The sequence below is a fragment of the Microcoleus sp. A003_D6 genome, from assembly GCF_036702825.1.
Lineage (GTDB): Bacteria > Cyanobacteriota > Cyanobacteriia > Cyanobacteriales > Microcoleaceae > Microcoleus.
Genome location: NZ_JAUBWA010000045.1, coordinates 4,349 through 50,375, shown reverse-complemented (window position 1 = coordinate 50,375; position 46,027 = coordinate 4,349). Strand labels below are relative to the sequence as shown.

General features: G+C 45.6%; 43 protein-coding genes, 2 tRNA genes and 1 pseudogene. 22 read left to right on the top strand and 24 right to left on the bottom strand.

The genetic code is table 11. The features are described from left to right. Nucleotides 1-207 precede the first annotated feature (207 nt). The 6 genes from QUB70_RS14555 to rimP all read right to left on the bottom strand — a co-directional run bounded on the left by QUB70_RS14555 (nucleotide 208) and on the right by rimP (nucleotide 7,830). Nucleotides 208-432, bottom strand: a complete 225-nt coding sequence (locus QUB70_RS14555; protein WP_332981335.1) for a hypothetical protein — start codon at nucleotides 430-432, stop codon at nucleotides 208-210. Nucleotides 433-674: 242 nt separating this feature from the next. Then, entirely contained in the window at nucleotides 675-1,391 is a 717-nt protein-coding gene (locus QUB70_RS14550) for a low-complexity tail membrane protein (protein WP_332981333.1), read from the bottom strand. Nucleotides 1,392-1,805: 414 nt separating this feature from the next. Further along, nucleotides 1,806-4,991 (bottom strand): translation initiation factor IF-2, encoded by a 3,186-nt coding sequence (infB, locus tag QUB70_RS14545; protein ID WP_332981332.1) that lies wholly within the window; start codon nucleotides 4,989-4,991, stop codon nucleotides 1,806-1,808. A 382-nt stretch (nucleotides 4,992-5,373) separates the two neighbouring features. Continuing rightward, complete coding sequence (locus tag QUB70_RS14540) at nucleotides 5,374-5,676, bottom strand: YlxR family protein (RefSeq protein ID WP_332981331.1); 303 nt, start codon at nucleotides 5,674-5,676, stop codon at nucleotides 5,374-5,376. A 92-nt stretch (nucleotides 5,677-5,768) separates the two neighbouring features. Continuing rightward, on the bottom strand, nucleotides 5,769-7,061 hold the full coding sequence (gene nusA / locus QUB70_RS14535) for a transcription termination factor NusA (RefSeq protein ID WP_332981329.1): 1,293 nt from the start codon (nucleotides 7,059-7,061) through the stop codon (nucleotides 5,769-5,771). Between the two features lie 298 nt (nucleotides 7,062-7,359). Further along, nucleotides 7,360-7,830 carry a ribosome maturation factor RimP gene (gene rimP / locus QUB70_RS14530; protein WP_332981326.1) on the bottom strand — a complete coding sequence of 157 codons (471 nt, stop codon included), beginning with the start codon at nucleotides 7,828-7,830 and terminating at the stop codon, nucleotides 7,360-7,362. A 250-nt stretch (nucleotides 7,831-8,080) separates the two neighbouring features. On the opposite strand from rimP, the gene QUB70_RS14525 reads away from it, so the two are divergent. After that, on the top strand, nucleotides 8,081-8,272 hold the full coding sequence (locus QUB70_RS14525) for a hypothetical protein (RefSeq protein ID WP_332981325.1): 192 nt from the start codon (nucleotides 8,081-8,083) through the stop codon (nucleotides 8,270-8,272). A 36-nt stretch (nucleotides 8,273-8,308) separates the two neighbouring features. Next, complete coding sequence (locus QUB70_RS14520; protein ID WP_332981322.1) at nucleotides 8,309-9,352, top strand: WD40 repeat domain-containing protein; 1,044 nt, start codon at nucleotides 8,309-8,311, stop codon at nucleotides 9,350-9,352. Nucleotides 9,353-9,446: 94 nt separating this feature from the next. Here the strand turns inward: QUB70_RS14520 and QUB70_RS14515 are convergent, their stop codons facing one another. Next, the gene (locus QUB70_RS14515) at nucleotides 9,447-10,898 is read right to left on the bottom strand and encodes a hypothetical protein (RefSeq protein WP_332981321.1); all 1,452 of its coding nucleotides are present in this window, start codon (nucleotides 10,896-10,898) and stop codon (nucleotides 9,447-9,449) included. A 615-nt stretch (nucleotides 10,899-11,513) separates the two neighbouring features. On the opposite strand from QUB70_RS14515, the gene QUB70_RS14510 reads away from it, so the two are divergent. Both QUB70_RS14510 and QUB70_RS14505 read left to right on the top strand, forming a co-directional pair. Next, nucleotides 11,514-13,013, top strand: coding sequence for a GUN4 domain-containing protein (locus QUB70_RS14510; RefSeq protein WP_332981320.1), 1,500 nt, complete (start codon nucleotides 11,514-11,516; stop codon nucleotides 13,011-13,013). 302 nt (nucleotides 13,014-13,315) lie between these two features. Further along, complete coding sequence (locus tag QUB70_RS14505) at nucleotides 13,316-13,495, top strand: hypothetical protein (RefSeq protein ID WP_332981319.1); 180 nt, start codon at nucleotides 13,316-13,318, stop codon at nucleotides 13,493-13,495. Between the two features lie 117 nt (nucleotides 13,496-13,612). Here QUB70_RS14505 and QUB70_RS14500 read toward each other — a convergent pair whose 3' ends face one another. Continuing rightward, a complete protein-coding gene (locus tag QUB70_RS14500) occupies nucleotides 13,613-14,149 on the bottom strand; it encodes a P-loop NTPase family protein (protein WP_332981318.1) in 537 nt (178 codons plus the stop codon). A gap of 359 nt (nucleotides 14,150-14,508) precedes the next feature. Here QUB70_RS14500 and QUB70_RS14495 point away from each other — a divergent pair, with 359 nt between their 5' ends. Both QUB70_RS14495 and rph read left to right on the top strand, forming a co-directional pair. Further along, complete coding sequence (locus tag QUB70_RS14495) at nucleotides 14,509-15,060, top strand: adenylate kinase family protein (protein WP_332981316.1); 552 nt, start codon at nucleotides 14,509-14,511, stop codon at nucleotides 15,058-15,060. Between the two features lie 207 nt (nucleotides 15,061-15,267). Beyond that, entirely contained in the window at nucleotides 15,268-15,987 is a 720-nt protein-coding gene (rph, locus tag QUB70_RS14490) for a ribonuclease PH (protein WP_332981313.1), read from the top strand. A gap of 248 nt (nucleotides 15,988-16,235) precedes the next feature. Here the strand turns inward: rph and QUB70_RS14485 are convergent, their stop codons facing one another. Then, on the bottom strand, nucleotides 16,236-16,397 hold the full coding sequence (locus QUB70_RS14485) for a hypothetical protein (protein ID WP_332981311.1): 162 nt from the start codon (nucleotides 16,395-16,397) through the stop codon (nucleotides 16,236-16,238). A gap of 47 nt (nucleotides 16,398-16,444) precedes the next feature. Between QUB70_RS14485 and QUB70_RS14480 the strand changes: the two genes are divergently transcribed. After that, on the top strand, nucleotides 16,445-17,359 hold the full coding sequence (locus tag QUB70_RS14480) for a PEP-CTERM sorting domain-containing protein (protein WP_332981310.1): 915 nt from the start codon (nucleotides 16,445-16,447) through the stop codon (nucleotides 17,357-17,359). Between the two features lie 163 nt (nucleotides 17,360-17,522). Then, on the top strand, nucleotides 17,523-17,777 hold the full coding sequence (locus QUB70_RS14475) for a hypothetical protein (RefSeq protein ID WP_332981309.1): 255 nt from the start codon (nucleotides 17,523-17,525) through the stop codon (nucleotides 17,775-17,777). Here the strand turns inward: QUB70_RS14475 and QUB70_RS14470 are convergent. Beyond that, entirely contained in the window at nucleotides 17,762-17,986 is a 225-nt protein-coding gene (locus QUB70_RS14470) for a hypothetical protein (RefSeq protein WP_332981307.1), read from the bottom strand. The two genes, QUB70_RS14475 and QUB70_RS14470, sit on opposite strands and share 16 nt — an antisense overlap. A gap of 73 nt (nucleotides 17,987-18,059) precedes the next feature. Here QUB70_RS14470 and QUB70_RS14465 point away from each other — a divergent pair, with 73 nt between their 5' ends. Further along, complete coding sequence (locus tag QUB70_RS14465) at nucleotides 18,060-18,620, top strand: Uma2 family endonuclease (protein WP_332981305.1); 561 nt, start codon at nucleotides 18,060-18,062, stop codon at nucleotides 18,618-18,620. Between the two features lie 276 nt (nucleotides 18,621-18,896). Here the strand turns inward: QUB70_RS14465 and QUB70_RS14460 are convergent, their stop codons facing one another. The 3 genes from QUB70_RS14460 to QUB70_RS14450 all read right to left on the bottom strand — a co-directional run bounded on the left by QUB70_RS14460 (nucleotide 18,897) and on the right by QUB70_RS14450 (nucleotide 26,652). Beyond that, nucleotides 18,897-24,410 (bottom strand): trifunctional serine/threonine-protein kinase/ATP-binding protein/sensor histidine kinase, encoded by a 5,514-nt coding sequence (locus QUB70_RS14460; RefSeq protein WP_332981303.1) that lies wholly within the window; start codon nucleotides 24,408-24,410, stop codon nucleotides 18,897-18,899. Between the two features lie 69 nt (nucleotides 24,411-24,479). Next, nucleotides 24,480-25,682 carry an RNA-guided endonuclease InsQ/TnpB family protein gene (locus QUB70_RS14455; protein WP_332981302.1) on the bottom strand — a complete coding sequence of 401 codons (1,203 nt, stop codon included), beginning with the start codon at nucleotides 25,680-25,682 and terminating at the stop codon, nucleotides 24,480-24,482. A gap of 529 nt (nucleotides 25,683-26,211) precedes the next feature. Continuing rightward, nucleotides 26,212-26,652 (bottom strand): KTSC domain-containing protein, encoded by a 441-nt coding sequence (locus tag QUB70_RS14450; RefSeq protein WP_332981301.1) that lies wholly within the window; start codon nucleotides 26,650-26,652, stop codon nucleotides 26,212-26,214. Nucleotides 26,653-27,211: 559 nt separating this feature from the next. Between QUB70_RS14450 and bchB the strand changes: the two genes are divergently transcribed. From bchB to QUB70_RS14435, 3 genes are all read left to right on the top strand, one after another. After that, on the top strand, nucleotides 27,212-28,738 hold the full coding sequence (bchB, locus tag QUB70_RS14445; RefSeq protein ID WP_332981299.1) for a ferredoxin:protochlorophyllide reductase (ATP-dependent) subunit B: 1,527 nt from the start codon (nucleotides 27,212-27,214) through the stop codon (nucleotides 28,736-28,738). Between the two features lie 63 nt (nucleotides 28,739-28,801). Beyond that, nucleotides 28,802-29,140, top strand: coding sequence for a hypothetical protein (locus QUB70_RS14440; RefSeq protein ID WP_332981297.1), 339 nt, complete (start codon nucleotides 28,802-28,804; stop codon nucleotides 29,138-29,140). After that, entirely contained in the window at nucleotides 29,125-29,604 is a 480-nt protein-coding gene (locus QUB70_RS14435; protein WP_332981295.1) for a DUF2188 domain-containing protein, read from the top strand. The genes QUB70_RS14440 and QUB70_RS14435 overlap by 16 nt, the downstream gene beginning before the upstream one ends. A 178-nt stretch (nucleotides 29,605-29,782) precedes the next feature. Here QUB70_RS14435 and QUB70_RS14430 read toward each other — a convergent pair whose 3' ends face one another. From QUB70_RS14430 to QUB70_RS14420, 3 genes are read right to left on the bottom strand one after another with little or no spacing between them, the layout of a single operon-like run. Next, nucleotides 29,783-30,166 carry a DUF5615 family PIN-like protein gene (locus QUB70_RS14430; RefSeq protein WP_332981294.1) on the bottom strand — a complete coding sequence of 128 codons (384 nt, stop codon included), beginning with the start codon at nucleotides 30,164-30,166 and terminating at the stop codon, nucleotides 29,783-29,785. Beyond that, nucleotides 30,163-30,423: a DUF433 domain-containing protein gene (locus QUB70_RS14425; RefSeq protein WP_332981292.1), complete on the bottom strand. Its 261-nt coding sequence runs from the start codon at nucleotides 30,421-30,423 to the stop codon at nucleotides 30,163-30,165. Before QUB70_RS14425 ends, QUB70_RS14430 begins: the two co-directional genes overlap by 4 nt. Beyond that, nucleotides 30,420-30,875 carry a hypothetical protein gene (locus QUB70_RS14420; RefSeq protein ID WP_332981290.1) on the bottom strand — a complete coding sequence of 152 codons (456 nt, stop codon included), beginning with the start codon at nucleotides 30,873-30,875 and terminating at the stop codon, nucleotides 30,420-30,422. Before QUB70_RS14420 ends, QUB70_RS14425 begins: the two co-directional genes overlap by 4 nt. Here QUB70_RS14420 and QUB70_RS14415 point away from each other — a divergent pair. From QUB70_RS14415 to QUB70_RS14400, 4 genes and pseudogenes are all read left to right on the top strand, one after another. Continuing rightward, the gene (locus QUB70_RS14415) at nucleotides 30,869-31,159 is read left to right on the top strand and encodes a type II toxin-antitoxin system TacA family antitoxin (RefSeq protein WP_332981288.1); all 291 of its coding nucleotides are present in this window, start codon (nucleotides 30,869-30,871) and stop codon (nucleotides 31,157-31,159) included. The genes QUB70_RS14420 and QUB70_RS14415 overlap by 7 nt on opposite strands. Before the next feature lie 16 nt (nucleotides 31,160-31,175). Further along, a complete protein-coding gene (locus QUB70_RS14410; RefSeq protein ID WP_332981286.1) occupies nucleotides 31,176-31,400 on the top strand; it encodes a hypothetical protein in 225 nt (74 codons plus the stop codon). A 119-nt stretch (nucleotides 31,401-31,519) separates the two neighbouring features. Continuing rightward, nucleotides 31,520-31,681 (top strand): annotated as a pseudogene (locus tag QUB70_RS14405) (type II toxin-antitoxin system RelE/ParE family toxin); the annotation flags it as partial. A 43-nt stretch (nucleotides 31,682-31,724) separates the two neighbouring features. After that, a complete protein-coding gene (locus tag QUB70_RS14400) occupies nucleotides 31,725-31,991 on the top strand; it encodes a DUF4926 domain-containing protein (RefSeq protein ID WP_332981283.1) in 267 nt (88 codons plus the stop codon). A gap of 51 nt (nucleotides 31,992-32,042) precedes the next feature. On the opposite strand, the gene QUB70_RS14395 is transcribed toward QUB70_RS14400, so the two are convergent. The 3 genes from QUB70_RS14395 to QUB70_RS14385 all read right to left on the bottom strand — a co-directional run bounded on the left by QUB70_RS14395 (nucleotide 32,043) and on the right by QUB70_RS14385 (nucleotide 33,695). Beyond that, a complete protein-coding gene (locus tag QUB70_RS14395; protein ID WP_332981280.1) occupies nucleotides 32,043-32,660 on the bottom strand; it encodes a Uma2 family endonuclease in 618 nt (205 codons plus the stop codon). A 96-nt stretch (nucleotides 32,661-32,756) separates the two neighbouring features. After that, nucleotides 32,757-33,386, bottom strand: coding sequence for a Uma2 family endonuclease (locus QUB70_RS14390; protein ID WP_332981278.1), 630 nt, complete (start codon nucleotides 33,384-33,386; stop codon nucleotides 32,757-32,759). Between the two features lie 102 nt (nucleotides 33,387-33,488). Next, complete coding sequence (locus QUB70_RS14385; protein ID WP_332981336.1) at nucleotides 33,489-33,695, bottom strand: hypothetical protein; 207 nt, start codon at nucleotides 33,693-33,695, stop codon at nucleotides 33,489-33,491. Between the two features lie 183 nt (nucleotides 33,696-33,878). Here QUB70_RS14385 and QUB70_RS14380 point away from each other — a divergent pair, with 183 nt between their 5' ends. Then, nucleotides 33,879-34,061 carry a ribbon-helix-helix domain-containing protein gene (locus QUB70_RS14380; RefSeq protein ID WP_190659196.1) on the top strand — a complete coding sequence of 61 codons (183 nt, stop codon included), beginning with the start codon at nucleotides 33,879-33,881 and terminating at the stop codon, nucleotides 34,059-34,061. Nucleotides 34,062-34,335: 274 nt separating this feature from the next. Here the strand turns inward: QUB70_RS14380 and QUB70_RS14375 are convergent, their stop codons facing one another. After that, a complete protein-coding gene (locus tag QUB70_RS14375) occupies nucleotides 34,336-38,229 on the bottom strand; it encodes a HEAT repeat domain-containing protein (RefSeq protein ID WP_332981277.1) in 3,894 nt (1,297 codons plus the stop codon). Nucleotides 38,230-38,424: 195 nt separating this feature from the next. Between QUB70_RS14375 and QUB70_RS14370 the strand changes: the two genes are divergently transcribed. Beyond that, entirely contained in the window at nucleotides 38,425-38,742 is a 318-nt protein-coding gene (locus tag QUB70_RS14370) for a hypothetical protein (protein WP_332981276.1), read from the top strand. Between the two features lie 200 nt (nucleotides 38,743-38,942). Continuing rightward, nucleotides 38,943-39,209, top strand: a complete 267-nt coding sequence (locus QUB70_RS14365) for a DUF4926 domain-containing protein (RefSeq protein WP_332981275.1) — start codon at nucleotides 38,943-38,945, stop codon at nucleotides 39,207-39,209. A gap of 122 nt (nucleotides 39,210-39,331) precedes the next feature. On the opposite strand, the gene QUB70_RS14360 is transcribed toward QUB70_RS14365, so the two are convergent. Beyond that, the gene (locus tag QUB70_RS14360) at nucleotides 39,332-39,709 is read right to left on the bottom strand and encodes a Mo-dependent nitrogenase C-terminal domain-containing protein (protein ID WP_332981273.1); all 378 of its coding nucleotides are present in this window, start codon (nucleotides 39,707-39,709) and stop codon (nucleotides 39,332-39,334) included. 472 nt (nucleotides 39,710-40,181) lie between these two features. Between QUB70_RS14360 and QUB70_RS14355 the strand changes: the two genes are divergently transcribed. Continuing rightward, nucleotides 40,182-40,769 (top strand): rhomboid family intramembrane serine protease, encoded by a 588-nt coding sequence (locus QUB70_RS14355; protein ID WP_332981271.1) that lies wholly within the window; start codon nucleotides 40,182-40,184, stop codon nucleotides 40,767-40,769. A gap of 169 nt (nucleotides 40,770-40,938) precedes the next feature. On the opposite strand, the gene QUB70_RS14350 is transcribed toward QUB70_RS14355, so the two are convergent. Next, nucleotides 40,939-43,893, bottom strand: a complete 2,955-nt coding sequence (locus tag QUB70_RS14350; protein ID WP_332981269.1) for a PAS domain S-box protein — start codon at nucleotides 43,891-43,893, stop codon at nucleotides 40,939-40,941. A gap of 668 nt (nucleotides 43,894-44,561) precedes the next feature. Between QUB70_RS14350 and QUB70_RS14345 the strand changes: the two genes are divergently transcribed. Together QUB70_RS14345 and QUB70_RS14340 are read left to right on the top strand one after the other, a co-directional pair. Beyond that, nucleotides 44,562-44,966, top strand: a complete 405-nt coding sequence (locus tag QUB70_RS14345) for a hypothetical protein (RefSeq protein WP_332981266.1) — start codon at nucleotides 44,562-44,564, stop codon at nucleotides 44,964-44,966. 234 nt (nucleotides 44,967-45,200) lie between these two features. Next, the gene (locus tag QUB70_RS14340; protein ID WP_332981262.1) at nucleotides 45,201-45,392 is read left to right on the top strand and encodes a DUF2949 domain-containing protein; all 192 of its coding nucleotides are present in this window, start codon (nucleotides 45,201-45,203) and stop codon (nucleotides 45,390-45,392) included. A 402-nt stretch (nucleotides 45,393-45,794) separates the two neighbouring features. Here the strand turns inward: QUB70_RS14340 and QUB70_RS14335 are convergent. Further along, nucleotides 45,795-45,871, bottom strand: a tRNA-Met gene (locus QUB70_RS14335). Between the two features lie 74 nt (nucleotides 45,872-45,945). Next, a tRNA-Met gene (locus QUB70_RS14330) sits at nucleotides 45,946-46,022 on the bottom strand. Nucleotides 46,023-46,027: the final 5 nt, after the last annotated feature.

Sequence of the window (46,027 nt, the reverse complement as noted above, 5' to 3'; positions counted from 1 at the left end):
TCGTGACCTTAAAAACGTAGACCTCAAAAGTCTTAGGCTGGTCATGTTGTGGCTTGTATCCCGCTTGCGTTAGTCGGACAGTCTACAAGCCCCTGCCTTTAGGCATGGGGTTCATGACTGTCGGCACTCAGTTAGCATATTGGAGGGGATGCCAGCAGAATTTGCCTGTAAAATTCACAAACCGTGACAATATTTGTTTTAGGGTTCTCAGTAAGCCAAAGTTTCTAAAGTTTCCCGCAGATAGGAGCGAACTTGTTGATCGATGGTGGCATTTTGCTGCTGACGCTCAAAATTGAGTTCTAGCTGCCAGCGTTGAAATCCTGAACTTGCGCCGATCGCGGATTTGAGACTGCCCCAGATTTCAGAATCTTCGCACAGCTCGATCGGCTCTCCGGCTTGAGGTTGTTGTGCGATCGGTAGATAATTCGCCATATTGTTATACCTCTGTTTTAATCCCCTGTAAGGATTGAAAGCTTAGCTTGACACTCTCTATTATAGATTCTTCTCTCCAAATAGCCAATATAGAATATCCACAATCTGCAATTAAAAATTAAATATTAAGAGTATTAATAATCTCAATCATAGGAGGGGTATTCCCTATTTTTTTTTAGTGCATACATCTGTCCAAATTAAAGTAGCTTAAACTACAATTAAGCCCATTTTAATTTTTTATTTCACTTTTTTTCGCTCGATTGTTCGGGTAGGGATGTAACGCCGTTGGTGTCAGCAGGTTTTGGGTTGACAATACTGCTGCCGGCTGAGGAATTCCCTGTGGCGGCTGCTGGCCCAATTGGCTCTGCGGGTGCAGCCACAGCGGCAGTTGTCTCGGCTGCCAAAGCCGGCAAAAGTCGATCGACTTGCCAAGGGGCGATCGTAAAATCCTGCCGAATTTTTTCTAAAACATGAGGCTTTGTCGCTGCAAATTCTGATTCCGGCGTCAGCAAAACAGCCATGACACTAGCAGACACCTGCAAAAACAAATTGCTAGCTAAAAAAGTAGCAACTGCCAACAACAATCCAGCCCACCTCCAGGAAGGAGGAAACGGAGCCACCGAAGCTGCCAGGGGAGCCAATCGGTAGAGTTGCCACAAAATCACTCCCAGCAAAACAGCGACAAAAAGAGCGAGTCCTTGATTTAACTTAGTTTTAAACCGAGTCAGAATCTGCTGCTGCGCATTAGTTAAATTTTGCGGTTTCACCGCCACAACTAAAATACTAAAAATGTAAAAAGGGCGGAACCACTGCATCCACAGCACAGGAGCAATACCTGCTACTGCCACTAAAAACATTTCTAACCAGACAGGGAGCAGGGGAGAACCCACTGCGAGTCCCAGCAAGCACACTCCCAGGAAAATCGGCAGTGCAGCCGCCCCAGAAAGGTGAATCCACAAAAAAGGATCTGACCAAAAAGAACGCACTTTAATTAATTATTAGTTATGGATTAGGAGTTTTGAATCTTGAATTTTGAGATTTTGGAATGTACTCTTGCCTCTGAAATCCGATGCTAGGAGTAAATATTTAGCGATCGAACCGAGGACTTACAAGCAGAAATCTGGTTTATTTCGGTAATTCTTATTTGAGCGAGCGAATTTTAAATTTTAAGCAAGGGTAAAGACGATTAGGAAGTTCTTAATTCCTTCTTCCTTCTTCTTTCGGTCAACTGTCAACTGTCAACTGTCAATTGCCAACTCTCAACTGTCAGATGAGTTTTGGAGTATTGAGTGAAGAGAATAGTTGCGAGCTAGAGGCAATTTAGTTGCCTTCACTCAATACTTCTCTTCCAACTCAACACTCCAAACTCAAAACTATTGAGATAGAGTCCGGCGCTTAGTAACCATCCGGTAGGCTTCAATAATATCGCCATCAGCCCAGTCGCTAAACCCGCTCAAGGAAATGCCGCATTCAAAGCCAGCATTTACTTCCTTGGCATCTTCCTTCATCCGTTTGAGGGAGTCGAGAACACCTTCGTAAACGACATTGTTGCCCCGGCGTACCCGAACCTTACAGTTACGGATGACCTTGCCAGAAAGTACCATACATCCAGCCACAGCCCCGCGACCGATCGCGAAGACAGCGCGCACTTCGACTTGACCCAAAGGTTCTTCCACCAATTCGGGTTCCAGCAGGCCTTCCATTGCCCCTTGAATATCATCCAAGAGGTTGTAGATGATGCTGTATTCCCGCACGTCTACGCCCGCTTGGTCGGCCGCTTGGCGAGCGCCGGTGGCGAGAGTAGTATTAAACCCGATAATCACAGCATTACTGGCTGCGGCGAGGTCAATATCCGTTTCTGTGATTTCCCCGGGAGCAGATAGCAGCAGTCGGAGTTGAACTTCTTTTTGAGGAAGTTGAGTCAGAGCGCCGACAATTGCTTCGAGCGAGCCTTGAACATCTGCCTTCAAGATCAAGTTGAGTTCCTTGAGAACGCCTTCTTTAGCTTGTTGAGAGAAGCCGCTGAGGCTGATCCGGCCGCCTTGCAGCAGGCGGGAATCTCGTTGGGATGTCGCTCTTCCGCTGGCGATCGCCGCTGCTTCTTTTTCGTTTCCGAAAACATCAAACTCGTCTCCCGCGCGAGGAACTTCCCGCAGCCCCAGCACTTCCACCGCGAAGGAAGGAGTTGCTTGCTCTACGCGATCGCCTCGGTCATCGATCATTGCCCGCACCTTGCCCAAAGCCGAGCCTGCGACCACAATATCGCCCACTCGCAGAGTGCCGTTCTGCACCAGCAGAGTTGCCACAGGCCCCCTTGCCTTGTCGAGGTGAGCTTCAATCACCGTACCCTTAGCAGGTCGGTTCGGGTTAGCGTTGAGGTCTTCCATTTCCGCGACTGTCAGAATCATTTCCAACAGCGTATCCAGGTTTTCTCCTCGGATAGCGCTGACTGGAACCATCGTGACATCACCGCCCCAGTCATCTGCGACCAAGCCGTACTCGGTAAGCTCTTGCTTCACCCGTTCAGGCTGAGCGCCCTCCTTGTCAACTTTATTGATAGCCACGACAATTGGCACTTTCGCCGCTTTCGCGTGGCTGATAGCTTCAATTGTCTGAGGTCGCACGCCGTCGTCCGCCGCCACCACCAAGATGGCGATGTCCGTAACCCGCGTTCCCCGAGCCCGCATCGCTGTAAAGGCTTCGTGACCGGGCGTATCCAAAAATACCACCTGCTGGCTCTTGCCTTCGTGTACCACATCTACGTGGTAAGCACCGATGTGCTGGGTAATCCCCCCAGCTTCTCCTTGAGCCACCTTTGTTTTGCGGATCGAATCGAGCAAGGTAGTTTTGCCGTGATCCACGTGGCCCATAATCGTTACCACCGGCGGACGGCGTTCGAGGTATTCCATATCTGTTGCGTCCAGCATCTCGATCGTTTTGAGTGCTGGGGCGACTTTTTCTGGGGTTTCTACCTCTACGCCCATTTCTTCGGCTACCATTCTCACCGCTGAAATGTCCAAGGTTTCGGTAATGTTGACCGCAATACCTTTAGAGAACAGCCGCTTAATAATTTCGGTTTCGGGAACTGCCAAAGTAATTGCTAGTTCCTGAACGGTCATCGGCCTGCTCAGCAGCAGCTTTTCTGGACGTTCTACCTTAGCTTCGGCTGTTTTGCCCCGGTTGCCGCGTCCCCCACTCGAACCAGAAGAAGAACTTTTATCGTGAGAAGGGCCCGGTCTCTTATTTTTGCCACTGCTTCCGGGTGCGCCCGGAGTTGGTGTTGACTTGGGTGCTGCTTGTGACTTCGCTTTAGCTGGGCGGGCTAGGGACAGGCTGACCGTGACTGGTGCTGGCATATCCAAGCCGTTTTCTAAGTCATCGTCATCGTCATCTATGGGTTTGAGGCGACTACGTTGTTTTAGTTTGGCAGCCTTGGCAGCTTTGGCAGCATCTGAGTTTTCTTCGTCGTCTTCTTCCCAAATGACCGAAGTCTTTTTGGCAGGACGAGGGAGGGAGGGCCGCTCCAGGAGAAGAATCCCAGAGTCTGGCGTATTATCTTCTTCATTGTCATCAGTGTCATCCCCTGCGGCTCCGGTGTCACCACCGCGGCTGCGTAGCCCGGCGGCTGATGTTGCGGGGGCTAGACTCCGGCGCGGGCCACCACCTGGCTGGGGTCGATCGGCCAGTTGAGTTTTGACTGGGCCACCAGCGCCTTCTCGGCGCGGTCTTTGCGCGTCGCGAGATTCGGTAGCAGATCCCGGTGCGGGTCTGCTGGGGCGGCTCGGTTTAGCCGGCGCTTCCAGAGTTTCTGACTGTCCTGATTGCTCTTGCTCGGTTTTGGCAAGTTTGAGTACCGGCTTGTTGCCCAGATTTTGTGGGCTGCGGCTAGCCGACTCCGACGCCCCTCTGACTGGCGGCGACGTGAGTTTGGCCGACGGCCCGGGGGGGGCAACCGGCGGTTGCTTGGTGCGTTCTGGAGCCTTTTCCAATAAAGGTTGAGGTGCCGCCGGTGCCTGAACCTGGGCGGTTGTGTCCGCGATCGCACCTACAGTTTCCGACACTGTTTCCGACACTGTTTCTGACGGAGCCGCCGAGACAGCGACATTTGGCTTTGAAAGTACAGGTCGATTGATATTTGGTTTAGCTGGAGGCTGGAGTTGCCCGGCGGCGGGCGATTTGGGAGGAGTTGCCACGGTGGCCCCTGGCTGGTTTTTTTGCTCCTCGTTGCCCGCAGGCTGGGAGGAGGCACCAGCCGGCCGTACTTTTGGACTGCGTATTTCTAAAATTTGCTGCTTTTTTTGTTGGTCGTTAGGGTGAGGGCCAGATTCTCTAGATGGCGCTGCTGCTCTTTCGGGAGGAGCTGGCTTGCCGGGGGAAGAGTGGCTGCTGGCTACGTATTTTTCCGCCGTTTTGCGGATGCGCTCTGCTTCTGATTCTGTAATTGTGCTGCTGTGGCTCTTGACTGAAATATTGAGCCGCTCGCAAACTGCCAAGATGTCTTTATTATCCAAATTTAGTTCCCGTGATAATTCGTAAATTCTTACTTTGCCGTTGTTCATCCACTCTGCCCTCTTTTGTGCCAACCAGTTTTTACATTGTGATTTTTTGTTCTAATGACGACATCATTCGCTGTGATTGATTCAGTGTCAGGAATCGGGGTTGTGGTACTCGCTCAGCAATTTTATCTAAAAAATGCAACTTGCTGAAGTCTGCGGTTGGAGAATTCTCAAGTTTTTTTGGGAACTTGGAACTCTGAAGTCTGAATTTTGGCAACAGCCACTCTCTCAATCTTCAAAGTTTGCCTTTCCACCTTGAGGATACCTCTGCTAGTACCCTACCCTTATCTAATCTGACACAAATCTTTCCAGACTGGTGGGCAGATCGGATTGGGGTTTTAGAGCTGGCGCTACCGGTAATTACTGGTAGGGCTGCCAAGAGGGTTTATACAGTCGAGGCCGAACTATTGTCGGTTTTTCGCCCAGTTGAGGCACAGTCAGATGTGGCTAAACGCTGCCAAAGTGTTTGGTACAGTTCGTCAGACACAGGCGCTTTGAGCGATCGCCCAAGTCGATTTTTTTTCTGAGCTGCTTTGAGACATTCTGCTTCCCGACAAAGGTAAGCGGAACGACCGAGGCCACGATCTAATTGTACCTGATGAGAAGGATAGAGCCTGACTACTCGCCAAAAAGCTTCCTTATGAGCTATTTTTCGACAACTTGCACAGCACCGGTAGTTCGGTTTCATTTCTTGTCAGAGGGGGACAGGGGGAGAGAGAGTCGGGGACAAGTCCTCCTTGTCTCCCGATCGGGAGACAAGAGAGTGAATGTCGCAGTTTTTTAGACTGCGGCTTCGGTTTCCTCAGTGGTGGCTGCCTCCTCTTCCTCATATTCTGCGGTTTCCTCATCGCCGTCGAAGCTTGATGCTTCGTCGTCTTCGTAGTAGTCGCCTGCTAGTTCTTCGAGCCTGGTTGCTTCTGCTGCCAATTTGGTGTCTTCGGCGTCGCGATCGTACTTAGCAATATCTTTGATATCGATTTTCCAACCTGTCAGGCGGGCTGCGAGGCGGACGTTCTGACCTTCTTTGCCAATGGCGAGACTCAGTTGGTCTTCAGCCACCAAAATATGAGCCCGCCTGCCTTCTGGGGCAACCAAACGCACTTCATCTACTCTAGCGGGACTCAGAGCGTTCGCAATATAAGTTGCGGGGTCGGGAGACCAGCGGATCACGTCGATTTTTTCGCCGCGCAATTCGTTGACTACTACCTGAATCCGCGATCCCCGCGCTCCGATGCAGGCTCCTACGGGGTCTACGTCGCGATCGAGAGTATCAACTGCTATTTTAGTCCGGGGGCCGACGTGCCGGGAGGGCGGATTTGCCTCCCTGGCTACGGCGACAATCCTCACCACCCCGTCTTCTATTTCTGGTACTTCGTTAGCAAACAGATAAACCACCAAACCTGCGTCGGCTCTAGAAACAAGTAACTGCGGCCCTCTAGTAGAGCCTTCGCCTACTTTTTTGAGATAAACCTTGAATGTAGCGTTGGCCCGGTAATTGTCGTTGGGCAACTGTTCGCGCTTGGGGAGTTCGGCATCTACTTCGGGCTGACCGAAGCTGCTGGTGACTGCTAAAATTACCGACTGCCTCTCAAACCTGAGCACTCTTGCTTGAAGAACGGTTTCTTCTAAATCTTTAAACTCTTCTTGAATCATTTTGCGCTGTTGGTCGCGCAGTTTTTGAGCTAGAACTTGTTTCGTCTGGATGGCGGCCATGCGACCAAATTCTTTTTGATTTGGTGTTACGTCTACGAGCACGATACTGCCAGGTTGAGCTTCTGTGGCTACTTCTTGCACTTCCGAAAGTGATATTTCGTGATCGGGATTGGTGACTTCTTCGACAATGGTTTTGTTGGCTAAAACGCGGAAACCTTCTTGTTCTGCGTCGAGTTCTACATCAAAATTGTCAAAATATTCTTCGCTGAAGTGGTCTAGTTTTTGGGTGCGGCGGTAGCGTTCGTATCCTTTGAGCAAGGCTTCTCGCAAGGCTGCTTGGACGGCGTGTTTGGGTAAGTTTCGCTCTTTGCTAATACCTTCGACCATTTCTTTTAGTCCGGGCAGGGGAACCATTGACATATAAAACACTCCTTTTTTTCTGTGGTAATAAGTAACTGGTAATCGGTAATTGGTAATTGGTAGTTTTTGAGAAAAAGCGATAGTTGATGATTTATGAGTTACGGGATAAGATTAAGGAAGCTGGGTGCTGTCAAAATTTATTTTGTGTTCCAATTCAACCCGCTGCTATATATCTGATTCTTAAAAATTAACTCGCAGCGAAGCGTTTTTAGCTTACTGCGAGGAAATCTCAAATCTCAAATCTCAAATCTCAAATCTCAAATCTCAAATCTCAAATCTCAAATCTCAAAATTTCCCTTTACCTTTCCTTTGTTCCTTCGTCTAGTTCAACTTTGCCAATTAGAGGGCGGGGAATTTTAACCTGTCGGCCTTTTTGATTGAGATAAACCGTTGTTTCATCCCGGCCGATCAGTAGTCCTTTCCACTCTTTGATTCGCGAGTCCGGTTCCGTGGCTTGGACTGTCACGGGGAAACCTTTAAAGGTAATGAATTCTCGATCGCTGCTGAGCAAGCGGGATATGCCGGGACTGGAAATCTCTAGCACGTAAGCGTCGGGGATGATTTCGGCTGCGTCTAACTCGGCTTCCAGGGCTGTGCTCATCCGCTGGCAGTCGCTTAAACCGGTGTCTTGCTGGAGGTTGCGGATGTCTACCCGCAAGACGGGAGGATTTTGGTTGGTGTGAAACACTGCTCCCACTACTTCCAATCCCAGTGTTTCCGCAACGGGGGTAGCTAAGTCAATGATTTGTGGGATTAGGGGGTGAGTCATATCGAATACTTAACTTAAAACTCCTGAACTCGGACACGGGCTTGGATAAGTCCTAAACTTGCAAATCTAATGCCCAGAGCTCTTTTCCTGCGACTAATGCAACAAAAAAAGTGGGCTTGACCCACTCCTAGGTAAAACAATTTTTTCCAAGAAGTTTGAGAATTTCCTCCGATATCACATTTTGCACTATTGTCAAAAAGTTTTTCTGGGGCGGGCTCTGGGGCCCACCCCACAAGAAGATTCACTCTTTGTGGAACAGGCATCTTGCCTGTTCATGACAGAGGTGCAAGCTTTGAGTTCGATCGCAGTTTATCTCAATTCCCAGTTTAGCTCGATCGCCCGCCTGGTGACAAACCGCCTTCGGATCTCGGCGATTCTTGGAGGGGAGAGAGGGAGAATCGCCAGAGGGAGAATCGCCAGAGGAGGAGTAAAGTTAAATTAAAGCCGTCTTTGCAGGACGGGGTTTCTACCCAATTTTATGATGAAAATTTTAAAGTCCGGGAACTGGAAACGCAAAGCCTTATGGATTCCGGTAGCCGTCACTGTAATTCTTCTGGGAAACGATCCTTGGGAGGTTTTCCCTTTTGTTCAATACAGACGGATGTACTGTTCCCATGATGCAGTCGAGTCTCCCTATTGCAATTTTTCACTTTTTCGTACCCTAGAAGGGAATTCTAGGGCTTCTGCCATTGCGATCGGTGCGGACGGCCAAACTCTAGTCAGTGGGGATCGAGATAAAACAATTAAAGTCTGGGAACTGCAAACAGGAAAGTTGAAAAAAACTCTACGGAGTGATTCAGGTGCAATTAATGCTCTGGCGATCGCTCCTGATGGTAAAACTGTTGTCACTGGTAGCGGCGATCGCCTAGTTCGCATCTGGGATATTACCTCAGATCGACCTCCTCATATATTCAGAGGTCACTCTGGCAATGTTACTCATGTTGATATTTCCTCTGACGGAAAGACTATTATTAGTCTCGATGACGGTATCGATCGTGAGATCAAAGTCTGGGATATTGCAACGGGTAAGCAAAAAGCAACATTGCCCTATTCCCATTTCGATGACATTAGTCCAGATAGCAAAACGGTACTTTTTACTTTGCCGAGTAGTAAACTTATGGCGTGGGATGTGACAACCAACCAGCAACAAGTCCTCCAAAATTTTTTTAGCCCTTCAGACATAGCACGCATCAGTTTAGATGGGCAGACACTGGTTAGTATCAAAAAAACAGGAAAAATATCTTTCGACGTGCAAGTATCTGATTTAAAAACAGGAAAAATTAAAGCAAAACAAAGCTTTTCTCGTCAGATATTTAGACCATTTGATATGACGGTCAGCAGTAATTTTATAATTGGTAGCACCCCGAAGGGGCTGATGGTGTGGAATCTGCAAACAGCCGAACTAGAAGCAGTTCTGGATCGAGAGCCAGAGCAAATGAGTCGTTTAGTCGTCAGTCCTGATGGCAAACTATTAGCCGGAATTACAAGGGATTCCAGAATTAAAGTGTTACAGCGTCCGTAAAATTGAAATCTCAACCGAGGAATATCCACTTGTGTAATACCAATTATTCAAAGTTAAGCAACAGTTTCTGAGTGAACTGAGGTTGCTTGACCATCTAACGGGGGGCTATCCGTTGCAGTTCTTTGGCTTGTTCTAAAATTTTCTCGAAGTCTTCTTCGCTCAACCGCTGAATGTAGTTAATTTTGAACTCTTCTAGGAAGTCGCACAGCAGCAGTTGTATTTCTTTCCAGGTTTGCTGCTGTTGCAGTTCGTCTCCTAAAGCTTGCCCGAAATGTTGGACAAGCTGGCTTGAGAGTTTGGTACCTACGGGGTCTTCGCTGGCGATTTTAAAGGCTTCGTAGGCATCTTGGGGGCCGAGGGTGACTAATTTGGAGAGTTCTGCAACTAATTGCTCTGCTAGCTGTGCGGGGAGGTTTCCCAGTCCGGGTACTTGCTTCCATCCTTGATAGAGGGGGGATTGTTTGAGGAAGGTTTCTATATTGTACCGGAGGAGGGCTTCTAGGTCTGGCTGGAGTTGGGGGAGGACTTTGTAGACGGTTACTTGGACTAGATGGGTGGCGATCGCTTCTATTTCGTTGATATTATTGATATCTAAATATCGCTGTTTTGGGGATTGAAATAGTTGACGAGCTAGTTCGCCTGTGGTAACTGATTGTTGCATCTGGTTGATGAGTTGAATTACTACTACTTCGGTCAATTCTTGGGCGAAGTTGGCGACGAAACCTCGGCTGATTTGGGTGCGTATGGGTTGCAGATCCGGCATTTTGGCTTGGTGGATGCGAATTGTGACGGGTAATACTCGCAACAGCCGCCAGAATGGGAGGAACAGGAAGATGTCGTACCATCGCCAGAGCATGGCTGCTCGCCAAGTGACGCTGCGGTGGCGGCGGCTGATGAAGTAGGTGCGGGCTAGAAATTCGATCGCGAATATGGCAATAAAAGGCAGGTCGATTTGCCAGAAATTGTCGGTAAATTCGCCGTTGTCTCCGATCGTGCGGTAATAGTTAATGGCGATTAACGGCTTGATTTTGGCGTCAAACCAATTGATTTCTTGTTGCCAGCCTTGTTTGTTTAAATAGTCAGGACTCCAGAATGTTTGGAATGATTGTTTGGCGGAGTCTTGCGGATTCGGGATGCGATCGCGCATTCGGTCTTTAATTTTTTCTAGGCTACCGCTTTTTGATGCGACTCGAAACGGATCTTCGTCGATCATTTTCGCGGTTAGATTGTTTATTTCCTGCAATTTTGCTGCAACTTGGGGAGATGGCAAGCCTGTTTGCACTACTTGAATTTTTAATTCTTCTAAGGTTTTTAGATATTTCTGGGTGTCTCGGTGGGGTTGAATTCCTTTAAATGGGTCGTATACTTGGGTGATAACTGGCAGTTGCCTAAAGTAGAAATCTCGCCCTGGTACGTAACTTATGTCAAATAATACTAGGCTGAAATTTCCGAGGGCGATCAGTGCCATGAACCGCTCGAACCAGGGTACTTTTGGTAATTTTTTGCCGGAGTTTGGAGTTTGAGAGGGCAGTAGTTTTGGTGTCACTGGCAGTTCTTAATTAAGGAGACAGATCGAAATAAATATAACTGGTAATAGCTGAAAAAAGGAAACAGCGAAAACAGGCTGCTTGTCAGGTCGCGCTCGGATTGCTCAGCGTGCAAGCTAGTATTTATTTTAACGTGGGTTTGTTGGGGAGTTTTGGATTGTTGATTTGGCAAGGTTCGGTAAAAATTTATACAGGTAAAATATTAAGGTCGATCGCACTGCAAGAGCGGCGACAGCTTCCGTTAGTTTGCTTATCTCTGGCAATAAAATTATATCTCAGGCGGAATCCTAAGTTTTTTTTTCCGCGTAGCAGAGCTAACTGGGCCGGCAATAAATTACTATTTCTGTTTAATCTGGTGGCTATTTGACCGCTAAATCAAATGTATTGCGCCTTCTCGGAGTTTAGGGTTAGATTTGGGCTTCGAGTTTGAGGTCAAACCCTTAAGAGAGTTATACTTGCTCAGGGGCAGTCTGGCGAGAGCGCCTCCTCAGATCGCGAGGGTGACGGTTGCCTCCGTAAGGTTCGGGGTCTCGCCTCAACAAAAACCAGCTCGCGATCGAACTCTTGAATAAAATGACACCCTCAGTATAATTTTGTTCGCATTTTTTTAATATATGACATACTGCCTTAATCTCGATTGCCCAAGAGACAAGCGTCAGAACCCACCAGGCACAAAGTATTGTCTTAATTGTGGTTCAAAGCTGCTCCTAAAAGACCTTTATGCAGCAACTGAGCCGCTGCGCGACGGAGGATTTGGCAGGACTTTCCGAGCTGTAAATCATGGAAAATTTGAGGAGCTGTGCGTTATAAAACAGTTGTCGCCGCCGCAGGAATTTCAGCGGAAGCCCGCTCATTTTAAAAAGTATGTCCGACTGTTTGAACAAGAGGCAAGGCGGTTATACGAACTGAAACACCCACAAATTCCTCAGTTGATTTCTTATTTTGAGGAAGATGGTAGCTTGTATTTGGTACAAGAGTTTATTGATGGCAATAATTTAAAAGATGAGTTAGAAAAGTATGGTGCTTATAGCGAAATTAAAACTAGCGAACTGCTGTTAGATTTGTTGCCTTTATTGAAGTTTCTTCACGACAGAAATGTAATTCACCGGGATATTAAGCCTGAGAATGTGATCCGTCGCCATTGCGATCGCAAGTTGGTGCTGATAGATTTTGGGGTTGCCAAACAGGTAGTAGCTGAGGCTCCGACCAAAACTGGAACTAAGTTGGGAACTCCCGGCTACGCGGCTCTAGAACAGCGGCACGGTAGGGCTGTTCCTGCTAGCGACCTTTACAGTTTGGGGGTGAGTTGCATTCGCTTGCTGACTTCTGTTATGCCTTATTTGGATATCTACGGGGACATTCACGATGACCTTTACGACCCGCTTGAAGGCCGCTGGCTTTGGAGGGAGGCTTTGCCGAAAGGAACAAAAATTAGCGAGGATTTAGGTCGGGTTTTGGATAAGTTGATTCAGGAATATGTTAAAGACCGCTACAAGTCTGCTGTGGAAGTTTTGGAGGCTTTAAAACCTCCAGTTGTTGTTGTCCCAGCGACGGAAAACTTGCAGCAGGCAAATGTTCTCAGTCCTTCTGTACCGACTCAACCTGTGACCGATCATCGGCTCGTTTCTGTGAATTTAGAGTCGGAAAAAGGTATTGATTATTCTCAGTTGGAAAGGCTGCTGGCTGCTAAAAATTGGCGGGGGGCTGATGAGGAAACTTCTGTGAAAATGCTGGAGGTGATGCAGCAAGTTTCACGGGGTTATTTGAGCGAGGAAGATATTAGGAAGTTTCCTGCTAAGGATTTGGAGACTATCGATCGACTTTGGGTGCGACACAGCCACCGCAGGTTCGGTTTTTCTGTGCAAAAGGGTTTGTGGGTAAAGTCGGGGGGAAAGGCTGGTGTTTATGATGCTACTGTTTGGGAGAAGTTTGGCGATCGAGTGGGGTGGCGGGTTAACAATGAGTGGGTATACTATTCTGAACTGAATTTTACTTCTAAGGCAAAGCCTGGACATTTGCCGGGGGGGACTGTTTTTGGGTGGGAAGGCGGGGTTTTGTGCGGTGTTTTGGGTTTGGGTGGGATCTGGTTTCTGCTGTCGCGGCGGGATTTGTAAGCATTCGTCATTCGGCATTCGAGAGAAGTTATTAGTCAAGCTGCATCCCAAGCGAAATCGAAGTGTTAGTCATTAAATAGTTTTGAGTTGCGAATTAAAGAGTTAACAAGTTTTGAGTTTAATCATATCTTATGTAGAAATTAGGTGTAAAAAAAGCGGAAAATAAGATATAATCACAAACCATTTTTTTTGTGCTATGTTTTGAGAGAAGGGCAAGTTTACAAAGTCAAATGCCAGTCCTTGCCCCCTGTCGAAGCATGGTTGACTGGCTTTGGCTCCAATTTACCAAGGAGATATATATTATGTTGCAAGAAAAACGTCTCAAGCCGTGGACTATAGTTCGCTCGCTTCCGAATGTCGAAAAGGTGGTTGTGGGTGAGTTTCGCAGTTGGTCTGATGCAGACGGTCATTTGAAAATTCTCAAGCGGATGGTTCCGGCGGATCGATTGAGTGTTGTGTTCGATCCGGTAGTTCCAGCGTAATGTTGTTGCTAAATTGATAAGCGTGCGATCGCTCGCGTGAGCTAAGCGATCGCCTCTTTTTTTACATAAAAATTTACATAAAAATTGCGACCGCCAAACGGGCGATCGCAACTTGAATCATTGTCCTTGACTCCGGCGAATTTCAGTAATTTGGTCGGCAACATCCAAAATTCTTTGCGGCATGGATGGCCCGGTAAAAATCAGATCCAAATGATGTGGCTTGCTGTCAATCAATGCCATCACTTCTGCTTCGGGAATCAAGCCTAAATTCACCGCTAAACTCAATTCATCGAGAATAACTAAGGCGTAACGGCCTTCGCGCACCGTATTTTGAACGTACTGCCACAATTGTTCGATCGCTCGCGTCTCCAGCTCATCTAAATCGGCATTCTCAATGCAGCGCGGTAAATCGCACCGCACCCAATCTAAATTTTGCCCCAGCCGCATTGGATGCTGGTGTCCTTGATTGATTCCCCCTTTGAGGAACTGCACCGCTAGCACGGGAGCCCCCTGTCCTGCAATTCTGAGGGCCCCAGCCATGACACTGGTAAAAAAGCAGCGGTGCGGGCCTGTAAAGACTTGCACCAGCCCTTCAACAGTGTAGGGCAAGCTGTGGGTTAAGTTGAGTTTAGGGGTTTGTAACTGAGCAACCATAGGGCAATATTTAATCAGCAACTAAGTCTTGAGTGCAGCTCCGACCTTGACAGGGATGGAGCCTGCTTAACAATATATAGTGTACTGGGCCGATCGCACATCCGATCGAACGCTAGATGTACAACCTATACAAAGCTAGCGGCAGAGGCGATCGCAGCTATTTGCTCGATTTTTGAACTCAAGCAAGCACTTACCCAGAAATCAGGTTTTTTTACCAAAATACGCCGTGGAGCGCGACAGTTATACAGTTATGGGGTGAAAAACCAAGGTGATGAGGGTTGTTGCTGCGTCCAGGGCTTTCAAGAAAGGTACATACATCGCGTAAACTTTGAATGTCGCGGCACTAGGAGCAAGGCACGGTGAGATTGGTGATTCTGGGAGGGCCAGGAGCGGGAAAAGGAACTCAGGCACAACAACTGTGCAGCACTTTGAGCATTCCTTTGCTGGCTGTGGGGGACATTCTGCGGGGGGAAATCGCAGAAGACACAGATTTGGGCAAGTTGGCGGTGTCTTATGTGGAAAGAGGGGAATTAGTTCCCGACGCAACTATTGTTGAATTCTTTCGTCGCCGACTGCTGCTGTGGGATGTCTTTAATGGCTGGGTGTTGGAGGGCTATCCGCGAACGGCTTTTCAAGCTGAGGAGTTGGATTTTTTGCTCTCAGATTTGGCACAGCAACTAGATTGGGCGATTTGGTTGAAAGTTCCGATCGAGGTTTTGTTGAGCAGATCGATCGAACGGGATCGATCGGACGATAGTCCAGAAATTTTGCAGCGCAGGCTCGATTTATTCGAGGAGCAAACTATCCCGATTTTAGATTATTACGAGCATCGCCACAAGCTGTTAACTATCAACGGCGATCAATCCCCTGAACAAGTCCAGCAGGATATTCTTAAAGTTGTTAATAGTTAATAGTTAGTTGGCAGTTGGCAGTTGGCAGTTGGCAGTTGATTATTACCAATAACGAATAAGCTGTCGCGCATTTAAATTGTATATTCAGGGCGGGCGGGACGCCCAACCCCTACTCCCCACAAGAGTTTGATTTTTTTTTAACATACAATTTAAATGCAGAACAGCTTAACAAATAACAAATAACAAATAACAAATAACAAATAACTTATGTCTATAAAACGTGCCGATGGCAGACAGCCAAATCAACTTCGTCCGATTAGTTTCGATCGAGAGTTTACCAAATTTGCCAGCGGCTCGGTGCTAGCAAAAAGTGGCGATACTCAGGTACTTTGCAGCGTTACAATCAAGCCGGGAGTGCCTAGATTTTTGGAGAATACCGGACAAGGTTGGCTGACGGCGGAATACCGAATGTTACCCGGATCTACGCCGCAGCGACAAGAGCGGGAATTTATGAAATTATCGGGACGCACTCAAGAGATTCAGCGGTTGATTGGGCGCAGTTTGCGATCGTGCTTGGATATGGAACTGTTGGGCGAACGGACGATTCTTGTCGATGCGGATGTTTTGCAAGCTGACGCGGGGACTCGCACGACTTCAATTACTGGCGGGTTTGTGGCTGTGGCTGATGCTTTGAACAAGTTGGTGCAAAAAGGTGATTTAGTGCGATCGCCCATTATTCGTCAAGTGGCGGCCGTGTCTGTGGGACTTTTGGAAGGAGAGCCGTTTTTAGATTTGAATTATCTTGAAGATGTGGCGGCTGAAATTGATTGTAATGTGGTAATGAATGGAGATTTGAATATCATCGAAATTCAGGGAACTGCCGAAGATGGAAGTTTCAGCCGGAGTCAGTTAAATCAAATTTTGGATTTGGCAGAAACCGGGATTCAGGAATTGTTGGAGGCTCAGCGGCAGGCTTTAGTTGAGTAGGTAAATCTAATTCATCATATATACAGCGTATTCCAGGTTTGTGAAGTTTAGGGACACGGCACTGCCGTGTCCTACGGGGAAGCTAACGATAGGCGGGTGTACTTCATAAATGTGGAATCTGCTGTATCTGAGATATTAGAAATGTGGGAAGCAAATTGTGGAATAACGAAGAGCGATCGCATTCTTAGCTCAATTAATAAGGAATCTGGTCATGCTGGCACAAACTAGAGCTCATTTGTTAAATTTCATTACAAAAACTCGCGCTCTGCATAAAAAGTCAGACAGAGCTCTGATAGATAAGTGAACACTTGCGATCGGGCATTTGCGAGTTGGCGGTTAACTGCGTGGGATTGAGAACGTCTCGCACATTGCTCTTTCCAATCTGGTCGATCGGACTTTCCCGCTGGCATTCTCTGTTGAGCTGATAGTTATCTGTATACTTGAGAGGGCATTTACCGTGAAAATTTTCAAAAAAGCAATTCTTTTCGGTGCTGCTACAGCAACCATTTTCTTAGGAACTACTGCCAAACAAACGGCTGTTGCTGGAACTTTAAATTTGGGTTGGAATTATGCGACAGATCCGAGCTATGACAGTCTTGGAGGCAGCGAATATGAAATCTACGGTATGGCTGTCAAAGACGATTTAGCTACCAATACCATTTGGGTGGCGATTAGTGCTAATACTCCTTTAATGGGAATCAATACTGGGCCTTACCTTGAGGGTATGCCAGTTAGCAATGGCAATATTGGTTGGGGGGATTTGTTCTTTGATTTCTCAGGTAAGGGAAACTATAAAGCTGCCAACGATAGCAATAATTTGTTTGGCATTCGATTTGCTCCCAACAATGATTCAAAAACACCGGGAACAGGTGTTTATAGTGGCGTGAATGCCACCAGCGTCGTTACAGAAAATGCTGGTTGGTGGAATCTGCACAATCACAATTCCGGCTTGAATAAGAGGACTGGTTTGGAGGCTCGAATGGGCGATTTAGCGTGGAACGATCCTTACTACAGTCCCTACACCAATGAAGCAAGTTATTATCGACCCGAAACTCACATTCCCAATGTAATTGCATCAGGTAATAAAGTTGGGGATATTACGATGGTTAACGATGCAGAGTTGGTGGCTGCCGGGTTAGCTTTCGCTGCACTTCCAGCGCGCGGTAGTCAAACTATTGGGTTTAAGTTTGATAAATCTTTGGTACCGGTTGACAGTTATGTTGCTACTTTAATTCTTGAATGCAACAATGACGCTATGGCTCTGATCGGAGAGACTGAAGCAGTACCGGAACCTTCTTCGATATTGGCGACATTGTTAGGAGTTGGTGCGATCGGTACTTGGCGCAAGCGCAAGCAAAAGTTAGCGGTGTAATTTTGCAGTTAGGGCGTCCCGCCTGTGCTTCCGAAGCGGTTAAAAAAGCGCGATCGCCCGAGTCATCCATCCGTCTCCCTCGTGACACGGGCGTCCCCCCTGTGCTACCCCAAGCTTTTAAGCTATAATAGGTGCGTAACGTCGAGGTAAGTAAAAAAGTAACATGGATAAAACTTCTACAGTTACAATTAGCAATACATCTTATCAAACCCTCGCAGAAATCTCTGCACTCTCAGGAAAACCAATCGAAACAATCCTCGAACAAGCGATCGAACAATACCGAAGACAACAGTTTTTAGCAGCAGCCAACCAAGCTTATCTTGCCTTACGCGATCGCCCAGAAGCTTGGCAAGAAGAACTTGAAGAACGGGAAGCTTGGGATATCACTGATAAATATCCCTTTCATTCCCCTGACTGAATTCGACTCCTCACCCACTGCCTAAACCCTCGAATCATCGACGTTTCACCCACATTTTCTTGCATTTCCAAAAATCCCATAATCTCAGATGGCGACAAAAAAGGAAAGTGAGGAGAAACCTCCCGCTCTACATATTCCTGACCATCTAACTGATAGAATATTAAACGCGAACCGTCATAACGCCAAACCTCTTTATTAAATCTTAGCAAAACTCGGTTTAATTAAAGGGCGATCGCCATCTTCGAGCTATTATAAAAACAGACTTCATTCCCCGATCGCATTATGGTTGCCTTACCCGATCGCACATTGATGAGCGCAGAGGAATATCTGGCTTGGGAATCCACCCAAGAGGAACGCTACGAGTATTGGGATGGCAAAGTAGTCGCGATCGGCGGCGCAACCCGCAATCACAATCGGATTTGCGTTAACTTCTTCAAGCTATTAGACGATCGCCTTAATCTCCCCTACGAGATTTACATTTTAGCTGTGAAACTACGGGTAGAACTAGGACAAAATTATTTTTATCCTGATGTCGTGGTAACTTGCGACGATCGCGATAACGATCCGCAATTGGTACAATTTCCTTCCTTGATTATCGAACTTTTATCACCTTCCACCGAAGCAGTGGATCGCGGCGCAAAATTTGCTAAATACCGCCAATTTTCAACGCTGCAAGAGTATATCTTGGTGCAAGTTGAACAGCCGGGAGTAGAGATGTTTCGGCGCAATCAACAGGGGCAATGGGTGCTATCCGAATATAATTTGGGCGATTCTTTGCTACTTGAATCGGTTGGTGTCGAAATTGCGATCGCCGATTTGTACCGCCAAGTACAGTTTTCTTAGATGCAGACGGCGGTTGAAACCGTACCTCCGATCTCTTCAACCCGCGGAGGCGGGTTTTGCTTGTGTAGACGCGGTTTCAACCGCCGTCTTACTTCTTCGCCATTTTTCTTTCCTTTCTTCAACCTGCGGAGGCGGGTTTTGCTTGTGTAGACGCGGTTTCAACCGCCGTCTTACTTCGCCATTTTTCTTTTCTTTCTTCAACCCGCGGAGGCGGGTTTTGCTTGTGTAGATGCGGTTTCAACCGCCGTCTTACTTAACTTCGCCATTTTTCCTTCTTTACAAAACTTGCCGTGGGGCGATCGGAATTTCAATAACAAACTCCGAACCCTCTCCCGGTGCAGAAACGCAGGTCAAATTTCCGCCGTGAGAACTAACAACAATCGAGTGAGAAATAGACAGCCCCAAACCAGTTCCCGAACCCACCGGTTTAGTTGTAAAAAATGGATCGAATATCTTGTGCAGCACCTCAGTGTTCATCCCCGGGCCGCTGTCAGCAATTCTAATTATCGCAGAATTCCTGTCAGTCACCTCCGTAGAAATTGTAATAGCAGGCTGTTTCTGAGAGTTTTCCGGGCAATCTCTTGCCAACAGCAGCGCATCGATCGCATTTGTCAAAATATTCATAAATACCTGATTCAACTGCGACGCATAGCAAGTAATCAGTGGCAGTTTAGCGTACTTTTTAACCACCTCAATTCCCAAACGCCCGCCTTCTTTTCTCAAACGCGGCTGCAACAGCATCACCGTACTGTCAATGCCCTGATGGATATCCACCGACTTCATTTCCGCTTCGTCTAAACGCGAGAAATTCCGCAAGCTGAGTACAATATCCCGGATTCTTTCCGCTCCCACTTTCATAGAATCCAGGAGCTTTTGCAAATCTTCGATCAAAAATTCCAGTTCGATTGTTTCTATTTCCTCTATGATTTCATCAGCAGGTTCTGGATAGTGCTGCTGATACATTTCAATCAATTTCAGCAAGTCTTTCACGTATTCGCTAGCCGGATTGAGATTTCCGTAAATGAAACTTACAGGATTATTAATTTCGTGAGCAACACCAGCCACCATTTGCCCCAAACTCGACATCTTTTCCGTTTGAATTAACTGAGCTTGAGTTAGTTTGAGTTCCCGCAAAGTTTGTTCTAAACGCTCGTTTTTTTCATTTAATTCCTGCGTCCGCTCTTGCACTTTCTGTTCCACCGAATTGTAAAGCAGAGCATTGTCCAAAGAAATAGCAACTTGGGAAGAAAGCAGCCTTAAAACTTCCAATCTGTGGGAATTAAACGCCCCGACAGTTAAGTTGTTTTCTAAATAAAGAATGCCGATTAGTTTGCCTTGATTGACGATCGGCGTACACAAAAGAGATTTGAGCTGGTGTTTTGCCACGTAAGGATCGGCCGTAAATCGCCCCTCAGCCGCCGCATTGCTCAACACCAAGTCCGAGCGAGTCCTTTCCACATAATTAATCACCGTCACCGGTAAATCCTGACATTCTTCAACTGGCGTAAATTGCAGCACCGCTACATCTTCAGCAACTACTGACGCTTTAGCTGAAATTAACAGTTTTCCATCTCTAAGCAAGATTAAAAAACCGGATTGTGCGCCCGCGTTTTCCAGCGATATCCTCATCAAAGAAGCCAGCAACTTGTCTAGGACAATTTCACTGGAAATCGCCAGAGATGCTTTCATTACAGTTGCTAAATCCAGCACTCTCGCATCACTGCCAGTAGAAGTATGAATAGTTGTTGTAGTTTCATTGTTGTTAAAACTTCCATTGAGCGGCGTCATTTCCCGCAATTGCGGATACTTCTGTTCTAAATCTTCTACTTTGCGGACTGCACCCCAGCGCAAGTAGCACGAGTGAGCTTCGCGCAAGTGAATTTTGGCATATTGATATTTGCCTTTACTCAACCAAAACTTAGCTGCTAGTTCATTTGCTAGCGCTTCATTTTGGACAAACTCATTGTCTTGAGCGAAAGTTATGGATAGGTCATACAATTCTATAGCTTCTGAGTCTTTCTTGGAAATTCTGGCTATTTCTGCTTGTACTAAAAGGTACTTGTGCAGAAAATTCTCGGCACAGTTGTCTGCCCAAATTTTCATTTGTTTTTGGTTGGCTTCTAACTTTTCCAGATATTGCTTTTGCTGGTCTTCTGAAACAGTTGGGAAAACGGCGGCTAAAACTAGAGAAAAGAAAAAATTCCATTCCGTAGCTGGTATCGCTCCGGTAATAAAAGATAGCTGTTTTTCTACTTCCAAAGCTAGTTGTAGCGCTTCATTGAAGTTGCCGTACCAGTACATTACCTGGCATTTGCGAATCTGATAAAGGCAGAGCGAGTACAAATTTTGATGAGCTTGACAGTTGTGTACGTATTCAGCTTCGCTGATATCTTCGCTGTCAAATACAAACTTTTCAGAAGTGAGTTTGCTCAAGTTGCGCAGAATTAAATCTACCCCTAATAATATATCGGTTACAAGCTGATTTTTGGTTTTTTGGCTGAACTGCAAATACCTGCTCGTGTCGGCCAGAATTTGCGAGATTTCTTTACCTTGAAAAAATGAGTTAGCTATGCGGTTGGACAGGATATAACCCGCATACTCTAAATCTCCTGATTCTAAAGCTGCTTGATATCCTTCATTGCTGATCGCGTGGGAATCTTTGATGTGGTTGAACCAGTAATAAAAAATACTGACCAGGGATGAACAAGCTCTGCACTTCAAGCCGATATTGCCAGATTTTTCGCTGAGATTCAGCGACAGCAAGCCGAATTGATACGCAGCTTTGTAATCTCCCGAAACTGCGTTTAAGAACATACCGTAGCCAGCATAGCAAAGAGAGGCTTCGGGTACTAAACCGTATTGTAGAGAAAGATTGACTCCTTTTAAAACGCTGACTTTCCACAAGTCGGGATTTTTGAGGTACGCCGATGTGAGCAAGTTTGTAATTAATTTGACTGCAACTTTTTTTTCGGGTACAGTCATTTCGGGGGCGTCAATCAGGGAAGCTATTTCTCTACCTGCTAGAAAGTTTGTGGCTGCTGCAAATTCTTCGGATATGACTTTTTGCAGCCCGTCTAGCGGGAAGTCAATTCCCAGCAAGTTCAAAGCTTTGATTCCGGCTTTAACAGCTTCCTCGTACTTCGCCCGGAGGGTGTACTGCACGATCAGCAGGTTGTAAATTTCTACCTTTTCTAAGGGCGATCGCGCTTTTTCCAAAGTTATATTAATAAATTCTTCGGAATTATCAAAAAAACCGTTTAAATACTCAACATTTGCCCGCTCCATGTGCAAGGCAAAGGCTAAATCGTAGTGGGAATCCCAAATATCGGCGGTCAAACCGTCCATGCCTGCGGTCAAATACTGCAATGCTGAAACATAAGCAGTGGCATCTTTTGCTCTGCGGGTGGCGTCTAAATTCAGCGTTGCCAGTTCAATTAATTCTCGATCGTCTTTAATTAGCGATCGAGCTACATTCAAGTGATCGACTAATTCAAAGATTCTGTCAGCTCGATATTGAGCCGGAGTGTTTTCTAGGATTTGCCTGCCTATTTTCAGGTGAACTGCCTTTTTTTGCGAGTCGTCGATCAGAGCGTAAGCTGCTTGCTGTACGCGATCGTGCAAAAATTTGTAATTGAGAATTAATAGCGGAAACAGCACGTAATCTAATGACTTGCTTTCCAATTCCGAAGTTGGCAGAATCAGTCCCGACTTAATCGCCGGCAACAGGTGAGAAAAAGTTTCCGAGGCTTCTTTTTCATGAATCAAAGAAAGAGTATTCAAATCAAATTCGTTGCCCAAACAAGCCACTAAACGCAAAACTTGCTGCGTTGAACTTGGCAGTTTTCTCAATTTTTGTACCATCAAATCTACTACGTTGTCAGTGATAGCGCACTGCTCAATTTGAGTCATATCCCAATGCCAGCCGCCCTTGCTACCCGACTGTGGCGGGTGAAAAACTAGCAGGTTTTCCTGATACAATGTTTGCAAGAATTGATTTACAAAAAAAGGATTGCCGTCGGTTTTGCTGATTACCAATTCAGCTAACGCTTTGACAGATTCTCGATCGCTGTGCAAAGTCTCCGCAATCAAATGAGTTATGTTTTCTACCCCCAACGGCGACAAAGCAATCTGATTAATGATAGCTTCCTGATTTCGCAGCGTCTCCACAGTCATCATTAAAGGATGAGTGGGACTAACTTCATTATCCCGATAAGCGCCAATTAAAAACAGATATTGCGTAGCTTCATCTGTCATCATCAATTCGATCAGCTTGAGAGTAGCAGAATCAGCCCACTGCAAATCATCTAGAAAAATTACCAGCGGATGTTCTGGCTGGCAAAATACGCGAATGAAATTTTGAAAGACTAAATTAAAGCGGTTCAGAGATTCCGTCGGGCCCAATTCAGCTACAGGAGACTGAGCTCCGACAATTAGTTCAACTTCGGGAAGTACATCAATGATAATTTGCCCGTTTTGACCGAAGGAAGTGCGGAGTTTTTCGCGCCAAACTGCTAATTGAGATTCGCTTTCAGTTAACAGTTGCCGCACCAATTCCGAAAAAGCGCTGACAACGGCAGAGTAAGGAATAGTCCGCTTGTACTGGTCAAACTTTCCCCAAATAAAATAGCCTCGCCTGCGGGTAATAGGTTTGTCTAAAATCTTCACCATTGCAGATTTGCCAATGCCGGAATAACCGGCAATCAGCATCATCTCGCTGCGGGATTTATGCTGTCCTCTCGCGATCGCTGACAGAGCACTTTCTTTTTTGGATTTGCTCTCTTTCTTGATGACAGAAATTTGGGAATCTTCGATGCGGTTGCCTCGATTATTGGTTGCTGCTACCCGTTCAAATGCAGCTAAAAGAGTTTCAACTTCTCGCTGTCTCCCGTAAAGTTTTTGAGGGATTTGAAATTTGTCGGAAATATCTTGGCTGCCGAGAGTAAACTCAGAAACAACCCCAGATGTTTGCCACTGAAACAGGCAGGATTCCAAATCTGCTTTTAGTCCCCAAGCACTTTGATAGCGCTCCTCAGCGGTTTTTGCTAACAATTTCATCACAATATGTGAAATAGCTTGAGGAATATCAGGTGCAATTTCAGCGAGAGATACTGGCTGTTTAGCGATGTGACAGTGAACTAACTCCATTGGATCTGTAGTGGGAAAAGGGAGCTGTCCTGCCAGGATTTCATAGAAGGTGACGCCGAGGGAATAAAAGTCGGTGCGGTAATCGATTACCCGGTTCATTCTGCCGGTTTGTTCGGGCGACATATAGGCTAAAGTGCCTTCTAAAAAATTGGGATTTTTATTCGTAACGTTTTCCAGGTTTGATGCAGTTGAAATGCTAAAATCTATAAGTTTAACTTGTCCTGTAGCAGGATTAAAAACTATATTAGAAGGGTTGATATCTTTATGAATTACATTTTTGCTGTGAATTTCTCCCAAAGTTTCAGCAACTTTGATGGCAGTAGTCAGAAATCCTAAAATGGTAAATTTTTGGGAGGCCATAAATATTTTTAAAGATTCGCCACCAAAATCTTCTAAGATCATTGCCAGACTATTTCTAACCTGCTGCAACTTGTGCACTTTAACAACTCCGTCCAGCAGGTTTAAGTTGGCAGTAATCTCATATTCACGCTTGTATCTATTGAGTTCTTCAGGAGTGGGATAGTCTTCTTTGATAAGTTTGATAATAACAGGTTGGTTGTCCTGCTCGTTGTGGCCGCGGTAAACCAGGGAAGTGCTGCTTTCATAAATGAGAGCGAGAACTGCAACGCCGGGAATTGCCATCATAGTTGGGTTCTCTCAAATTAGGTGTGCTTGTTGATATCCTCCCCACTGATGAATCAGGGGGATTCCAATCTACCCAAACAAAGAAAGTTGCTTAGGGAATTGGTGGGTTGACGCTTCACTGGAAGATGCCGCATTAGATGCGGTCTTACTCCGTCCTCCACGTCCGTTTATATTCTCGGGCAATCCACCCGCGACTTTTATATTAATCGCCGCATTTTCATCTCGGTCGTGAACAACTCCACAAAATAAGCAAGTCCATTCACGAACCGAGAGTTCTTTTTTCCCGCCAATTTGTCCGCAACAAGAACATCGTTGGCTAGTTGGCTCCCATCGGCCGATCACCCTGAAATCTCTTCCGTACATTTCTGATTTGGCTTCTAGCATTGTCCGAAAACTTCGCCAACCCAAATCAGAAATAGCACGAGACAATTTACGGTTTTTCATCATGCCGGAAACGTTGAGGTCTTCCAAAACTATCGTTTGGTTTTTACGAATAATTTTGGTACTTAATTTATGTAGAAAATCCTTGCGGATATCAGAGATTCTGGCATGAATTCTTGCCACACTCCGACGCGCTAATTCCCTTCGCTTGCTTCCCTTCTTTTTCCTGGCTAGTTTGCGTTGTGCCTTGTGAAGTTTCCTCAGATTCTTCTTGAGTGGCTTGGGAGCTTTTACTTTTTCACCTGTACTCAAAGTAGCGAAGTCGGTGATACCTAAATCCACACCAACAGATTGTCCGTTGTCTGGTAGGATTACCGGATTGATTTCAACCACAAAGCTAGCAAAGTATCGATTTGCAGCATCTTTGATTATCGTAACTGAGCTTGGCAAAGATGGTAATTCCCTTGACCAGACGACTTTGATTCGCCCAATCCTCGCAAGGTAGACTTTCCCGTGTTTAAGAGAAAAACCTCCCTTCCTAAACCGTGCCGACTGCTTTCCATTACGTTTCTTGAATTTTGGACGGTGAACTTTCAGACCTTTTCGTTTACCTTTGAGTGAATCAAAGTAGTTTTTCCAAGCCACTCCTAAATCAGCAATCGATTGTTGTAGTGGAATATTCGATACTTTCGCTAGCCATTCTCGTTGTTCTAGTTTCTTAGCTTGAGTAATGAAGGTTTTTTGCAAATCCCCATTACTAGGTAGCTTGTCTGCTGAATTACATAGTGCTAGTGAATCATTCCACACAACCCGACAGCAACCAAACAATTTAGCAAGGCTGCGAACTTGCTGAAAGTTTGGATATATGCGGTATTGATATCGTTGTTTCATGAAACTATTTTAGCAGTAGAACGATCATTGGAGAAAATAGATATGTTAAAATTGTGACTAACTTGAAGAAGAAGGCGGTTGAAACCGCTACCGACTTTTCCCCGTGTCTGAAGCCAGGGGCTTGCGTCTCGTCTTTCGGTCAATGTTACAGGACTGACGCGCGGCGGGCTAGAAACCGGGTTTCTTCGTTGCTAGTCGTTGACCAGCCCAAGATTTTTTCGTATAAACCGGGTTTCTTTTCGTAAATCCTATGTTATTCTTCATTATCGCTCAAGAGATATCTTTTGGGATGTGTGGGAAGACACGCCTTGACAGCAAAGAACTGCTGAGGTGACAAAAGCACCCTCGGGGTTTCGTCACCTCAGCAGTTACGTAAAGAAAAGCACAAATACAAGATTTGTGCAAGGATTTACTGTGAGACTCGATCGCGCGCCTGAGAAAAAAAACAATCTCAGCTTTTAGGAGATTGCTTGAATGAAGGCCTCACACCTCAATCAAACCGCCCAAAGGTGCAACTCCTAACTACACGCTAGTCATCAACGCGCCGGCTCGAATAATAACCTTTAATCTCGGAGTTAAAAAATTTGCCTGTAGAATCAGCATCTTGGAAAGATTCCCAAATTTCCGGTTCCACATCGCTGTATTGATAGACTGACCCGCTGCTAAATTCTATTTGCAAAACTTGCTCCTCTTCGTCGTATCCGATCGATCTAGCCATTTCGGAATCTACCGACATCATCGCAATTGGTTCTGGGCTTGAAGCAATTTCTTTTAATTCTATACCAGCACTGAGTTCGGTTGAATCTGTATTCGCGATGAAATCAACCATTTGCAGCCCTTGCATTGCAGCTTCTGGAGCGGCAATTTCGATAAATTCGACTTGTTCCCCCCGATCGATTAACAGTCCTAGCTGGCCGTTAGAGTGACCCACTGCTAATACGTTGCTCAAGTCTATTTTGGATAGTTTCATGGGATTTGTCAAGGATTAATTTTACGTCAATATCTCCCCCGCTTTGCAAGTCTTTATGCCGGGAAAATAGTGAATTAATTAATAGTTTATTGGGAGTTGGCTAAAAAGTCAATATGTATTTTTTGCGAAAATTATTGCACCAATCTAGGTGTGGCTTGCGTCCGGGGTATCCTGCGTTGATAAAATTTGCCGGTTTAAGCTGTTACACATTTAAACCACCGGGCGGGGCCTGTAGGGTGCGTCAGCTAGAACACTTACGCTTACAAGGGAAACGAGAAAGGACTGACGCACCCTACAATACTATTTTAAATGCGTAACAGCTTATTAACGAAACTTGACAATAAATTAAGAATTATTGCCATAAAACCAAGGTAAAGTTGTGGGAATTGCCAGTTAAATCCCAAGCAGCAAAAGCGTTTGAGCATTTCTCAAATCTGTAAATCCTCAGAAAGTTACTATTTCTAAAGGATTCACCCAGTGAGAAAATCAGAAACAACCTTAAAATTTAGCAGTAATCGCCCGATCGGGCAATTCTCAACCAGCACCAGGAAAAAAACCTATGAAATTGGCTTATTGGATGTACGCAGGCCCAGCCCACATCGGCACTTTGCGCGTCGCCACTTCCTTCAAAAACGTCCACGCAATCATGCACGCACCCATAGGAGACGACTATTTCAACGTCATGCGTTCCATGCTGGAGAGGGAACGGGATTTCACCCCGGTAACTACCAGCGTCGTTGACAGACACGTACTGGCGCGGGGTTCGCAGGAACGGGTGGTGGACAACATCACCCGCAAAGACAGAGAAGAGCACCCAGATTTAATCGTGTTGACTCCCACTTGCACCTCCAGCATTCTGCAAGAAGACTTGGAAAACTTCGTGGAGCGAGCTCAATTGGATGCCAAAGGCGATGTCTTGCTGGCGGATGTTAACCATTACCGCGTCAATGAATTGCAAGCTGCCGATCGCACTTTGGATCAAATCGTCCAATTTTACATTAACAAAGCCCGCAAAAAAGGCGATTTAGTAGAAGCCAAAAGCGAAAAACCATCTGTCAACATTATCGGTATGTCTACCCTGGGTTTCCACAACCAGCACGACTGCACCGAGTTGAAGCGTTTGATGGCAGATTTGGGCATTGAAGTCAATGAAGTTATTCCCGAAGGTGCTTCGGTTCACAACTTAAAAAGACTGCCGCGCGCTTGGTTTAACTTGGTTCCTTATCGGGAATTGGGGATGATGACCGGGGAGTATTTGCAAAAAGAATTCGGCACGCCGATGGTGGATATTACGCCGATGGGTGTGGTGGAAACTGCGCGCTGTATCCGCAAGATTCAGCAAGTTTTGAACGCTCAAGGTGCCGATGTTGATTACGAAAATTTTATTGACCAACAAACTCGATTTGTGTCGCAGGCTGCTTGGTTCTCAAGGTCGATCGACTGCCAAAACTTAACCGGCAAAAAAGCCGTCGTATTTGGCGATAATACGCACGCTGCGGCGATGACGAAGATTTTGGCTCGCGAGATGGGAATCCACGTTGTGTGGGCAGGAACCTACTGCAAACACGATGCTGATTGGTTCCGGGAAGAGGTAAAAGGGTATTGTGATGAAGTGCTGGTGACGGAGGATCATGGGGCGATCGGGGATGCGATCGCCAAAGCGGAACCTTCGGCAATTTTCGGCACGCAAATGGAACGCCACGTGGGTAAAAGGCTTGATATTCCGTGCGGTGTGATTGCTGCACCGATTCACGTTCAAAATTTCCCGATCGGCTACAAGCCATTTTTGGGTTATGAAGGCACGAATCAGTGCGTAGATTTGGTCTACAATTCCTTCACTTTGGGAATGGAAGACCACTTGCTGGAAATCTTCGGCGGCCACGATACCAAGGAAGTGATTACTAAGGGTATTTCGGCTGATTCTGATATGGGTTGGACGAAAGACGGACAGGCGGAGTTGAATAAAATCCCCGGTTTTGTGCGGGGTAAGGTGAAGCGGAATACTGAGAAGTTTGCGCGCGATCGGGGGATTGAGAAGATTACCGTTGAGGTGCTTTACGCCGCCAAGGAATCTGTCGGCGCGTAGTTTGGATTGCGGTGAGGGCATCTCTTGTGGATGCCCTTGCTTATCTAGAAAATCTAAGATAAAATGACGCAAGATAGTAATTTACTTTGGAGCGGCTATTCATTCAATAATGTTCCAATTCGCCTCACTAGAGAGCGATGGCAGCATATATTGCAACAACACCCTGAGATGCAAGATCAATACGATCGGGTTTTAGAAACTTTAGAGAACCCGGATTTAATTCAAATTGATGACGTTACAGGTGGGTTACTTGCCCTACGCTTCTATCCCTTGATTCCCGAAAGTAGGAGATTTGTGATAGTGGTGTATCTAGAAATAAGTAACTATGATGGATTTATTACCACAGCTTACCTTAGAAAACAGCCATCATCAAATAAACGAATTATATGGACAAAACAGTAAAGATTCTCGAAGATTCCACAACTATTACAGGTTTCTACGATAAAGAAGCGGATGTTCTCTATCTCTCGCTGGGAGAACCGCGCGAAGGGGTAGCTGTGGACATTAGCGATGGTGCGATCGCCCGTTACAATGAGGATAGTGAAACAATTGTCGGCATTACTTTAATTGGATTGCGGCAGCGGGTATTGAAGGAATTGAATCACAAACTGCACGTAGCACCTCATCCCAATGGGTGGGCTGTGACAGAGGAAAATGCAGAGTCAAGTCAAAAGGTATTTTCCTCTCAGGAAGCAGCGTTGAAATATGCAGTGGGTTCTGCAAAAACTCAATGGCTTGATGTGGTAATTCACGGTGAAAATGGAGAAGTTCAGGAAACGATCAATCCCGCGATAGATGCGCTGTTGCAGCGTAGAAATCTGCGCGAATCTGAAGGAGAAAAACGAGAATGTTTGGAAAGTGTTTAGATGCAAGGAAATAAAAGTGCGATCGCCCTTCTCAAACCAAGCGCGATCGCCAACCTGAAAAATTGTCATAATATCAAACGCTCTAATCTCGCTATCATCATTATTGCTATAATAAATTAATCGATCGCTATTTCGTAAATGGTCGATTGCGACGCACCCTACGGTATCTGGTAAATTTTTAGTCAGATTCATCTGACGATATTGCTTGATACTCCAAAAGCTGTTCCCCTCGGATAATCCACAATTTACCCGCCACTTCTGCCGCATCCAATCCGCGAATTAATATTTCTACTGCTGCTTGCAAATCTTGCGGTTGCGCTTGAGAAGGCAGACGCAGTAACACAATCCCAGAATAATCAGAAGGATTGTAGCGGAGGCGATTGCCAAACCCCCTATCCAAAGTCACCAAACATCTATCTTCCCTCCGACATATATCAATTAATAATTCATCCGGTGTTGAACTCAAATTTTGTTCCCGTACAGTCGCAACATCATGGCCAGCCAAACGTAACATCGAAACAACGCGGATGCTGCCCAAATTTTCATCAAGTTTTAACTTCACTTTAAAACTACCTTTTTTTCACCAAGAGGAATTTCGACATAATAATCTCTTGCCAACTCAGCCCCATAAGCAATACAAGCCAAAATGTCTTCTCGTTCAATTCCCGGATATTCCTCAAGCAATTCTTCCAAAGTCATGCCGCTAGCTAAAAAGTCAAGAATCAGAGAAACCCAGATGCGATGACCGCGAATACAGGGTTTACCAAAGCAGATATTCGAGTCGATTGAGATGCGAGACAGTAAATTATTTTGAGTCATGTCTTTTGAATTAGATATTTTGCATCTTCGCGCATATCGGGAATAATTGTATCCCAATTAATCCGTTCTTGATTTTTGATTAATGATGCTTTGACGACTAAAACTCCACCAATATAATGAACCTCGGACTCTTCATCGATATTTGCTGGTTTGCTGTTGCCAGTTTCATCTGCCGCCGAACCTACTTCCTGCTTTCTGGGCTGCAATAACAGGAAATCAGCAAAGTTGAGGATTTTTTGCAGTTTGATTTCAGAGAAATTTTTCAGTTTGTCAACAATTTGTTCTTGCAGAGGTATCACGGCTATTTTTTTCTTGCTTAACACGACCGCTAAATTCAGTTTAACACCAGGCAGGAGCGATCGCCCTTTTCCAACAAACGTGCGATCGCCCACCTGAAAAATTGCTATAATATCAAATGAGCCAACCTTGCTCTCAGTGAATAAATATGTCAACCCCTACACAAACTCCCCAAACAAGCACCCTTGAGATAACTATCAATCAGGAACAAAAAGAACTGTTAGAAAAAGCAGCTACCCTGTGGGGTCTTAGTCTGAGCGAATATCTGCTCGAAGTTGCTCTAAATCTAGCTCAAGAAATGCCACTCAAACCAGAACCGATCGTTCTTTCCGAACTAAATTGGGAAATTGTCACCTCAGCGATTGAAAACCCACCAGAACTTAACTCTAAGCTGAAAGCAGCGATCGAAAGGTATCGGCAAAAATACGAAAGCAAATAAATAAAGGTTAAGGTTTATGAGCGATTCTATCTCTTTACAAAAAGTCATTGAATATGTTGAATTTCTCTCAACAGAAGAACAAGACTTATTAGTTGAATTAATCCAAAAACGGCGGATTGAAAATCGTCGCGAAGAAATTGCTATAAATGCTAGAAAAACCCTAGCCGCGTTCAAAGCAGGGAATGTCAAGCGCGGTAATCTAGAACAATTGAAAGCTGATTTACTGGATGATGATGAATGAGAATTTTAGTATGGGATAACAGCTTTAAGCGAGCTTTTAAGCGGATTATTCGCAAAAATCCACACTTAGAAGCTAAAATCTTGGCTATTTTGGAAAATTGAGCAAATGACCAATTTGAACCATCTTTAAAATCTCATAAATTGCGCGGTCAATTAGAAGGATTATGGGCGTGTTGGGTTGAGTACGATTGTCGGATTATTTATAGTCTCGATCGAGATAGTGAAACAGCAGAAGAGTTGATTATATTGATTGATATTGGAACCCATGATGAAGTATATTAGAGAGCCATTACTTTATCCTGACAAGTCATAGGGGGGCTAAACAATGACAACAGCAACATTATTTCAGTGGGTAAAACTCAGGCAAGATGTTCCTAATAGTCCAGTAAAAAAAGGGGACACGGGAGTGGTATTAGACCATCTCCATCCAACCCGAAAGCAGCCCAAATCTGGATATAGTTTAGAAGTCTTTAAAGATGGTGAAACTTTAGACGTGATTGCTGTACCTATTTCTTGGGTGACACCGCTACCTGAAATTTGGGGAGATTCTCAATACAGCTCAACTGACATTCAAGAGAAGAGTTTGCATTAAAATAGGAGGAATAAGGACGATCGCCCTTTTCCAACAAACGTGCGATCGCCCTCACTCCTGATTTTGACTATCTTCTTGCTCAACTTCCTCAAAATTAACTTGTTCGTAAACATCAGATAGAGGAACTTCAACCTCGAAGGAATTAAACACTAATGCGGTATCTTCCTCGTCATACTCAGAATACAACCATCTTTTATTCTCGGTTTTAGAATACTGTTCGACCTTAATTTTGGTTTGGTCAATCAAAATGTATTCTCGAAAACTAGGAAGAGTTTTGTAAAATGTAAACTTGTCAGCTCGATCGTAGTTTTTAGTAGACTTTGATAAAACTTCCACAATTACTTGAGGGTTGGTAATCGTGTCAGTGCGATTGTTGCGATACTCAGGTTGCCCAAAAATTACCATTACGTCGGGATAAGTGTACAGTCGCACTTTTGGTACCCACAGACGCACGTCACCGATGAAGATGCGGTAATTCCTTTTTTTGAGAGTAAGACTCAAAGCAATGTACAAATTGCCAGCGATTTGATTATGATTCGTAGAGCCACCTGTCATAGGAATAATTTCCCCGTCGAGATATTCGCTTTTGTACTCTGCTGTTTCTTCCAGTGCTAAATATTGCTCAGGAGTGAAGTAACGTTGCTCGGTTGTTTGCAAAGTGGCTGCCATCTTGATATTCTCCCACAAGGATGTTGAATAAATACTTTTCTTGAGTGCGATCGCTCAGTTAAATAATAACCTGCATTTCCAAAAAAGCGATCGCCCTTATTCCTCCCCGCTATCTTCTGGCTCATTTTCCGCCTCAAAATCCACCTTCTCATACATATCTGCCAGCGGTATTTCAACTTTAAAAAAATCAAAAACTAGCGCTGTATCCTCTTCATCGTACTGACTGTACGACCATCGCTTGTTTGCCAACTTGCAATACTGCTCTACATAAACTCGCGATTGGTCAATTAGAATATACTCTTGAAAGGTCGGCAGCGTTTGATAAAACTGAAACTTATCGCTGCGATCGTAACTTTTGGTAGATTTCGATAAAACTTCAATAATAACTTGAGGATTTATTACCGTATCTTTGCGATTGTTGTAATACTCAGGTTTACCTGGAATTACCATCACATCGGGATAAGTATAAAATCGCTTTTTCGGCATCCACAGGCGCACGTCACCCATGAAAACATTATAATCAAGTCCCTTAAGAGCAAGACGTAATGCTATACTCATATTCAGGGAAATGTGATTGTGATTTGTACTTGCACCTGTCATGGGAATAATTAGTCCGTCGCAATATTCACTTTTAGACTCTGCTGTTTCTTCCAGAGCTAGATATTCTTCTGGAGTAAAGTATCGCTGTGCTGTTGGCTGTTCTGTTACTTGTAGAGTAGCTGTCACGGTTTTTTACCCAATTCAATTCATATCTTGCGTCCAGTCTAACATTGCCCGAAAGTACGCGCGGCGAAGCTCGCGCGCACTTTCAGATAGTCGCAACCCAAATTAGTCGATCGGATCGAAAATTACCGTCAATCGAGCAGCCGGAAGCAGTTGTTTGAGAACTCGCAAATGACCGTCTGCATCAGACCAACTGCGAAACCGACCCACAACTGTCCTTTGCAGGTTCGGAAGCAAACGAACCACAATCCACGGTCTGAGACGTTTCTCATACGGCATAATAGGTGTATCTCCTTTGTTAATTGGAGCCATAGCCAGTCCTGAGCCCTCGGAAAGCGTCGGACTGGCTTTTGACTGATCCGGAATCGGATTAGAGGAATTGTAACATAATAAGCCCAAATTTGTGTCACTAGATTTTTCAGAGCAGAGTAACAACACGATCGAGAACCTAAGCTTGTACCATTAAAAGCGTTAGTCAACAAACCAACTTTTACATTGAGCAAGCGCGTTCACGTCACGTTTCCTGATTACGTATATGAAGCTTTAGATCGATGGGCTGATAAACAAGGCAGATCCACAGCTAACCTGATAGCCTTTCTCGTGGAAACGGCTTTATTGGAAGCCCAACAAAGGGGAGAAGTACCCTCTGGGCCAGAAAAACCCAAAAGCGAGACTTAAAAAGTTCCCTCGTGGGTTACGGGTGCGTATCACCCGATCGCACTTATAGTTCAATACGGTTCACTTAACACTATTTATGCCCCGGAGATCCCCCTAAATCCCCCTTAAGAAGGGGGACTTTGAGGGCATTCTTGTCCCCCCCTTTTTAAGGGGGGTTAGGGGGGATCTGTCTTAAGTGAACCGTATTGCAATATAAACAAACCAACACAAATTTTGTACTAAAATTCTGTAAAAATGGTATTAAAATCCAACTATATCAGATGAGCAAAATCGATCAACTTTCCCATACAACTTGGCAAATCCACCGCACAATCGCTCCAATCAAATCAGATTGACTGGGTGAAAAAGCTGTCAGCGAATCCGCGTTATTCTCGCTAACAATAACAATATTGCCGTCAAACTTGCTTAAATCCTTGAGAAATGTCTCGCTAAATCCAGTCGCCTCTTCTCCCCGCGAGTTGTAGAATACTAAGATGAAAGATTTCTCGCTATCCATCAGCAGCAAATCCCAATAAGTTTGTAAATCTGCCATTGTTTTCGTGCTATCCTCACATTTGGGACAGCCTTGTTTCAGCATTTGGGTGTAAATCTTGGCGGCGGGGTTGTCGGGGTTGATGAAGTTTTTGCTGTCGATGCACAGGAGTTGGATTTGATTGGATAATTCGGCTTGATTATTGATTTCTCTGGCAATGTCTTGGGGGAAAGTTTGCCAGTTGAGGGTTGATGTGGTTGAGGTGAAACCGACTGCGGTTGTATCGGGAACTTCGGGATGGGGTGTGGTGGGTGGATGGTGCCATGCGTCATAGAAGGTGGGGTAAGGGAGATTTTGGGCACAGCGCGAGATGACTTTGTAGGAATTTTCGTATTTATCCCAGTTATTTTCCCAAGTCTCATCGGATAGACAATTTTTTAAGGCAGTGATAACCCCTATCATTTGCTGAGTTTCTGTCAAAATTATCGTTAACCTATCTAGTGCGCTCCACCCCGTCTCTTCCTGTTCAGAGGTGCGGATTAACTCAGTTAAAGTGGCGATCGCATCTAGATTACCTTTGCCTATTTTCCCTAAGCTATATGCTGCGATCCACAGAGTCTCTTTATTGTCAGAGGTGAGGATTAATTGAGTTAAAGTGGCGATCGTATCTGGATTGCCTTCGTCTATTTCCCCTAAGCTTTCTGCTGCAATCTGTCGGATATGTTCATTTTCCGAGGTGCGGATTAACTTAGTTAAAGTGGCGGTTGCATCTGGATTGCCTTCGTCTATTTTCCCTAAGCTTTCTGCTGCATAGCACCGCATTTCTTCATTTTCCGAGGTGAGGATTAATTGAGTTAAAGTGGCGATCCTATCTGGATTGCCTTCGTCTATTTCCCCTAATGTTTTTGCTGCAATCTGTCGGATATGTTCATTTTCCGAGGTGCGGATTAACTTAGTTAAAGCGGCGGTTGCATCTGGATTGCCTTCGTCTATTTCTCCTAAGCTTTCTGCTGCGTACCGCCGGATATATTCATTTTCCGAGGTGCGGATTAACTTAGTTAAAGCGGCGATCGCATCTGGATTGCCTTCGTCTATTTTCCCTAAGCTTTCTGCTGCCAGCAGCCGGATAGATTCATTCTCAGAGGTGCGGATTAACTCACTTAAAGTGGCGATCGCATCTGGGTTATCTTTACCTATTTTTCTTAAGCTATCTACTGCCTTCAACCCCATATGTCCATCTCCCCCGCAGATTAACTCAGTTAAAGTGGCGATCGCATCTGGGTTGCCTTTGCCTATTTCTCCTAAGATTTCTGCTGCCTGCCACCAGCTAGATTTATACTCAGATGTGCGGATTAATTCAGTTAAAGTGGCGATCGCATCTGGGTTGCCTTTGTCTATTTCTCCTAAGCTTTGTGCTGCTTTCATCCTGATAAATTTATCACCAGAGGTGCGGATTAACTCAGTTAAAACAGCGATCGCATCTGGGTTGCCTTCGTCTATTTCTCCTAAGCTTGTTGCTGCTTCCAGCCGCCGGGTAAATTTATCACCAGAGGTGTGGATCAATTCAGTTAAAGCGCCGATCGCTCTTGTACGAGAGCTCTCTGGCAATACTGCTTTTGCTCCTTCTTCAATTGGATATAGAAATCTCCTCCACTCCTGTTTTTCAATATTAAAATATCCGAATCCCCATTCGACAATTTGTGCAACGATCGCATCACCCAAAGAACAATCCTTAAACTCATCAATTAAAACAGCCGCTAAAAAACAGGCTCTAAACCAATAAAATTCATGTTCAATTCCATCATCAAACTCGACCAACGCCTCAATAAACGCTTCCTTCTCCTCCCTATCCACATCCTTTCGCCCCATCCACATCAACATAACCTCTTTCCACTGCCGCTCAAAAATCCGATAAATCCCCTGCTGCGGATTCTGCGGCACATGATTCAAGAAAAAGTGCCAATCCTCAATCTCGCACGCTGCAAAATATTCCTGAAAAGAAGGATGATAGAAAGCATAAACAGATTTCAGCGGGTTTTCGGCATCAACTCCGACTCGATTCAGCCAACCTAATTCAATTGCTTTTTCAAATAACTCTGGATGCGGTTGCTCCAGATGTTTGCTCACAAACCAATAGGGCAATATCGATTTATATCCAGCTTCAATAGCTGTCAGTGCAAACTTTCCCAAGGCAGCATTTAAGTCTCTTCTCTGTGCTGCTGTTGTCGGGAAAGCTTGTTTTTTGAAATCATAAAGCGCTGTGACAAATACTTCATAAAGTTCGGCCTTAGTATCCGGTAATTTTTGCTGTCCGAATTCCCAAGTTAAACACAGCAGGAATAGCCGCAGGGGATTGCGAGCTAAATCTTTGATTCGCTCTTTTCCCGGTTCGTCTAAGGCGGCGCGGAGATTCGCCCCCAGCTTCCCCTTACCCAGCGGGGGAGCAGGAATTGAGGTGGTTTCTTTGGCGCGTAGAACCCCCCCCAGCCCCCCCTTGGTAAGGGGGGGAGCAGGAATGGAAGTAGTTTTCACCCTTGGTAAGGGATTAGGAATTGGGCCAGTTTCTCCCCTTGCCAAGGGGGGATTAAGGGGGGTAAACCATTGATCGATAAACAATTTCACCTGATCGCAATTATCGCCGTCTCCATAGCTAAAATCGAGCATTCTATAAGTATCAAAATCAGACAGGGCATTCCCCGTAGCCTCCCAAATATTCAGGCGACAACTGATTACTATTCGTACTTTATCAAATACCCGTTCTCTCAACTGTGGCGATAGAGTTCCCAGAGAATCGGCTATTCCCATTTCATCCGCGCCGTCCAACAGCAACCAGATTTTTCCTTCACTCAGTAATTCATTAAATTCTTTCACCCATTCCGCAGGTGCAGCATCCAATTGTCCCGCCGCTATTCGCAGCCAATCTTCGATTAAATATTGGCACAAAGGTTTTTTCACCTCTGCTAAGGATATCCATACCGGCAAATATTCAGTTTCCGCCAATATGCGATCGCAAATTTTCAACAATTGAGTAGTTTTTCCCGCACCCGGTTCGCCGATGACAGCAAGGCGTTTCCCCTTACTTTTAGGGCTGTCGCTGTTAGCAAGGACTTTTTCGCAAAATTCGTCGTAACTGAAGGGAATCAGTTTTTCGGCTTCCTGATAAGCTTGGGAACCTGTTTGAGGGGAGAAATCATCGCGGCGCTGGGGTTTTTGCTGGCGTTCGATTAATCCCAAGGGGACGTGAATCTCGTTGAGGTCTATTTTTCGCCCTAAGTCGTTGGCAAAAAAAGTGTTGGCTGCTTGTCGCTTGGCTTGGGCTGCGGCGCGGCAGGTTTCGCGCCAGTCAATTTGGGTTGCTGGTGACGGAAACTCCGATGTTTTGGCTGTTTCTGGTGCTGAAATGTCGATCGCCCCAGCAGAATACTGACTTTCAAGCCACTTTCGCAGCGTTTTGGCTTTGTTAGCAACCGCTGTCTTCAGTTGGGGACAAATATAACTGAATTTCTTGTAAATCTCGCCCCTCTGCTTCTTATAAGCTTCAGCTTGAATGCCAAAAAGCAGCTTGCTATTCGCTTCTATCTCGCTTTCTAGCTTATCGATATTATTTTGTGCAAATCTCTCTATAAAGACTTGATACTGTCCTTGAGCCAGGCCGCAGTCTACAGCCATCCGCTTGAGAAAATCATCCCACACCATGAGCCGAATATTTAGCGATGTAATGATTGAGATAGTAACAGATATTTGCTGAACATGGTGTATTTGCAGTCTAGGTGGAAGATAAGTTCTACTTGAGTTCCACTTGTAGTGGAGGTTTTTGGGACTGATGTTGGGGGGCTACAGGATGCTTTGATAAATGTACTGGTAAATTCATTAATTCCTCAAATACCCGCCATGACTACACAACAATTCAAAATCATCTTGGCTCAAAATCCGCAAATTCAATTATGGATTTTGCTGGCTTTCATCGAAGACGCAGAACTAGAAAGCCTCGAATCGAGTAAAAAATCACTCTCCCAGGAGTTGAAAGATATTGTCAAAACTCACAAATTTACCTGCGTTTCGGGACAATTGACCGAGTTTGGCCTCGTCAATTTAATCTCGTGGTTAGATCCAGTTTCAGGATTTTGCATTGGTATTGTTTGCTTGGTTTGGCATATTTTCCAGGATATTAGGGAAGAAGAGGAAGACAGCGATAGTCACTCCAAATAGTTTCGTAGTAAGGAATGCAAGTCCTCCGTTGGATCGTCGCAGCAAATTTCAGGTCGATCGCGGGCGGGAACTCTTAGAACCGCCCCTACAAACCAGAAATCTGCTGTATTAGCTTCGGAAAGTGCGATCGCCCACCTCATCAATGATATGCTTGAGCAAGGGATTACCTCGCTCCTGACAAGTCATAGGGAGGCTCAACAATGACAACAGCAACATTATTTCAGTGGGTAAAACTCAAGCAAGATGTTCCTAATAGTCCAGTAAAGAAAGGTGACACAGGAGTTGTTTTAGATAATCTCCCACCCACCAACAAGCAGCCCGAATCTGGATATACTTTAGAAGTGTTTAAAAATGGTGAAACTTTAGATGTGATTTCTGTCCCTATTTCCTGGGTGACACCGCTACCCGAAATTTGGGGAGATTCTCAGTACGCACCAACTGAGATTGACGTAAAGGCTTTAGATTAGCTTCGGAAAGCCGATCGCACTTCCGATCGCTAATTCGCCCGCACAAAATAAAAAAACCCTCCCCAACAAGGAACAGGGAGGGCGAACATAAAAGAGAGTTAGAAATTAAAGTTTTTGGAGAATTAACAATAGGGAGTCACATCCACGCCGCACTCGTCAGCCAAATAACACAAAGCACGAAAGCGCAGCCCAACAACTTGTTCGTAAAGCGGGTTTAACTTGCACAGCGGCGGAATGGAAAATAAAGTGCGATCGCCAATTTTGACTTCCCGTTCAAACGGACACTGGCTGGGAATAAATTTACACAGCAACCGAGCCAACTTTTGACTTTTAATTGCAGTGTTATCAAGCCATTGTTTTAGCGGATGCAAGGGGTCAAAGTGTGGCTTTTGACCGTAAGGTTGAGAATTTGTAGCGACATTAACGGCTGTTTCTTGTTTGCCAAACCATACCCAATTTGGCAGAGTTCGGTAGGAGACTGTATGCTCAAATACGTTCATTTTGCTCTGTTCCTCTTTTATAACGAGGTGCCAAGAACTCTTTGTAGAGCTTGTGCGATCTTATCTACAATCAGTATCTACAGCAACTCGTTTGGCTTTACCGGATTGAACTTCTTGAATTAATGACTTTATGCGAGAAAAGTAGTTCCTGATTTTTTTTAGACACGGTGTGCGATCGAAAAACTGTCCTCATTTCCACCCCAAGGATTTATCGATCGGGTAAAAATTCTGCCTTCTACGTTTTAGCTTCAACCTTCGGTTGACTCTCCTTATTACAGTTCATTTACAATTGTGACGCATAGAGGTGAATTATTCCATACGTGAAAATGCGGAACTTTTAATAAAAGTTATAATATTTTTAAATAAGCTCTGCTGCAAAAAACCCTGAAACCCCGCCCCAACTATCTTTTCTCGCGATCGCGAGCGAAACTCCTACAATTAGAAATAATCGGTATCACCGCCCTCACAACCCATGAGCAACCCAGAAACCAAAACTATCACCCGCGAATTGCAAAGCCACGCCGCCATTCTCGGCGGCTTCGTCTCCCTCCTCTGGATTATCGAAATTGTCGATGTATTCGTGTTCCGAGGCGCGCTGAATGCCTACGGAGTCCGCCCCCGCAGCATCGACGGACTTGAAGGCATCCTGTTTATGCCTTTTCTGCACGGCAGTTTTGCTCACTTAGCAGCCAATACCCTCCCGTTTGTGACATTGGGTTGGTTGATAATGCTGCGAGAAATTAGCTACTTTTTTATCGTGAGTGCCGTCACTGTGCTAGTCAGCGGATTGGGAGTTTGGCTGACCGGCGCGCCCAATTCCGTGCACATTGGTGCCAGCGGATTAATCTTTGGTTACTTCGGCTTTTTGCTGCTGCGGGGCTATTTTGAACGCAGCTTTACGTCTATTGCGATATCTTTAATGGTCGGTTTCTTCTACGGCAGTTTAATTTGGGGAGTTTTGCCGCAGCAGCCGGGAGTTTCCTGGCAAGCGCATTTCTTTGGCTTTGTCGGGGGAGTATTAACAGCTCAACTTTTGGGGCGGTCGAAACGGGAAGTATAGCAGAAGGAAGAAGGAAGAAGGAAGAAGGAAGAAGGAAGAAGGAAGGAAGAAGGAAGAAGGAAGAAGCAGGAGGAAGAAGAAGACCGGGCGGTTGAAACCGCGTCTATACAAACAAAACCCGGATGGTGTACGGGTTGAAGAACGGACGGTTGAAATTACGCTATTTTCTTCAGTCCGCGGAGGCGGACTTCGTTTTTGTAGACGCGGTTTCAACCGCCGTTTTATCTAATAATAATTCAACGCGCGCCGGCAAGCATACAGTAAAAACCGAACCGGAACCTAACTTGCTGTGAACTTGCATATCGCCGCCCATCATCAAGCAAAAGTGACGGCTAATAGTCAATCCCAAACCCGTCCCACCGTACTTGCGCGTAGTTGAGGCATCCCCCTGCATAAAAGCTTGAAATAAATGCTGCATTTGTTCCGGGGGAATCCCAATGCCCGTATCAGCTACGCGAAAAATTATTAAGTCGGAAGGTTCTGCTATTTCTTGAGTTGTTAAGCTGTCATGTTTAACTCTTTCAATGCAGAGGGTAATAGTGCCGCTTTCTGTAAATTTGGCTGCGTTGCTCAGCAGGTTGAGCAATATTTGACGAGTTTTGGTAATATCAGCATACATCATTCCCAAGTCGCTCGGACAATCAACTTCAAACTTATTAGAATTTTTATCCACGAGGGATTCGACAGTAGAAACTACATCCTCAATTAAATTAACCGGGTTGAAACTTTCTAAGTAAAGTTCCATCCGCCCCGCTTCAATCTTAGAAATATCTAGAATGTCGCTAATTAAAGATAGCAAGTGTTTGCCGGCTGTTTGAATTTTGTGCAAGTCGGGGATAAAATCTTCATAGCCTGAATCCTCAGCATCTTCTTTGAGCATATCGCTGTAACCGATGATGGCGTTGAGGGGAGTTCGCAATTCGTGGCTCATATTCGCTAAAAAGGCGCTTTTGGCTTGGCTTGCAGCTTGAGCGGTTTGGGCTACTTTTTGGAATTCTTCTGCTAATTTGCGCTGGGTAATGTCTTCAGCAATGCCGACGATGCGGTAAATTTCCCCTATTTCGTTGCGGACTGGAAAAGCCCGATCGCGCACCCAGCAAACTGAACCGTCCGTTGTAGCCCCCGTAGGCGATCGCACTACCCGATACTCCTCATCATAATCGCCCCGCACCTGTTTCTCGAAAGCAGCCTTGACGCGATCGAGATCCTCCGGGTGAATAGCATCCCAAAAAGCCTCCGGTTCTGACTGCAAATTCTCACAGCTCAAATTCCATATTTTCTCGCAAGCAGGGCTCACATAAACTAGCTGCTTTTGATTGGGTTCTCTAATCCAAAATACCTCATGAATATTTTCTGCCAACTGGCGAAACCGCTCCTCGCTAGCCCGCAACTGCCCCACAGCACTGTGAAATTCTGTCACGTCCTGAATCAGCGATGCCACCCCGATAATGCTGCCATCAGCATCAACTAAAGTGGTATTGTACCACTCGCAAAGAATAATTTTGCCGTCCTTTCTGATGTTCTCGTTAAGGCTCGTAACTCCTCCTTGATTAGTTAGCAAAGTTATAGATAGTTCCCTGACATACTCCTTAGCATTTTCAGGAACTATGAGATCGACTCCGTGGCGTCCCATTGCTTCCAAGCGGTTGTATCCAAAAATTCTTTCGGCTGACAAATTCCATTCAGCTACTTCAAAGTTTAGATCCCATTCGATTGCCCCCAAAGGAGTTTGATGAAGGTGGAGAGCGAGTTTTTGCTGCGATTTTTTCAGAGAAATAATTAATTGATTTTTGTCGGCGATCGCAGATTCCACCCGATCTTCGAGAGTAGTAAACGACTCTTCCAATTGACCGGCCATCGTATTAAAAGAGCGAGCCAAAACACCCACCTCATCCTCCCGCTCTACAGACGCCATCAAGCGGGGATCTACCGCCATCCCGTCCCATTCTCCCCGCGACAAAGCCTCCGCAGCCTTGCTCAGACGCTGAATCGGCATCACAATCCACCTAGAAGTCAGAGCGCCAATCGCCGTCGCCACCACCAAAGCACCGAAACACAGCAACACTGTGTAGCGAGTGTTGGCATTAATCCTTTCCATAAAATCGGCTTCAGGAACAGCCACCACAATCAACCAATCGAGACCCCTGCTGTCAGAGAGCGGCGTCACCTGTAGAAATTGCCGTTGACCGTCGATCGTAAAATCTAATTGGCGAGAGCTGTCAATCTTGTGCAAATCCCCGAAGCGTTCTGTCAAATAGCGGGCGGTCGATCGAATCAGAACATTCTTGCTGCTTGTTGCCACAATCCGTTTCGGAACGCCGTTGCTAACAATAAATGGCGGTTCAGGAGTAGAATTTGCAACCAATTGCCCAGACCTTTCTACAATAAAAGTCTGTCCTGATTTGCCCATCTTGAGACTTTCCAAGAATTGATTGAGCTGGGAAAGTTTCAAGTCACAACCCAGGATTCCTATCAGTTTCCCATCCTCGCCATAAACTGGTTGAGCAGCCGTAAGCGCTAGTTTGGGAGCATCAAAATAAGTATAAATTTTAGTCCAAGTCGGTTTGCCTGCCCGCACGGGAGCTATGTACCAAGGTCGGACGCGGGGGTCGTAGTTGAGAGTAGTTTTTAATAGCTTAGTTGGTTCCCCAAACTCGGACGGCGCGTAGCTTTGAAAGTTATAGCCAGTAGATTGATTGGAAATCTGAACTTGCAACTTGCCGTCGTCGAGGTGTTCAACTCCAATAAAATCTTTTTGTTGGGAGGCGAATTGAATGTAGCTAATTTTATCAAAGGTTTTGATTTGTTTAGAGAAGTAGCGTTGCAAATTATCAGCATCTTGCACATTCAAAATGCCGAGACGGATGGCATCGAGATTGAGCTGATTGATTTGGTGGGGTGTTTCAATATAAGTATAAATATGTTGCTGGATGCGCGATGTGACTTCTGCCCGCAGTTGTGCGGCAACATCGTTAACGGCTATGCGCCCGTTCCGCAGCGACAGCCACCCCGTCAGCCCTACCGCAGCGAAAGTCTGGATGGCAAAAGGCACCACAAGGACGATGCGAATTGGCACTTGGCCCGACATTTTTAAAATCGGGTCGGTCAGATATTTGATTGGCATGGTAAAGCAGAACTATTATTAACCCACAACATTTCGGTAAAGTACAACCTGTTGAGCGCAGATTTTGAAGTTGAGATGGTTTTAAGCTGTTCGACATTTAAACCGCTAACGAGGCCTGTAGGGTGCGTCAGCTAGAACACTTACTAAGCAAGGGAAACAAGATAGGGCTGACGCACCCTACAATACTATTTTAAATGCGTAACAGCTTAGTAGCCAAAGTGCTGTAAATAACTCGGAATCAGCCGCTGGCAACTGAATTTTTAACGACTGCCACCGCCATCTTAGCGCGATCGGGAGCTTTGGGAACATTGGCGATTCCCTACCCTTCGGGAACTGCTTCGGAGAAGGGGATAGCTTCGCTCGCGCGGGCTTTTACAGTATCACTTCGCGATCGCGTTCTAGACGCTCATACTATTTGAGATTTGAGATTTGAGATTTGAGATTTGAGATTGGGTAGTTCGCGATCGCACGCTTTGGGCGGAAACCGGGTTTGACGGGCGAAAATACACAGGTTACATCCCGCCGATCGAGTAAAAAACCAGGTTTCTGAGAGTTGGAGGGCGATCGCGAACGCAAGTTTTCACAGCAACTTCAATTGATATCTCCACAGGCAGCTACTTTTGATAGAGTGCAACTTAATTCCGGCTGGGTACAATCAGGATAGTGGGATGCAACTAGCGGAGGGATTGATGATGAACGCAGTTATTGCTACTCTTGGCACTGCTCTGGGACTGAGCTCAATTTTTATCGGTTTGACCCCGGCGGTTCTCGCTCAACAAAGACTGCAACCAGCGCCCCAAAATTCGGAAACGACATTATCTGGGGACTCTCTCAGGACTGTGGAGGACAGAACAGTAGACTCGGATTACCAAAACTTGATTGTTGAAGGAGAAACGGCGACTAATTCTTCTCGACGGGAAAGCAGCTTGGGCGACACATTTCGCCTCAAAATCGATGGCCCATTGGAATTTATCACTACTCCTTCGGACGCGCAGCGCCAAGGAAATCCTTTACCTCCACAACAAACCGACAGCGGCACAGAAGCGGGAGTTCAGCTTCAGCTAGGACTTTAGCCATTTTAAATTTATTAATTTGAAGCCCGGGAGCGATCGCGGAACCCTATTTTTGGCGCTCGGAGTTCATGTGACTGCGATCGCTTTTTTATCCGAGTTTTATCACAAGTTCTGTACGGTTTCCATCACACGAGATGCCCTATTCTGAACCTAAAATCAGAGAAAATAAACGGACAATACCGACTGATTAGCTACAAATTTTTACAATAGCGCATAAAACTGGCGGTGAAGGTGATGGGAAAGGCTCAACTGATTGATTATTTGCGGGGTGAGTTGGCGATATCAAATTCTGCGATCTCCGTTGCTCTCCGACAACACGGTGAACAAGATGCCAGCCAATTGCCGATGGTTCTGTGGCAGTACGGGTTAGTTACGCTGCAACAGTTAAACCTGATTTTTGATTGGCTGGAAGCTCAGCCGACTTAGCAATTCCCAATTCAGAGTTGAAAAATATGGATATCGGATTGCAGATTTTTGCCAAATAAAGCTTGCACAAACGGTTGTCGAAATGTATAGGGTTGAGTGTTGAGGTTGACGATCGGTCTTATTTTTTCCTTTTGAGAAAAACACAAATATGCGGTAGGGACACAGCAGTGCTGTGTCCTAATTTTTGTTAATTGTTGAGGTTGACGATCGGTCTTATTTTTTCCGTTTGGGAAAAACACAAATATGCGGTAGGGAAACAGCAGTGCTGTGTCCTAATTTTTGTTGCCGACTAAAATAGACTGGTTTCAACCTCTGGAAGAGGCGATCGCAGACGGCATCAAACAGACGGCATCAAACAAACCCCAGCAACTTTTAGGCTGCTGGGGTTTGTCTTATTGAATTTGGTAGCGGGAAGTGGATTTGAACCACTGACCTTCGGGTTATGAGCCCGACGAGCTACCAGGCTGCTCTATCCCGCGTCGCTTTGTCTCTCTCTAGTGGTTTCCAAAAACAAAACCCTGAAACCTTAACGATTACAGGGTTCGCTTGAATTTGGTGGCGGGAAGTGGATTTGAACCACTGACCTTCGGGTTATGAGCCCGACGAGCTACCAGGCTGCTCTATCCCGCGTCGCT

Coding starts and splice junctions, on each gene's coding strand:
- QUB70_RS14540 (WP_332981331.1), bottom strand. CDS start 5,676: ATGAAACCGAACTACCGGTGCTGTGCAAGTTGTCGAAAAATAGCTCAT.
- QUB70_RS14455 (WP_332981302.1), bottom strand. CDS start 25,682: ATGAAACAACGATATCAATACCGCATATATCCAAACTTTCAGCAAGTT.
- QUB70_RS14510 (WP_332981320.1), top strand. CDS start 11,514: ATGACATACTGCCTTAATCTCGATTGCCCAAGAGACAAGCGTCAGAAC.
- QUB70_RS14350 (WP_332981269.1), bottom strand. CDS start 43,893: ATGCCAATCAAATATCTGACCGACCCGATTTTAAAAATGTCGGGCCAA.
- QUB70_RS14415 (WP_332981288.1), top strand. CDS start 30,869: ATGTCAACCCCTACACAAACTCCCCAAACAAGCACCCTTGAGATAACT.
- QUB70_RS14460 (WP_332981303.1), bottom strand. CDS start 24,410: ATGATGGCAATTCCCGGCGTTGCAGTTCTCGCTCTCATTTATGAAAGC.
- QUB70_RS14365 (WP_332981275.1), top strand. CDS start 38,943: ATGACAACAGCAACATTATTTCAGTGGGTAAAACTCAAGCAAGATGTT.
- QUB70_RS14520 (WP_332981322.1), top strand. CDS start 8,309: ATGATGAAAATTTTAAAGTCCGGGAACTGGAAACGCAAAGCCTTATGG.
- bchB (WP_332981299.1), top strand. CDS start 27,212: ATGAAATTGGCTTATTGGATGTACGCAGGCCCAGCCCACATCGGCACT.
- QUB70_RS14450 (WP_332981301.1), bottom strand. CDS start 26,652: ATGAAACTATCCAAAATAGACTTGAGCAACGTATTAGCAGTGGGTCAC.
- rimP (WP_332981326.1), bottom strand. CDS start 7,830: ATGACTCACCCCCTAATCCCACAAATCATTGACTTAGCTACCCCCGTT.
- QUB70_RS14425 (WP_332981292.1), bottom strand. CDS start 30,423: ATGACTCAAAATAATTTACTGTCTCGCATCTCAATCGACTCGAATATC.
- QUB70_RS14340 (WP_332981262.1), top strand. CDS start 45,201: ATGGGAAAGGCTCAACTGATTGATTATTTGCGGGGTGAGTTGGCGATA.
- QUB70_RS14355 (WP_332981271.1), top strand. CDS start 40,182: ATGAGCAACCCAGAAACCAAAACTATCACCCGCGAATTGCAAAGCCAC.
- QUB70_RS14385 (WP_332981336.1), bottom strand. CDS start 33,695: ATGGCTCCAATTAACAAAGGAGATACACCTATTATGCCGTATGAGAAA.
- rph (WP_332981313.1), top strand. CDS start 15,268: ATGTCTATAAAACGTGCCGATGGCAGACAGCCAAATCAACTTCGTCCG.
- QUB70_RS14395 (WP_332981280.1), bottom strand. CDS start 32,660: ATGGCAGCCACTTTGCAAACAACCGAGCAACGTTACTTCACTCCTGAG.
- QUB70_RS14410 (WP_332981286.1), top strand. CDS start 31,176: ATGAGCGATTCTATCTCTTTACAAAAAGTCATTGAATATGTTGAATTT.
- QUB70_RS14485 (WP_332981311.1), bottom strand. CDS start 16,397: ATGCCAGCGGGAAAGTCCGATCGACCAGATTGGAAAGAGCAATGTGCG.
- QUB70_RS14360 (WP_332981273.1), bottom strand. CDS start 39,709: ATGAACGTATTTGAGCATACAGTCTCCTACCGAACTCTGCCAAATTGG.
- QUB70_RS14555 (WP_332981335.1), bottom strand. CDS start 432: ATGGCGAATTATCTACCGATCGCACAACAACCTCAAGCCGGAGAGCCG.
- QUB70_RS14345 (WP_332981266.1), top strand. CDS start 44,562: ATGCAACTAGCGGAGGGATTGATGATGAACGCAGTTATTGCTACTCTT.
- QUB70_RS14435 (WP_332981295.1), top strand. CDS start 29,125: ATGGACAAAACAGTAAAGATTCTCGAAGATTCCACAACTATTACAGGT.
- QUB70_RS14505 (WP_332981319.1), top strand. CDS start 13,316: ATGTTGCAAGAAAAACGTCTCAAGCCGTGGACTATAGTTCGCTCGCTT.
- QUB70_RS14465 (WP_332981305.1), top strand. CDS start 18,060: ATGGTTGCCTTACCCGATCGCACATTGATGAGCGCAGAGGAATATCTG.
- QUB70_RS14400 (WP_332981283.1), top strand. CDS start 31,725: ATGACAACAGCAACATTATTTCAGTGGGTAAAACTCAGGCAAGATGTT.
- QUB70_RS14370 (WP_332981276.1), top strand. CDS start 38,425: ATGACTACACAACAATTCAAAATCATCTTGGCTCAAAATCCGCAAATT.
- QUB70_RS14500 (WP_332981318.1), bottom strand. CDS start 14,149: ATGGTTGCTCAGTTACAAACCCCTAAACTCAACTTAACCCACAGCTTG.
- nusA (WP_332981329.1), bottom strand. CDS start 7,061: ATGTCAATGGTTCCCCTGCCCGGACTAAAAGAAATGGTCGAAGGTATT.
- infB (WP_332981332.1), bottom strand. CDS start 4,991: ATGAACAACGGCAAAGTAAGAATTTACGAATTATCACGGGAACTAAAT.
- QUB70_RS14475 (WP_332981309.1), top strand. CDS start 17,523: ATGGATAAAACTTCTACAGTTACAATTAGCAATACATCTTATCAAACC.
- QUB70_RS14440 (WP_332981297.1), top strand. CDS start 28,802: ATGACGCAAGATAGTAATTTACTTTGGAGCGGCTATTCATTCAATAAT.
- QUB70_RS14375 (WP_332981277.1), bottom strand. CDS start 38,229: ATGGTGTGGGATGATTTTCTCAAGCGGATGGCTGTAGACTGCGGCCTG.